Here is a 53,548-nt window from a genome sequence, read left to right on the forward strand (position 1 = left end):
GCTCTCGGGGCTTGTTGGAGAGTTTCTTCCGCGTGCTGTTGAGGGGTCCGTTTGAACTCGGCATAGTCGTATGCAGGTTCGTACTTCCGTCGGAGTTATAAAACGCACGCTACGCGTTCGCGTCGGAGACGCCGGCAGTCTCGGGTGGGAGGGACAGGTCTAACACGAACTCCCTCCATCCATCGGTATGGACGACGACGAGCACTTCGAGACGCGCGCCATCCACGCCGGCCAGGAACCCGACGAGGAGACGGGCGCGCTGATGACGCCCATCTACGCGAACTCCACGTACGAGCAGTCCGCGCCCGGCGAGCACACGGGCTACGAGTACAGCCGAACCGGGAACCCGACCCGGAGCGACCTGGAGGACAACCTCGCGGCCCTGGAGGGCGGCGAGCACGGCCGCGCATTCTCCTCCGGGATGGGTTCCATCAACACCGTGATGAACCTCCTCGACGCCGGCGACCACGTGGTGACGGGCGACGACGTGTACGGGGGAACCCACCGGCTGTTCACGCAGGTGTACGAGAAGTACGACGTGGAGTTCGACTTCGTGGACACCACCGACCACGACGCCGTCGCCGACGCGATGCAGGAGAACACGGAACTCCTCTGGGTGGAGACGCCGACGAACCCGCTGATGCGCGTGAACGACATCGACGCGCTCTCGGACATCGCGCACGACAACGACGCGCTCTGCGCGGTGGACAACACGTTCGCGACGCCCTACCTCCAGCGCCCGCTCGAACACGGCGCGGACATCGTCTCGCACTCGCTCACGAAGTACCTCGGCGGGCACAGCGACGTGGTCGGCGGCGCGCTCGTCACGGACGACGCGGAACTCGACGAGGAGTTCGGGTTCTACCAGAACTCCGTCGGCGCGACCCCGGGGCCGTTCGACGCCTTCCTCGTCCTCCGCGGGACGAAGACGCTGCCCGTGCGGATGGATCGCCACTGCGAGAACGCGAACGAACTCGCGCACTGGCTCGAAGCGCACGAGCACGTCGAGCACGTCTACTATCCCGGCCTCGAATCCCACCGCCAGCACGACCTCGCGGCCGAGCAGATGGACGACTTCGGCGGCATGCTCTCCTTCGAACTCGACGCGAGCCTGGAGGAGGCGAGCGAGTTCGTCTCCAGCACGGAGGTGTTCACGCTCGCGGAGTCGCTCGGCGGCGTCGAATCCCTCATCGAACAGCCCGCGGCGATGACGCACGCCGCCATCCCGAAAGAAGAACGCGAGGCCGCCGGCCTCACCGACCCGCTCATCCGCGCGAGCGTCGGCATCGAGAACGTGGACGACCTCAAGGCCGACCTCGACCAGGCCATCACGGCCGCGCTCGAATAACACAAGTCGCTTTTTGAGCCTCCGCCGACTGTTTATCCCATTCCCGCGTTCTCCCGAGTATGCAGCGACGTGCCCTCCTCGCAACGCTCGGCGCGACGGCCAGCGCGACCGCACTCGGCGGCTGTCTCGGCGACGCCACCGGACGCGACGACACGACCACGGACGGAACCACGACCGACGGGACGACCACGACACCCGCGAACCGGACGCGGTTCGTCGTCGAGGACGTGACGCTCGACGACCTCCCGGACGACGTTGACGCGGACGTGACGGTGACCGGAGCGACAGACGCCACGGAGTTCTATCCGCCGACGGTGCAGGTGGCGGTGACGAACACCGCGGACGCCGCGCGGACGTGGCAGTTCGGCGCTATCGTTCCCTGGTCGACCCTCTACGGGGAGCGCGGCGACGGCGACGCGACCGCCCTGCTCGCGCCCGGCGGCGTGGGGAACGACGTGGTGCCGAACGCACCGCAGGACGACGCGTGCTGGCGCGCGACCGACGGTATCGCCACCGTGCAGGTCGTGAACGACGTCGAGTTTGCGCCCGGCGAAACCCGACGCGGGACGTACGCCCTGCTCGGCGGCCCGGAGAGCGACTGCCTCACCGCCGCGACGTACCGGTTCGAGTCCTCGAACTACCTCGGGGAGACCGAGTGGGGGTTCGAGGTATCGCTCGCGGACGCGGAGTAGCGACTACGCGAAACGGGAAATCGGGAGAAGTTCGCGGACTTATATCCGGCCGACTTCGTCGACGTCGACGGATTCGACGTCGTCGACGTTGCGGAACGCGTCCTCAACGGCTTCCGTGCCGCCGGCTTCGTCGGGGATGATGACGGTCGGGAAGAGCGCGATGAGGCCGAACGCGACGTCCTCGCGGTCGGTTCGGCTGATCTTCGCGCCCTCGGGGAGCGCGTCTTCGAGGCGCTCGGTGAGCGCGTCGAGGTCGACTTCGGGGCTCTGCGGCATGACCTTGATGCGTGCGGCGACCTTCCCCATCGTTACGGCCCCCGGAATCCGCAGTCAGGACACTCGTAGAGGTTGCTCTGCTTCCGGCACTTCGAGCACCGGTAGATCTGCTGGCCACAGTCCGGGCACTTGAACGAGGCGGCGGTCGTGCCGGAGATGTTAATCCCGCAGGAGACGCACTTGCGCGCCTGCCGGGTCTCTGATTCGCTCATACTCGGGTTAGTCGCGGGAGCAGTTTTAACGGTTGTCCTTTCCGCGCTAGCTTCCGGGGAGGATGTCACCGAGTGCCGCGCCGATGGCCATCGGGAAGAACGCGGCGACGCACGCGCCGAGCGCGACCGCGGGGTCGGCCCAGTCGATACGTCCCCACGCGGTGAGCAGGACGACGGCGGTCGAGAGTGACACCGCGACGACGCCGACGAACCGCCGGGGGACGAACCCGAACAGGGGGTCTTTGACGCGGACGTCCTGGAAGTCGGCGACGTAGAGGACACCGTAGACGACGGCGAGCGTCGCCGCGACCGTCCCCAGGAGGAAGGCGGGGTGGGTGGCGAAGAACGCGCCGACCTCGGTGGTTCCGCCCTCGACGGCCATCGGCACGCCGAACAGGAGGCTTCCGAGGAAGGTTTCGGCGACGTCGGCGCGGTCGTACCCGCGGATGACGTTCCCGAACGCGCCGCGGTCTTCGAGGTAGGCGACTTCCTCCTCCACGTCCTCTGCGGCGTCGAGCGCGGCGGCCACCCGTTCGCGCGCGTCCTCGTCCACCGCGGCTTCGAGGGCTTCGAGTTCGTCGAACAGCTGGTCGAGTTCGCGCTCCGGCATGCGTCGGAGAACGCGACGGGCCGGCATGAAGGTTGGCCGCCACGCTCTTTCGGGTGGCGTCGAACAACTCCGGGTAAGCCCGAGTATCCACGACCCCGGGAGGTGGAGCGCGGGATGACCGTCGAAATCGAACAGGGCCACGATAAGGAGCCGATTCGGGGCGAGGTCGCGACGGTGCTCGGCGAGGCCGACCCGAACGGCGCGGACGTGAAGCTGAAGTCGGGCGCGGAGGGTCGCGTGCGTCGCGTCGTCCCGTCGGAGGGCGGGCGCGAGCAACCGCGGTAGGCGAAGACGTAGGTTTTTACGCGGACGGCGTGCAGTCCAGTGTATGACGCAGGGATGGTTCGCGAGCGGCGACGCCGAGGACGTGGGCGCGCTCGCGGCGAGCGTACGCGACGGGTCGGCGGACGCGCCCGCGGACTGGCCGAGTGAAGCGGTCGAGTCCGGGTTCGCGGCGACCGAGGACGCTTACTACGACGCGCTCCACGAGGCGACGGTGGCGTCCGCTCGGACGGAAGTTCAGACCCGGGAGCGCGCGGACGACCAGCAGTTGGTGCACGCGGTCAGGGGCGTCGAAGACCTCACGAGCACCGTGAACGAGCTCTCGGAGCGCGTCGCGGAGTGGGCGGGGAGCCTGTTCGACGAGTCCGGGACGGGCGTCGAGTACGCGCGGGAGGTCGCGGCGCGCGACCCCGACGACGTGACGGAGGAGCGCGTGGTGTCGCTCGCGGAGCGCGTGCGCGACCTGGCGAACGAGCGCGCAGACCTCGAATCGTACGTGGAGGAGCAGGCGCGCGTGGTCGCGCCGAACCTCTCGATGCTCGCGGGACCGACGCTCGCCGCGCGGCTCGTCGAGCAGGCGGGCGGCCTGGAGTCGCTCGCGAAGATGCCGTCCGGGACGGTGCAGGTGCTCGGGGCGGAGGACGCGCTGTTCGCGCATCTCCGCGGGCACGCGCCGTCGCCGAAGCACGGCGTCATCTACGTCCACGAGTACGTCCGGGGGACGCGGCCGGACGAGCGCGGGTCGGCCGCGCGGGCGCTCGCGGGGAAGCTGAGCATCGCGGCGCGCATCGACCACTACTCGGGCGACCGGCGGCCCGGACTCGAGGACGAACTGGACGAGCGCATCGAGCGCATCCGCTCGCGGGGTGACGAATGAGCCGCCCCGAGGGCGTCGAGCGCCGCGCGTTCGACGGGAGCGAGGCGTCGTGGCTGGCGACCCGGGGCGAACCGGTGTACGGCGAACCGGTCGAGGACGGATGGCGTCGCTGGAACCCGAACCGGTCGAAACTCGGCGCGATGCTCGAACACGAAATGGACACCGGCCTCGCGGGCGGCGAGACGGTGCTCTACCTTGGCGCGGCGAACGGGACGACGGTGAGCCACGTCGCGGACTTCGCGGGGCCGACGTACGCCGTGGAGTTCGCGCCGCGGCCCGTCCGCGACCTGCTCGACGTGGCCGAGTCACGGAACCGATTGTTCCCCCTCCTGAAGGACGCGCGGAAGCCGGAGACGTACGCGCACGTCGTCGAGGCTGACGTGGACGCCGTGGTGCAGGACGTGGCGACCCGCGGGCAGGCGCGCGTCGCCGTGGAGAACGCTGAGTTCCTCGCGGACGACGGCCGACTGCTCGCGGCGTTCAAGGCCCGGAGCGAGGACGTGACCCGCGACCCCGACGACGTGTTCGCGGACGTGCTCGCAGACCTCGAATCCGCGTACGAGGTGCTGGAGACCCAGCGCCTCGAACCGTACCACGCAGACCACCTCGGCGTGGTCGCGCGACCGAAGTAGGGCGGGGGCGTGCGGCGAGCGCTCGCCGGCATCCGGGCTTATTTATTCGCGGGCGGAGAACTGACGGGCGAATGGTGACGGGTTCGCGGGACGCGTTCACGGAACTCGGGACGCTCGGCGTCGAGGAGGAGTTCTTCGTGGTCGACGAGTCGGGCGTGCCGACCGCGGGGAGCGACCAGTTGGTGTACGACGGCGACCCGCCCGAGTTGCTCGACGGCCGCCTCGACCACGAACTGTTCAAGTTCGTGGTGGAGACGCAGACGCCGCGCCTCGACGGCATCGAGGAGGCGGGCGACGCGATTCGAGAGGTTCGGGAAGCGCTCGTCGAGTACGCGGCGTCGCACGGCCTCGGTATCGCCGGCGCGGGCCTGCATCCGGGCGCGCGGTGGCGCGAGCACGAGCACGCGGAGAAGCCGCGGTACCGCTCGCAGTTGGAGCGCATCCAGTACCCCCAGCACCGGAACACGACGGCGGGCCTGCACGTCCACGTCGGCGTGGACGACCCGGACAAGGCGGTGTGGGTGGCGAACGAGATTCGATGGTACCTGCCGGTGATGCTCGCGCTCTCCGCGAACTCGCCGTTCTGGAACGGGTTCGACACGGGGCTGGCGTCGGCGCGCGCGAAAGTCTTCGAGAACCTCCCGAACACGGGGATGCCGACCGCGTTCGAGGACTACGACGCGTTCGAGGACTACGAGGAGCGAATGGTCTCTCAGGGCAGTATCAACGACCGCGGCGAACTCTGGTTCGACGTGCGCCCGCACTCCGGCCACGGCACGGTCGAAGTCCGCGCGCCGGACGGCCAGCACGACCCCTCGGTGGTGGAGACGTTCGTCGAGTACACGCACGCGCTCGTCGTGGATTTCGCGGAGCGCTACGAGGACGGCGAACCCGGGACGGACGTGCGGCGGGAAGTTCTGGACGAGAACAAGTGGCGGGCGGTTCGCCACGGCCACGACGCGTCCTTCCTCGAACCCGAGGGCGGCGTCGTCTCCCTCGGCGAGGTCGTGGAGCGCGAGGCCGAACGCCTCGACGTGCCGGGGCTTCGCGACGTGTACGACCGGGAGAGCGGCGCGGAACGCCAGCGCCGCATTCGCGGGGAAGACGGCGCTCGCGCGCTCTACGACTCGATTCTCCTCTGAGCAAAGCGTTTTAATCGCTGGACGGCTTTCGTCGCACAAGAGCCGACACATGTCTGATTCAGAGGACAGCGAGGACGCCCGGAACGCCCGGGACCGAGCGAAGGCCGGATTCGACGACCGCGTGGTGAACATCCTCTCGTGGGTGCTCGACACGGAGACGCGCGCGAAGATTTACGTCTACCTCCGCCAGCACCCGAACAGCACGAGCGAGGAAATCGCGGAAGGCACCGGACTCTACCCGAGCACGGTGCGGGAGGCGCTCGCGGAGCTGAACGAGGAGGACACCGTGGAGCGCCAAAAACGCGAGAGCGAGGGCGCGGGGAACAACCCCTACGAGTACACGGCCATCGCGCCGAGCGACCTCGTCGGCGGCGTCGTCGGGCGCGTGCAGGACGAACTGAACACGGTGTTCAACCTCGACAGATACCTCGGCGAGGACGAGGACGCGGCGGACGAGAACGAACCCGTCCACATCGAGGTCGAAGGCACGAACGCGGAGCAGGAGAACCCCAACCGATAAACACGCGCGGCGTTTCCCCCGGGGTATGAACGTGGCCCTCGGCGGGACATTCGACCCTATTCACGACGGCCATCGCGCGCTCTTCGAGCGGGCGTTCGAGCTCGGTGACGTTACGGTCGGACTGACGAGCGACGACCTCGCGCCGAAGACCCGTAACGAGGACCGGTACGTGCGGCCGTTCAGCGAGCGGAAGACCGACCTCGAACGCGAACTCTCCCGGTTCGCGGACGAGTTCGACCGCGAGGTCGAGATTCGACGCCTGGACGAACCGACGGGTATCGCGGCGACGGAGGAGAAGTTCGACGTGCTCATCGTCTCCCCGGAGACGGAGGCGGGCGCACAGCGCATCAACGAACTGCGGGCGGAACGCGGGTTCGACCCGCTCGACATCGAGGTCGTCGAGCACGTGACGGCGGAGGACGGCGACATCATCTCCTCGACCCGCATCGTGAACGGCGAAATCGACGAGCACGGGAACGTCACGCCCGAACGCGACGGTCGCGCGCGCGAACAGTAACCTACCAGTCCGGCGCGTCGAACCCCGCTTCCTCCACGAGGTCTTTCCACTTTCCCTGCACGGAGAGCCGGGAGACGTCAGCGGCGTCCGCGACCCGGGATTGCGAGCGCTGGTCGCCCGCGATGAGCGCGCCGGCGTACACGCTCGCCGCGAGCGCCGCCCGCTTCGAGCGGTCCTCGTCCGGGAGCGTGGAGAGGAAGATGTCGCGCGCGTTCGACCGCGCGGCGCTCCCGAGTTCGAGGCGCTCCGCGACCGCGTCGAGTTCCGCGAGCCACTCCCGCTGGTCTACCTCGTCGCCCGCCCGATACATACCCGGTCTTGGGCGCTCCCGGATTTAAACCCACGGAGGGATGCGTTACGTACTTGTGCCGGACAGCGCTATCGGGGAGTGCGCGCGGGTCGCCAAGCCAGGCCAAAGGCGTAGCGCTTAGGACGCTATGGTGTAGACCTTCGCCGGTTCGAATCCGGTCCCGCGCATTTTCTGTCCGAGCGCCGCGAGGCCGAAAATCGCCGGAGTGGATTCGAACCAGCGTCAGACGTGCTCGCTCCGCTCCGCGCGCCTGACTGAGTTCGAATCCGGTCCCGCGCATTCTACGACGAACGAAGTGAGGAGTGAATGCGCAATGAGTGGATTCGAGGTTAGCTGAGCGAGCGAAGCGAGTTCAGCGTTGGTTCGAATCCGGTCCCACGCATTTTCTGTCCGAGCACCGCGAGGGCGAAAATCGCCGGAGTAGATTCGAACTCAGTCAGACGAACGAAGTGAGTCTGGCGATAGTTCGAATCCGGTTCCGCGCACTGAGGAGCGAAGCGACGAGGGAGTGGTTTGTCCCCGACCCCGAGTAGGTTTAGGCTCGCCGAATTTTCGAAACTGCTTTAGTGTTTAGGCTGGCCTAAACAGGTATGGATGAGAAATATCGGAGTCGCCGGGCGTTCCTGAAGGACGGGAGCGCGCTCGCCGCGGCCGGCCTGCTCGCCGGCTGTCAGAGCGGCGACGGCACGACGACCGAATCGACGACGGAGACGACGACCGAATCGACGACCGAGCAGACCACGACGACGACCGAGGACGCGTCGTACACGGTGTCGATGGAGCCGGTGGGCGACGTGACGTTCGAGGAGGTCCCGGAGTCGTGGGTGCCGTACACGGGCGACTACGCGGACATGGGCGTGGCGCTCGGGCAGGCGGACGGCCTCGCGGGCATCGGCGTGCCCTCCCGGTACGGAACGCATCACTACGCCGAACTCGACGGCGTCTCCGTGGACACGGAGTCGCTCACCACGCTCTATCAGGACGGGACGGGCAAGGAGATATTCTACTCCGTGGACGCGGACGTGCACGTCATCGACCCGAACTTCATGATGAATCGCCTGCAGTGGAGTCAGGGCGACGTGGACGAGATTTCGAGCGGCGTCGCGCCGTTCTTTGGGAACACCATCTTCACGCAGGTGTACGACTGGCACGACTACGAGTACTACTCGCTGTACGAGGCGTTCGAGAAGCTCGCCGAGCTGTTCCAGGAGCGCGAGCGCTACGAGGCGTTCAAGGCCTACCACGACGAGGTCGTCGCGGACGTGCAGTCCCGCATCCCCGAGGAGACGCCCGAAATCGCGTTGCTCTACCCGGCGGGCGTTCCCCCGGACTCGTTCTACCCCTACCTCGTCGGTGAGGGGACGGCGTCGAAGCAGTGGCGCGACCTCGGCGTGGACGACGCGCTCGCGAACGCGGGCGTGACGGACGCGCAGGCGGGCGGCGCGACCGTGGACTACGAGACCCTGCTCGACATCGACCCGGACGCCATCGCGGTGCGGCTCTCCGGGAACATCTCGGACGCCTACTTCCAGGAGAACATCGTCTCCCACATGGAGGAGGACGAGGTGGCGAGCCGTCTCACCGCCGTTCAGGACGGCCGCGTGTTCTACGGCGGCCTCACCTACCAGGGCCCCATCATCCACTTGTTCCAGCTCGAAACCGCCGCGCGCGGCCTGTTCCCGGACACGTTCGGCGAGGACGAGGAGCTGTTCGACCGCGGGCGCGTCTCCGCCATCGTGAACGGTGAGTTCTGAGATGAACCGGGACGTGGTCGTGGTCGGCGGCGGCCCGACCGGCTGTTCGGCGGGCGTGTTCACCGCGCGGTACGGCCTCGACACGGTGGTGTTCGACCGGGGGAACGCGGCGCTCGCGCGCGCGGCGTTCATCGAGAACTACCCCGGCTTCCCGGCGGGTATCGACACCGAAACGCTCCGCGACCTCCTGCACGACCACGCCGAGACCGCGGGCGCAGACCTCGTCTCCGACATGGTCGAGTCCGTCGCGGAGCGCGAGGACGGCTTCCTGGTGGAGACCCAGGAGGGCCGGCGCGTGGAGACCCGGTACGTGGTCGCGGCGGCGTGGTACGACGGCGGCTACCTCCGCGAGATGCTCGGTGACGAGGCGTTCCACGAGCACGAACACGACGGCGAGACCCACGAGCACTTCGACCCCGAGTACGCCGACCCGGACGGCCGCGTGGGCGTCGAGGGCCTGTACGTCGCGGCCCCCGCGGGCGAGCGGAACGCCCAGGCAATCGTCGCCGCGGGGACGGGCGCACACGTCGCGCGCGAACTCATCGCCGACCACCGCGCGAACGAGGGCTACCCGGAGGGCGTGCGCGAGCACTACGACTGGCTCCGCCCCGACTCCGAGTTCGCGGGCGACTGGGGCGAACGCGAGCGCTGGCGCGAGTGGTACGACGACCGCACGCCCGACGGTGCGGACGACGACCTGCGAGAGCAGTACATCGACGACGCGTTCGCCACCCGCCGCGGCCCGGACGAAATCGCGGAACTCCGGGAGCGCGCGCACGACCGACTCCTCGAACACATCGACGACGACCGCATCCGCGCGTACCTCGACGACTGAACGGGCGGCGGGCGTCCGACAGCCCACAATCCTTTTCGTAACCCGCACACGACGTACGAGCAATGAGTACGCTCCCCGGTCTCGCGACCGACCTCGTGGACGGCGTCGACGCGCTCTTCCTGTTCTCGCCGAGCGGGTCGTACTACGAGCGCGCGACCGAACTGGAGGACACCGACGTGGTCGTCGTCGCGCAGGAGAACGCGGTCGGCGCGGACGAGTTCGTCGAACTCCCCCTGGAGTTCGCGGAGGTGACGGAGCGCGTGCGGTTCGGCATCGAGGGCGCGCTGGACGAAGGCCTCGTGGAGGACGGCGAACTGCTCGCGTGCGCGACGAGCGTGTTCGGGGACGACATCGACACGATGAGTCGCGTGCGGGCGGACGAGTCCGCGCACTCCGGCATCTACGACCTCTTCGTGAACTCGCGGGCCGACCCGAGCGTCATCCGGGACGTGCTGGACGTGGTCATCGAACTCGGCCGGAAGGGCCAGAAGGGCAAGCCCGTCGGCGCGCTGTTCGTCGTCGGGGACGCCGGGAAGGTGATGAACAAGAGCCGTCCCCTGAGCTACAATCCGTTCGAGAAGAGTCACGTGCACGTCGGCGACCCCATCGTGAACGTGATGCTGAAGGAGTTTTCGCGGTTGGACGGCGCGTTCGTCATCACGGACTCGGGGAAGATCGCGTCCGCGTACCGCTACCTCGAACCGAGCGCGGAGGGCGTGGACATCCCGAAGGGCCTCGGCACCCGCCACATGGCCGCGGCGTCCATCACGCGCGACACGAACGCCGTCTCCGTCGTGCTCTCGGAGAGCGACGGGCTCGTCCGCGCGTTCAAGGGCGGTGAGCTGGTTCTCGAACTCGACCCGGAGGCGTACTGATGGACGTATCCCAGTTCGTCGCGGAGAACTACGACTACATCCTCGCCGCCGTCATCGTCGCGCTCGGGTTCGCGACCGGCGTGGTCGCGCGCCGGATGAACGAGCGCGTGATGGACGCGCTCGGCGTCGGGGACGCCGTCGAGGGGACGAGCGTCGAGCGCACCGCGCGGAACTTCGGGACGACGACGACGGCGTTCGTCGCCCGGGTCTCCGGCTGGGTCATCTACGGCGTCGCCATCGTGCTCGCGCTCCGCGTCGTCAACCCCCTGCTCGCGGCGGCGCTCTGGGTGCAGGTGACGGGGTACCTCCCGAACGTCGCCATCGCGCTCGTCGTGCTCGTCGTCGGTCTCGTCGCGGGCGACAAGGCAGAACTCGCGGTGAGCGAACGCCTCCGCGGCGTCAAACTCCCCGAAATCGGCGTGATTCCCGTCGCCGCCCGGTACAGCGTCGTGTTCGTCGCCGCGCTCGTCGCGCTCAGCCAGCTCGGCGTCGCGACGACGGCGCTCGTCGTCGCGTTCGCCGCCTACCTCGCCGCCGCCGTCGTCCTCACCGTCGTCGCCACCCGCGACCTGCTCGCGGCGGGCGCGGCCGGCCTCTACCTCCTGCTCACCGAACCCTACGGCATCGGGGACACGATTCGCGTCGAGGACATGGAGGGGTTCGTGCAGGAAGTGGACGTGTTCGTCACGCGCATCGAGGACGACGGGACGGAGTACGTCATCCCGAACCACCTCGTGATGCGCTCGGGCGTCGTTCGCGTCATCGACTAATCCACGACGTCCGCGGGGACGCCAGCGACCGTCGCTCCGTCGGGCACGTCCTCCGCGACGAGGCTGTTCGCCGCGACCTGCGCGTCCGCGCCGATTTCGACCCCGGGGAGGACGACCGCGCCCGCCCCTATCATCGCGCGCTCGCCGATGACGACCTCGCCCGTGCGGTACTCGTCCTGGAGGAACTCGTGGCAGAGCACCGTCGCGTCGTATCCGACGATGGCGTCCGCCTCCACGGTGATGAGGTGCGGCCAGAACACGTCCGGGGTCGCCTCCAGCCCCCAGGCCGCGCCGGGTTCGACCGTCATCCCGAGGAGCGTCGTGTAGAGCCAGTTCTTCAGTCGCATGCTCGGCGTGATGCGCGCGAGCACGACGACGACGTAGTTGAGCGCCACCCGGAGCGGGTGGACGGCGTCCGGCCAGTGGCGGAGGGAGTTCCGGGGGCCGACCGTCGGGTGGCGGTCGAGGCGGTCGTGGCGTCGCTCGGTCACGCCCACAGGTAGGCGGCGCGCGCGCTAAAACCCACGTGTTTCGACGAACGTCGAGGCTAGTGTTTATGTTCGTCGTACCCGTTTCGCCGACTGACGAATGAGTCAACGACAGATACCGAACGAGGTGGAGTCGGCGCGCGGAAAACTCGTCTACCTCTACCTCAGAACGGAAGGAACCGCGTCGCTCACAGACCTCCAGGGCGCGCTCGGCCTCTCACAGCTCACGCTCCTCACCGTCCTGCGGTCGCTCCGCGACACCGGACACGTCCGGCGGACGAACGAGGGGTTCGCTACGGTTTCGCGACCGGCGTGAACTCGCCCGTCACGTCCCAGTCGTGGATGCAGTACACGTCCCCGACCTCGTCGTCGCCGACCTGCCACGCGCCGGCGTCCTCGTCCCACACTTCGCGTCGCCCGCAGCGGAGACACGACCGCTCGTCGGGCGTCCTGATTTCGACCATACGCGCGGTACGTGCCCGAGAACCACGTTACTTGTGGTCGCGCCAGAACGTGTCGAGTTGGTCGCCGAGGAACTCCGGTGTCATCCGCACGAACTCCGCGCGCTCTTCCGGCGAGAGGTACTCGTGGACGGAGTGGCGCGCGCCCTCGACGTACCGGCGGCCCGCGAGCACGCGCACCCCGACCTCGTCGCGTCCGCGGATGACGCGACCGATGGCCTGTCGGGAGCGCCGAACCGCGGGCACCGTGAGCGCGTACTCGAACGCCCGCTCCTCCCCGAACGCCTCGCCGTACGCGTGCCGAACCGCGCGGACGCGCGGCGACCCGATGTTCACGAGCGGAATCCCCACCACCAGGCACGCCGCGAGTTTCTCGCCGTCGTAGTCCACGCCTTCGGTCAGCGTCCCCCGCGTGCTCGTGACGAGCACCTTCCCCGGGCCGGCGAAGAACTCTGCCTTCAGGTCGTCCGTCGCCTCGTTCGACGAACTCGAATCCACGAGCACGTCCTTCTCCACCGCGTCCGCGAGGTACTCGCCCGCCCACGCCGCCTCCCGGTAGTTCGGCATACACACCAGAACGTTCCCCGGGCTTCGCGCGACGGTGCGGAGGACGTACTCGTACTGGTCGCGCGTCCGCGTCGCCTCCCCGGGTTCGCCGCGGTTCGAGCGCGTGAACGGCGCGGCGTCCACGACGAAACTCGCGCGGTTCGACTCCGGGAACACCATGTCGTACGTGCGCTCGACCACCGGCCGGTCGTCGCCGCTCTCCAGGGCGTCGAGGCCGACGACCTCGCGGAACACGTCGATGGGTTCGAGGGTCGCGCTCATCAGCACGCCACCGCCGACCTCTTCGAGCACGCCCCGAATCTGGTCGCCGGGCATGCAGTTGAACGTCACGAGCGCGGGCGTGTACGCCTCCTCGTACGTCCGGGAGACCGACCCCGCGTCCGCGGGCGCGTGTTCGAGTTCTATCTCGCGGAAGAAGGAGACGTGGTCGCGCTCCCACCACGCGCTCAGGAGGACGCCGACGCTCGTGCAGACGCACTGCCGGTCGTTGTCGCCCTCGTTCAGGACGGCCTCGACTGCCGACCCGACTTCGCCGAGCGACCGCCACAGTCCGCCCGTGTACCCCGCGTCCTCCGCCCACTCGGTGAGGTCGTCCACCTCGTCGGCCTCGGGGTCGCGCAGCGGGATTTCGAGGTCGCGCTCGGGAAGCCGGTCGGGCGCGAGCGTCCCGTACTCGCTACTCAGGTGTGATTCGACGCGGTCGTCCAGCCAGCCGACCACGTCGTCCACGAGGTTCTTCGCGTCCTCGACGGCGTCCAGGGTCGCGCCGTAGTCCGCGAGCTTCTGGTCGAACTCGCGCTCGTTCTCGTGGCTCTGCCGGGCGTACTGGAGGAGCGTCTGGAAGTCGTTTCGCGCGCGGACGAGCGTGTGTCGGCCGATGCGGTCGCTCAGGAGGTCGCGCACGCGCTCCTCCATCCGATGGGCTTCGTCCACCACCACGAACGTTCCCTCGTCCAGCAGGCCGTCGAGGAGCGGGCGCGTCCCGGGGTCGAAGAGGTGGTTGTAGTTCCCCACGATAACGTCGGCGTGTTCGAGCAGGACTGACTGCGCGCGGTGCGGGCACGTCCCGTACTCGACTGCCTCCGGGAGGAGTTCGTCCACCGTGACGACGTGGTTCTCGCCGGCGTCGAACCCGAGCGGCGACCCCTTCTCGCGGCCGTACCAGTCCGCCTCGAACGGACAGTAGAGCGTGTCCTCGTCGCTCACCTCGTCGGGCGCGCTCGGCTGGTGGCGGACGTACGGCGACGCCGCGCCCGCCGTGGAGAGCGCGCCGGAGAGCGTCTCCGGGTCGTCGTGGCGCGCCGCCCGCGCGAGCCGGCGCGCCGTCCCGGCGTCCCACCACGCGTCCTCCAGCGCGTCCTCGGGCCGGAGCGCCGCCGTCGCCTCGCCCGTCGGCGTGCCGCGCGTCTTCCCCTCGCCGCCCTCCACGAGCGCCGCCGTGTTCTCCCGGAGGTCGTCGCAGCGCTCGTGCGTGCTCGCGTCCCGCGGGAACACGTCCTCGCGGCCGTACGGACACAGGTCGCGCTTCCCGACGAGCGACACACCGTTCATCGGCTCGTCGAGGCCGGCGTTCATCGTGCGGAGGTCGTCCACGAACTGCTGGAGTTGCTGCTTCACGGGGGTGACGACGAGCACGCGCTCGAACCGACTCGTCTCCCGGACGAGCGTCGCGCCCGCGGTCAACGCCGCCATCGTCTTCCCCGTTCCACAGGGGCCTTCCATCGCGAGAAATCCGCGGCGCTTCCCGACATCGATTGCGGTCTCTATCGCGTCCGCCTGGTTCGCGTACGGCTCCTCGAACCCGAACACGGACTCCCAGGCGGACTCACTCATCTACTCGCGGGTGGGGCCGCTTCCCCTAAGAAGTCGCGGATTCCAGCACGAAGTCCACGTCGAGCGGAACGCGGCCCTTCGCGTACCCGGAGAGCGCTCCGTCCGGCCGCAGGCGGAACACGACCGCCGGCCGATGCCCCACGTCCGGGCGGTCGTCGAGTATCCGCCGCCAGTCGCCCTCGCGGAAACTCGAACAGTCCACGAACAGCACCGCGCCGCCGCCGTGCTCCTGGAGCTGCCCCCGGGTCTTCGTGTCCACCGTCTCCTTCACGGCCGCTATCGGCGAATCGGCCGCGCGCCGCGACGGCGGGTTCGGCCGCGTCACCTCCACCAGCACGCCGTTCCCCGCGGGGTCGTCCGCGCGGAAGTCGAGCGAGTGCCCCGTGGACACCTCGATTTCCGGGGTGAGGTCGTAGCCCGCCTCAGTGAGGACGTACGCGACGTTGAACTCGCTCATCGTCGCGCTCATCCGCACCAGGTCGAACTCCGCGCTCGTCCCGAGTTTCGCCGCCATCTCGTGGCGCTCGTCCTCGAACACGCCCGTCTTGAGGAAGTCGTCGTAGAACGCGAGCGCGTCGTCCCGGTCGGCGTCCCGGAACCCCGCGGCGTGCTCGCGGAAGAACGCCCGCGTCGTCTCCCGGCCGTCCTTCGAGCACAGGACGGGCAGGAAGAACCACGCGAGGTACCGATAGGGTTCGAGCCACGGTTCCTCCGCCAGGAGAGTGTCGAGGAACTCGCGTTGCGCCCATCGAGCAATCGGATAGGGCGCGTCCTCGAAGTCGCGCTTGTCGGTGCGCCAGAGCGCGCTCGGCGTCTCCGTGTTCCCGAGCCAGTACGCGCCCGAGTCATCGGCGTGCCACGCGAACACCGCGAGGTCGCCGTTCGCCATCTCGAAGCGCCGCGCGCGGTACTCGGGCGGCGGACTGAACCGGGGACTGCGAGCGGTCGCGCCGATGTTGTCGTCGAGCGGGCCGAGCAAGTCGCGACGCACCCGCCGGTCGCTCCATCGCTCGCCGGAGTACCTGAATCGAAGCGGCCGAGCCACACCGGACGTACGCGAGGTCGGCGTTTCAGTCTTCCGAGTCTACCGATTCCACGGGGCCGCGTCGGGGTCGATGAGGCGTTCTTCGCGCTCGATGTCGTCGATGCGCGCGACCTCCCCGTCGGCGAGGTCGAGGTCGCGGGCGTGCCAGTTCTCCCGGAGGTGGGGGTCGCCCGTCGCCTTCGGAATCGGAACGACGCCCTTCGCGTCCAGCCACGCCAGCGACACCTGTGCGGCGGTCGCGTCGTGGTCGTCCGCGACGGATTCGAGCACCGGATGCCCGACGACCTCGCCCTGCGCGATGGGGCAGTACGCGACCGGCGTCACCCCGTGCTCCTCGCAGGCCGCCCGCCACGCCTCCTGCTGGAGGAACGGATGACACTCGAACTGGTTCGCCAGCACGGGCGCGTCCAGCAGTTCCACCGCCTCCGCGAGCAGGTCGGGCGAGAAGTTCGACACGCCGACGTTCTCCACGCGGCCGTCCTCGTACAGGTCGTCGAACACGGGAAGGGTCGCTTCGGCGTCGTACGCGCCCATCGGCCAGTGCACGTACAGCAAGTCCGCGTAGTCCGTGCCGAGCCGGTCGAGGCTCTCCGCGAACGTCGAACGCACGTCCTCTGGCGCGAGGTTGTCCGGATGGATTTTCGTCGCGACGAACACGTCCTCGCGGTCTACGTCCGCGTTCGCGACGCCCTCGCCCACGGCGGCCTCGTTGTCGTACATCTGCGCCGTGTCGATATGTCGGTAGCCGAGTTCGAGCGCCGTCTCCACCGACGCGGCGCACTGCGCGAACTCGTCGTTCCCCGACGTTCCCAGTCCCGGACTCAGTGAGTCGTCCATACGCGGCGTTCTGCGCGCGGCGTGGTAAGCGTTCGCCACGAGGACTCCCGCGGAGTCCCATGGGAGCCGCCACGCCTTTCCGCGCCGCGCGGGTTCTCGTCCGTATGCCACGGGAGTGGGAGTACGAGACCCTGCGGCCGCCCCGCGGAGCGACGCAGAAGGAAGCAGAAGACCCGAAGGAGGCGTTGAACGAACTCGGCGCGGAGGGCTGGGAGCTCGTGGACACCATCGACTACGCGGACGGCGGGACGAAGTTCCTCGTGCTCAAGCGCCCGGTGGAGCGATGAGCGCGTCCCCCGACCGGGACGTGGACGTGGACGCGGAGTCCGACACCGACATCGAGACCGCCGAGGACACCGCCGACATCTCCACCGCGAACACGATGCGAGAACGCGCGGACGAGAGCCACATCAAACTCCGCGTGCTGTTGAGCGCGAACCGCCTCCTCGTCGCCGGCGCGCTCGCCGTCTTCGTGTTCGTCTCGTTCGTCGCCGTCGGGAGCGTGAACGACCTCGCCGCGAACCTCGGCACGGGCGACACCAAAGCCACCATCTTCTCCACGATGCTCGGCGCAATCATCACCGGCACCACCCTCATCGTCACCATCAGCCAGCTCGTCATCTCCCAGGAGAACGGCCCGCTCGGCGACCAACACGACCGCATGAGCAACACGATGGACTTCCGCGAGTTCGTCGGCGAGATGTACGGCCACCCCTCGCCCGTCGACCCCTCCGCGTTCCTCCGCGAACTCGTGGACGAAACCCAGCGCCGCGCCGAAGCCCTCCGCGACGCCGTCGCCGGCAGCGACAGCGACGACCTCCGCGAGGAAGTGGACGAGTTCACGGACAGCCTCACCGGGAACGCGGACGCCGTCCGCGACCAACTCGAAGGCGCGCAGTTCGGCGAATTCAGCGTCCTCCACGCCGCCCTCGACTTCAACTACGGCTGGAAGATATTCCAGGTCGAACGCCTCCAGAACGAGTACGCCGACGACGTCACCGACGACGCCGACCGCCTCCTCGACGACCTCCACACCGCCCTCTCCATGTTCGGCCCCGCCCGCGAACACATCAAGACCCTCTACTTCCAGTGGGCGCTCATCGACCTCTCCCAGCTCATCCTCTACGTCTCCGTCCCCGCGCTCGTCGTCACCGGCGGCATGCTCGGCTTCTTCGGCACCGGCCCCGTCCCCGGCACCACCCTCGGCGTCCAGAACGTCCTCCTCCTCGTCGCCGCCGCCTTCACCGTCTCCGTCTTCCCCTTCCTCCTCCTCGTCTCCTACATCGCCCGCATCGCCACCATCGCCAAACGCACCCTCGCAATCGGCCCACTCATCCTCCGCCGCTCACAGCGATAAAGCGGCGGAACGTCCAGTACTCCCGCCGCGCGAGCGAAGCGAGCGCGGGATGTTTTTAGCGTAGCTTTTTGCGAGGAGTGGTGTGCGTAGCGCACCCGACGAAGTAAAAAGGTACGAGCCAAGGGGGGGGGATTTGAACCTCAGTCACTCCGCTACGCTCCGTTCCCTGGTTCAGAATCCCACCTGTTGCTCTTCGTCCTCACTTCGTTCGGACAGAAGAGCCAAGGGGGGGATTTGAACCCCCGAATTCTCGATTACAAATCGAGTGCTTGAACCGCCCAAGCTCCCTTGGCGCGAGTCGAGATTAGCTCTCGGGGTTTGTGTGGGTATCGTTTTCCGCCGGTTTTTCGAGGATGACGCGGTGGGGCGCGTATCCCCGGGACTCGTAGAGGGCGCGGGCGGCGTCGTTGTCCGCCATCACGGCGATGGCAAGCGTGTCCGCCCCCCTGGCTTCGAGTTCGGTTTCGGCGGCGTCGAGGAGTCTGGAGCCGATACCCTGGTTTCGGTGCGGGGGTTCGACGTAGACGTTCTCGACGATGCCGCGGGTGGCGTCCTGGTCGTAGAGGCCGTCTTCGAGGTAGAAGGTCGCGAATCCGAGAATGTCGTCGTCGCGGGCGACGCGGAGCTGGTCGGCGGCGATTCGCTGGCCGAGCACGCCGCGGGCGGCGGCGCGGTTCTCGGCGGCGAGCAGGTGGGTTCCGTGGCGTCGCTGGCCTTCGACGAGCGCCGCCCACTGTTCGACGAGGGCGTCCAAGTCGTCGGTCGTCGCCGCCTCTATCGCGGTCACTGGTCGAGCGCGTCCACCGCGGGCAGGGGTTCGCCGGTGAGCATGCGGAGCGCCGCGCCGCCGCCCGTGCTGACGTGGTCGAAGCCCTCGATGCCGAACCGTCGAATCGCGGCCGCGCTGTCACCGCCGCCGACGACGCTGTACGCGTCCGACTCCGCGACCGCGGTGAACAGTTCGCGCGTCCCCGCGGCGAACGTGTCGTCCTCGAACACGCCCGCGGGCCCGTTCAGCACGACCGTCCCCGCGTCGGCGACGACCTCCGAGTAGGCTTCGATGGTGTCGTGGCCGATGTCGAGCACGGACTCGTCCTCGCGGGGCGGGAGGGCGTCCTGCGCGATTTCGGTGCGCTCGCCGTCGCGCTCGACCGCCACGTCGAGCGGGAGGCGGATGCGGTCGCGGTGGCCGTCGAGGAGGGTGGCGGCGCGCTCCACCTGGTCCCAGTAGCCCTCCTCGCGGACGAACGCCGCGCTCGCATCGCCGATGTCCACGCTCGCGGCGAGCATGAAGACGTTCGCGACGACGCCCGTCGTGAGGACTTCGGTCGCGAGGTCGTGTTCGAGGACGTGGCGCACCACGTCGATGGAGTCCGCGACCTTCGCACCGCCGACGATGTCCACGCGGGGGTCTGGCTGGTCGTTCACGTTCCCGAGCACGTCGAGTTCCGCCTCCATCACGCGGCCCGCGTACGCGTCGAGCACGGACGGGAACCCGACGAGGCTCGGCTGACTGCGGTGCGCGGCCGCGAACGCGTCGTTCACGTACGCGTCGAGTACGGACGAGAGGCGTTCGACGAGGAACGTCTCGCTCGCTCGCTCGGGGTCGAACTCCATGTACTCCTCGCTGTAGAACCGCGTGTTTTCGAGGAGGACGGCCTCGCCGTCGTCGAGCGCCTCGACGGCGTCGCGCGCGCCGACCGTGAAGGTGGCGTCGCAGTACGACACCGGCCCCGAGAGCAGTTCGTCGAGGCGGTCGGCGTGGGGTTCGAGGCGGGCGAACTCGTCGCCGCCCGGACGGCCCTGGTGGGCGAGCACGGCGACGCGCGCGCCGCGGTCGAGGAGTTCGTCGAGCGTCTCGACGTGCGCGCGCAGGCGGGCGTCGTCCGCGAGCGAGCGGTCGTTCGCGAGCGGGCTGTTGATGTCGACGCGCACGCCGACTGTCGTCCCGGCGGCGTCGAGGTCGTCGAGAGTCCGAATCGCCATCACTCGAAGCCTACTCCGGGGGGCGTATAGGCGTTGCCTTTGGCGAAAGACGCTTCACGCGACCGTGTGAAGTTTTACCAGACATGGGCGTGGTTGCGCGGGCGGCGAGGGCGTGTCGGGCGCGCGCGACCAGCCTCGGACTCGCCGGGCTCGCGGGCGTCGCCGCGCTCGCGTCGTCCTACGCGGTCGCGGGCCGCACCCCGCGGTTCGTCGCCGCACCGGTCGCGTCCGCGTTCGTGGACGCCGCGCCCGCCGCGCTCGTCCGCGTCGGCATCGAGTCGCTGGGGAGCGCCGCGCAGTCGCTCGTCCTCCTGTCCGCGCTCGCGGCCGCGGTCGCGCTCTACGCCGTCCCCGTTCTGTGCGCCCTGCTCGCGGCCGACCACGCGCGACTTCCCGCCGAACCGCTCGTCGCCGCCGGCGCGCTCGCGGTCGGCTGGGGGCTGGTCGGCGCGCCCGGGTCGGCGGTCGCCGCGGCCGCCGGCGCGACGCTCATCGTCGCCGCGTCCCGCCTCCGCGCGCCGAAACCGGGAGGCGTGGACACCGACAGGCGGTCGGTGCTCGCGGGCGCGCTGAGCGCCGCCGGTCTCTCCTTCGGCGGGTGGCTCGTCGGCTCCGCGGATTCCGGGACGGGCGGGCCGGGCGAGCGCGCGGCATCCACGGGAACCGAGGGGCGGTTGCTCGACCGCGCACTCGCGGCGTCGTTCGACGTTGACGGCCTCGAACCGCTCGTCAGCACCGAGTTCTACGAGGTCGATATCAACGCCGTCAATCCGACGCCGAACCGCGAGGGCTGGACGCTCGACGTGACCGGCGCGGTGGAGTCCGAGCGCACGCACGACCTCGCGGGCGTGCGGTCGTTCCCCACGGAGCACCGGTTCGTGACGCTTCGGTGCGTGAGCGACCCGCTGAACGGGACGAAGCTCGACACCGCGCTCTGGACGGGCGTCCCCGTCCGGGAACTCCTGGACGACGCCGGCGTCACCGAGGACGCGTGCTGTGTCGTACTGCGCGCGAAGGACGGCTTCTACATGGAGGTGCCGCTCGAAGCGGTCGAGGACGGCCTGCTCGCGGTCGGGATGAACGGCCTCCCGCTCCCGCGCGAGCACGGCGCGCCAGCGCGCGTCCTCGTCCCCGGCCACTGGGGCGAGGTGAACGTGAAGTGGGTGACGGAACTCGAAGTCACGGAGACGCCGGTCGAGGGCTACTGGGAGAAGCGCGGCTGGCACGGCACCGGCCCCGTGAACACCGTCGCGAAACTCCACGCGGTCACCCGCGACGGCGGGCGAATCGAGGTCGCCGGGCACGCGTACGCCGGCACGCGCGGCGTCGAACGCGTCGAGGTCTCGACGGACGGCGGGCGGACGTGGGCGGACACCGACCTCACCGACCCCCTCCCGGCGCGGGTGCCGGCGGACGCTGACGACCCGGCGCTCGGCGGGCGAGCGGCGGACGCGTGGCGGGGCTGGCGGTTCGCGTACGACGCGCCCGGCACGGAGCACGAGGTCGTGGTGCGCGCGACCGACGGGACGAACGCGGTGCAGTCCCGTGAGTACCACGAGCCGTATCCGCGGGGCGCGACCGGCTGGGTGTCCCGGACTATCGACTAAACCGTCCGGCAGTCCGGGCAGACGAGCTGGCCGTTCACGTTCGAGAGGCTGTCCGCGAGCGACCCGCAGACCTCGCAGACGCTCCGGTGGGAGTACGCGTCGTCGGGTTCGCCGACCCGGTCGTCGGGCCGCGCGGCGTCCGGCGTCTCGTCGCTCGCGGGGGGTGCGGGGTCGGGGCCGGCGCGGACGAGGTTGGTAGCGTCCACGAGGCCGAGGACGCCGTCACCGTCGGCGACGACGACGTGCCGGGCGTTCGCGGACGTGAGGCGGGCGGCGGCGTCCTCGACGGCGGCCTCGGGGCGGAGCGAGGGCGGCACGTCCGTCATCGCGTCCCCGACCGCGCCGTCGAGCGCGCCGTCGTCCGCGAGGTGGTCGAGCACGTCGCTCGTCGAGAGGTAGCCGACGGCGTCGCCGCCGCGGAGGACGAGCGCGCCGGTTGCGTCCGCCTCCCGGATGGTTCGCACGGCGGCGTGGAGGCTGTCCGATTCGCTCACGCCGACGTAGTCGCGGTCCATCACCTCCCGCACGGGCAACGCATTCATGCTATACTGTACCACACATCGGGACTAAACCGTTTCCCCGACAGCCTTAGGCCCGTGGGACGCCATGCCGGGCACGACCCGAAGCCGAAGACTGTAAACGCCAGTCCGGACTCCCAGTGAGTAATGACCATTCCCTCGTTCGCCATCGGCATCGCTGGCGGAACGGGCGCGGGGAAGACCACCGTCGCCCGCGAAATCACGGAGAACGTCGGCGAAGCCGTCACCCGCGTCCCCCTCGACAACTACTACGAAGACCTCAGTCACATGAGCTTCGAGGAGCGCGCGGACGCCAACTACGACCACCCGGACGCGTTCGAGTGGGACCTCCTCCGCAGCCACCTCGACAGCCTCCTCTCCGGGCAGGCCGTCGAGATGCCGCAGTACGACTTCAGCGAACACCTCCGGCAGGACGAACGCGTCACCGTCGAACCCACCGACGTCATCGTCCTGGAGGGGATTCTCGCGCTCTACGACGAGCGCGTGAACGACATGCTCGACCTCCACATCTACGTCGAGACCGACGCCGACGTACGCATCCTCCGCCGCATCGACCGCGACGTGCTCGAACGCGGCCGCGAACTCGAAGGCGTGATGGAACAGTACCTCTCCACGGTGAAACCGATGCACGAGCAGTTCGTCGAACCGACGAAGAAGAACGCCGACATCATCATCCCGGAGGGCGCGAACTCCGTCGCCGTGAACCTCCTCGAAGAGAAAGTGCAAGCGGAAACGGGCGCGTTCGCCGAGTGGGCGGCGCGCGAAGCGGAAAACCAGCTCTAGGTCTGGGGCTGGAAGTCCCAGAGGTCGCCCGAGCGCATCCCGTCACCGACCTTCTTCCAGAACTCCACCTTCGTCTCGAACTCCTCGGGTTCGACGTGCTCGAAGATTTCGGAGACCGAGACGACCTTCTCGTAGTTGATGCGGACGGGGTCATCGCCGTACTCCTCGACGAACGCGTCCTTCTGGAGCGGGAAGTCCTCCTCCTCGTCGACCTTCTTCGACAGGACGGCCATCCCGTACTGGCGTCCGCCCTCGCTACCCTCCTCGCCGTCCGGGTCGTGCGGCCAGTCCCGGCCCGACGGGTCGTACATGTCGTCCATACGCACGGGTTCGACGCCGGGGGTCAAAAAGCCATCTTTCGCGGGACGCTACCAGTACGGCGTCGTCTTCGTCGCCGCACTCCCCGCGCCCACGAACGCGACGACCGCGACGACGCCCCAGCCGACCGCGAGCGTCGCGCCCGCCGCCGCGACCGTGTACCCCGCGGGGGCCGCGAGCGTGTTCGTTCCGAGCGACACCAGCGCGCCGAGCGCGCCCACGAGGATGCCGAGCACCCCGAGCGCGCCCGCGAGAGTTCGCCAGTCCATACCCGGACGTTACCCCGGAGCGCCTTAGCCGTAATCATCGCCATTTAGGGCTCGCCCCACCACGGGGACGTATGACCGTTCACGTCCTGCTCGCCGACCCGCCACGGGACGGCCTCGTCCTCCCCGACCTCCCCGACACGTCCCCGCTCACCGAATCCGAAGCCACCGGCCTCTACGAGGCGATGCTGAAAGACGCGTGCGTCGCCGCCGCGACCAGCGGCGGGAGCCTCCTCGTCAACTACCCGCCCGCCGACGACATCCCGCCCGAACACGAGACCGGACGGCCACCCGAGGCCGACCTCCGCGAAGTCGTCGCCGACGCCCTCGAAGACCCCGCGGACGCCCGCTTCGAAGTGCAGGTCGGCTCCAGCTACGACGCCCGCGTCGGCAACACCGTCACCCACCTCCTCCGCGACGAGGACGAATCCTCCGTCGCCGTCGTCGACCCCCGCGCCCCCCTCCTCGCGCGCAAAGACCTCGACAGCGCCGCGATGAAACTCCGCCGCCGCGACGCCGTCCTCGGCCCAAGTGACGGGGGGCGCGTCCACTACGCCGGCTTCACCCAGCCCATCGACTTCGCCGGCGCGTACACCACCCCCGAACTCGACACCCTCACCGCCCGCGCCCGCGACGCCGGCGGCGACGTGGACTTCCTCTCCCACCAACCCCTCGTCCGCACCGGCACCGACCTCGAAACCCTCCTCCCCACCCTCGACGCCCGCCGCCGCGCCGGCCGCATCGTCCCCACCCACACCACCCAGTACCTCGCCGAACTCGGCGTCCACCTCACCGACGACGGCCTCCAGCGCGCCTAGAGACGACACCGTAAAGTGCGCGCTCCGACTCCACACGCACGAGGTGAGGTGGCAGAGCGGCCTATTGCGCCGGTCTTGAAAACCGGTGGCGCAAGCCTCCTGGGTTCGAATCCCAGCCTCACCGCATTCTGCGCGAACAGCGACGAAGACTCGTGGGTCTTCGTCGCCCGTGAGCGCGAATCGAAGACGGGGATTCGAGCAGACGAGTCGCAGCGCGAACGACGTGAGCGACCGTCTCGGCCGAGTTCGAATCCCAGCCTCACCGCGTTTTCCCGACACTGATTCGCGCAGTTTCACCCGTGAAAGTCCAGTGTTATCGGCCGCGTCGGCCCTTGGTTTGGCGGTAGTCGGTCTGGAGGAGGTCGAGGAAGTACGTGATGAACTGTTCTTTTTCGGTGTCGGTCATGCGGCCGGGGTGTTTCATGGGGACGAGTTCGAAGCCGCGGCCGCGGACGCTGGTGGCGTGGTGGTCGTCGACGCTGAGTTCGCCGGCGGGAGTGGTGGTGTATTCGCGGGCGAGTTCGTCGAGGGCGCGTTCGCCGACGGGGACGATGAGTTCGGGGTTTATCATGCGGACGTCGGCGGTGAGGAAGGGGTCGCAGGCCTGGAGTTCGTCGTCGGTCGGCGGGTGGTCGGGGTGGCGACACCGCGCGAGATAACAGAGGTATGCGTTGTCGAGTTCGGGCGTGGTGCTGGTGGGGAGGCTGTTGTTGAGGCCGAGGTTTCCGAGGATGTCCTGGAAGCGCTCGCCGGCGTCGTCGCCGACGAACGGGACGCCGGCGGCTTCGGCGGCCTCGCTGGGGGTGTGGCCGACGAAGACGATGTCGGCGCTCGCGTCGCCGTAGCCGTGCACGACGCGGTCGCGTTCGGCGGCGCGCGCGCAGTTCGTGCAGTCTTCGTCCATCCCGTACGGGTTCCGCTGGGTTTCCTGCCGGGCGTCCATCACCGAAGCCGTGGGCGGCGAGCGGGTTAGGTGCATCGCCACAGACTGAAACGGGCGTTTTCGTCTCCACAAGGCGCTTACCCCTCGTGGGCGACGGACGAATATGAAGCGACGTGCCCTGCTGTCGTCGCTCGCCGCGGGCGGCGCGGCGGCGCTCGCGGGCTGTAACGAACGCGGGAACGCGACGAACGGGACGACGACGGGCGACGGCGACTCGACGCGAACGACCACGCCCACCCCAGCCGACGCGCCGACGCCGCCGGATACCGGACTCGCCGACGCGACGACGGCGGTGTTCGAGACGCGCGACCGGACGATGAGCCTGCTCGGCGGCCGCCGACGCCTCCCGAGCGGGCTGGTGGTGCGGGCGTGGCTGTCCGCGACGGCGACCGCCGACCATCCGGCGCGGGTGACGGCGACGCTCACGAACGACACCGACTACGACACCACGCTCCGCCTGGGCGACGTGTCGCCGTTCACGCCGACCCCGCACGGGTTCCGCGAGCGCGACTACGACCACGCGCTCTACCTCGCGCCGACCGACGGCCACGAGTTCGCGGGGCGGACGCCGGCGGTCGCTCGCGCCGACTCCGGCTGGTATCTCGACTCGCGGACAGACCGCTGGCAGCCAGAAGCGGTCGAACTTGCTTCCGGCGAGACGCTCGTCGGGGAGTTCGCGGTCGTGCCGCGCGAACCGGGTGCGATTCCGACGGGCCGGTACGCGTTCGGCGAGGCGGACGACCCGCTCACGCTCTCCGTCTGGCAGACCTCACAGCCTGGGCCGACCGAGGGGTCAGCGTTCGAGAACGCGACCCCGCCCGCGTTCGACGAGCGGTCGCCCGCGTGGTATCACGACGCGACACCCGAGACGCAGGCGTTCCTCCGACCGAGCGCGGAACGGGTGGACGCGCCCGCCGCGGTGTCGTTCACGCTCCACAACCACCGCACGGAACCGCTCTCCGGGAACGTCTACGACTGGACGCTCTCCAAGCAGTTCGAGGGCGAATGGTATCGCATCGCGCCGTGGGCGATTCCCGTCCCGCTGACGCCGCTCGCGCCCGGCGACACGCACACGTGGACGCTGAAGGCGTTCGACGGCCCGCGCGTCGAGTGCGAGGACGCCATCGCGCCCGGCCACCTCGGCGGCGGCCGCTACGCCTTCCACGTGAACATGGCGAGCGAGAACGGCCCGACCCACGCCGCGCTGTTCGACCTCGACGCGCCCGCGGCCTCGGTGACGCCGACCGAGGACGTGTCCATCGAGCGCGAGTACCGACTCGTCCGCGCGAGCACGCCCGACGACGGCGGCGACCGCGCCACGCTCGTCGTACAGCGAACCGACGACGCGGACGCCCGCCTCCTCCCCGAGCAAGTGATGCAACCGCGGAACCGCGGGCTCAGGAACACCCTCCCGTTCTTCGAGGAGGGCATACAGAAAGTGCGACTGCGGACGACGGACGGCGTCGTCGACGACGCGCTCCGCGGGAGCGAGGCCGACCGCGCGTTCCGGTTCGGGGACGAGGCGTTCGCCGCGTGGCGCGCGTGACTACTCGCTCCGCGGACTGCTCGGGTGGTAGTCCGTGTCGTACTCGCCGGGCTGGCCGTCGAGCCGGTCGGGGTTGATGCGGCCCGCGAGCAGCATGAAATCCACGATGGTCAGGGAGAGCATCGACTCCACGACCGGCACGCCGCGCGGCGGAAGGACGGGGTCGTGGCGGCCGATGACCTGCTCGGTCTTCTCCTCGCCCGTCTCCCAGTCCACCGTCTCCTGCGGTTTCGGAATCGACGTGGGCGCGTGCAGGGTGAGTTCGCCGTAAATCGGCTCGCCCGTCGTGATGCCGCCCTGGATGCCGCCGTGGTCGTTCTCCACGGGCACGGGCTCGTCATTCGAATCGAACGCCCACTCGTCGTTGCGCTCCGAGCCGGTGTACTCGCGGGCGTCACGGCCCAAGCCGAACTCGAACGCCGTCGCCGCGGGTACGGCCATCAGCGCCTGGCCGAGTCGCGCGCTCACCGAATCGAACCGGGGCGCGCCCAGCCCGCGCGGCACGCCCTGCACCTCGAAGTAGATGGAACCGCCGATGGAGTCGCCCGCCTCCTGGTACTCCTCGATGCGCTCCTGCATCCGCTCGGCGGTCTCGGGGTGCGCACACCGCACGTCGTTCTCCTCCGTGTGTTCGAGCATCTCCGCGAAAGACACCTCGGGAGCCTCGACGTCCCCGATCTGGTTCACGTGCGCCTTCACCTGGACGCCCTCGGATTCCAGAATCTTGTCCGCGATAGCGCCCGCGGCAACCCAGTTCACGGTCTCGCGCGCTGACGACCGGCCGCCGCCGCCCCAGTTCCGCGTCCCGAACTTCGCGGAGTACGTGAAGTCGCCGTGGCTCGGGCGCGGCGCCGTGATGAACGGCTCGTACTTCCCGGAGCGCGCGTCCTTGTTCTCGATGGTCATCCCGATGGGCGTCCCCGTCGTGTACCCGTCCTGCAAGCCGGACTGAATCGACACCTCGTCGGGTTCGCCGCGCGAGGTCGTTATCATCGACTGCCCGGGTTTGCGGCGGTCGAGTTCGCGTTGTACGTCCTCCTCGGTGAGTTCGAGACCCGCGGGACAGCCGGAGACGGTGACGCCCATGCCGGGGCCGTGGCTCTCCCCGTACGTCGTCACCTGGAACAGCCGCCCGAACCGATTTCCGTTCATACCACCCTCTCTGTCGCGGGCGCATTTAGGGTTTGTACTCCACGCAACCGACCGTTCAAATACGAGGGCGCGGCCAGACCGGGCGTGACGTAACCGCCGCGCGCGCCGGCCCCGCGAAATCCCGGGACTCGACCGACGCGCCCGCCCGAGAGTCCCGTGCTAGCAGATGTCCGCGAGCCCCGCCGCCGCGAACGGCACGAGCATCTCGCGGGCGTCGAGGCCGCCGTGCATCCCCACGAGGTCGAGCTGGTGTTCCTCCGCGGCGTACCACAGCATCCCCTCGCGGGGGACGACGACGAGGTCGCCGCAGTTCCGCTCGAACACCGGCCCCGGCTCGCCCGGCCCCCAGAGGCCGCTGTCGAGCGCCTCCGCCTTGGTGAACACGAGCGCGTCCTCGCCGTCGAGCGCCGCCCGCACCCGCGAGCGGTCGCCGTCCACGTGCAAGTGGACGTTCCGCGGGCCGCCGAGCACGAGCGGCGTCCCCGATCGGTCGCGCCGGAGTTCGCCCAGCACGCCGTCGAGCGCGTCGAGCGTGCGCTTCTCGCCGGTCGTGTCCACCTGGCCGTGGTCGGCGGTGAGCGTCAGCAACGTCTCGTCCTTCGCGGCCGTGGACACGTCCGCGAGCGCGCGCTCGACGGCGGACAGCACCGCGTGCCCCTCCAGGTCGTACGCGGGATGGTCGGGGCCGACGTGGTGACCGGTCGCGTCCACGCCCGAGTAGTACGCGTAGACGTACGACCGCTCCTCCTCGCTGGCCGCCTCCACGACCTCGGCGAGCGTCGCGGCGAACTCGCCGACCGTCTCGCAGTGGTGGTCGGTCGCCGCGTCCGTCGGCGTCTCGTGCTCCTGGACGGTGTGGCAGTCCACGCCCGCCGCGTCCAGCCGGTCGAAGACGGTGTCGCCGTCGAAGCGCTCGCGGGCGGTGAGCGAGAGGTCGCCGCCGTCCTTCGCGGTCATCGGGAGCGAGTTGTAGACGGTGTCCGCGTCGGGGTCGTACGCGTTCCACCCGAGCAGGCCGTGCTCGACGGGGTAGCGCGCGGTCTGCATCGTCGTGATGCACGCCGCCGTCTCCGAGGGGTACGTCGAGGTGAGCGGCGTCACCGCGCCGTGTTCGACGAACCCGCCCATGAGGCCGTTCGAGTCCGCGAGCCGGCTGGCGTGCTCGAATCCGAGCGCGTCCACGAGCAGGACGACGACCGTGGAGGCGTCGTCGTCCACGTTCTGGAGCACGTCGTCGGGGAGCGCGGGACCCACGTCCTCGTCGAGAACGGCGGCGGCGGTGCCGGGGACGTGCGCGAAGCAGTAGTCGTCGTACGCGGGCCGGACGAACCCCGGTTCGAGTTCGTCGCCGGCGAGCGTGTCCGCGAGGCTGGAGCGAAGCATATCGACGCGAGAACCCGCGCGGTAAGAAGCGTGGGGGATTCAGTCGAGCGTGACGCTCGCGCCGAGGTCGTAGAGCGTGTCGAAAAAGCCGGGGAAGGACACGTCCACGTGGTGCGCGCCGGTGATGGTGGTGTCGCCGTCCGCGACGAGGCCGGCGAGCGAGAGCGCCATCACGATGCGGTGGTCGCCGTGCCCGGAGAGCGTCGTCCCCGTGAGGTCGCTCCGGCCGCCGTGCACGGTGAGGGTGTCGCGTTCCTCCTCGACGCTCGCGCCGAGCGCCGCGAGTTCGGTCGCCATCGCGTCCACGCGGTCGGTCTCCTTGAACCGGACGTGCTCGCAGTTCGTGATGCGTGTGGTGCCGTCCGCGGCCGCGCCGAGCGCCGCAATCGTCGGGAGGAGGTCGGGCGTGTCACCGACGTCGACCTCGACGCCGGAGAGCGACGCGTGCTCGACCTCGACGGTTCCCTCGTCGCGGTTCCAGTCCACGCGCGCGCCCATCCGCTCGACGATGTCGAGGATGGCGCTGTCGCCCTGCTCGCTCGGGTAGACGTTGTGAACGGTGACGGAATCGTCGCCGGCGAGCGCGCCCGCGCCGACGAGGTAGGACGCGGAGGAGAAGTCGCCGGGCACCTGGTACTCGTCGGCGCGGTAGGTCTGGCCGCCGGGGACGCGGTAGCCGTCGGCGGTGCGCTCCGCGTCGATGTCGAAGTCGTCGAGCACGTCGAGCGTGAGGTCGACGTAGGGTTCGGACTTGAGTTCGGTCGTGAGGTCGATTTCGACGCCCTCGTCGGTGACCGCGCCCGCCATCAGGAGTGCGGTGATGAACTGACTCGACACGTCGCCCGGAATCTCGACGCGGCCGCCCTCGATGGGGCCTTCGACGACGAGCGGGGCCTGGCCGTTCCCGCGCGTGCTCTCCGCGCGAGCCCCGAGGGCGTCGAGCGCGTCCAGGAGCGGGCCCTGGGGGCGCGACCGGAGCGACGCGTCGCCCGTGAGCACGGTGATACCGTCCGCGAGCGCCGCGGCCGCGGTGACGAGCCGCATCGTCGTCCCGCTGTTCGCGCAGTCGAGCACGTCCGGCGGCACGTCGGGCCGGCCGTCGAACCCCGCCACTTCGAGCGTGTCCGCGACTTCCACGAGGCTGCCGCCGAACGCGTCGACCGCGCCCATCGTCGCCTTCGTGTCCGCGCTGTCGAGGGGGTTGCGGACGCGCGCGCCGTCGCTGTACCCGGCGGCGAGAATCGCGCGGTGCGTGTAGCTCTTCGACGGCGGGGCGTCCGCGTCCCCGTGCACGCGGGAGGATGTGACCGTGACGTCCATGGCGGGGAGTCGGCCGGCCGGCACGTAGGCGTTCCGGAGGCGGTAGGGTTTTACTCGCGCCAGCGGACGCCACGAGTATGGAACCCGATTTCGGCGCGCTCGACGACGCGCTCGACGCGGCGGACGCGGACGGCTACCTGCTCGACGCGGACGCCTCGACCTCCGACCAGCTCTACCTCTCGGGGTTCGACGCGAGCGACCCCTTCGTCAGCCTCTACACGCCCGACGAGACGGTGCTCCTCGTCTCCGGCCTGGAGTTCACGCGGGCGAAACGCGAGTCGCGCGCGGACGCCGTGCGGCGGTACGCGGACTACGACTACCAGGAGAAGCGCGCGAACAACGACACGGCGACGGCGCGCGACCTCCTGTACGCCGAGTTCCTCGACGAGTTCGGGGTCGAGTCCGTGCTGGTGAACGAGCGATTCCCGCTCGCCACCGCGGACGGCCTCCGCGACCACGGCGTCTCCGTGGACGTGGACGACGACGACACCGTCGGGACGATTCGCGCGACGAAGACCGCGGCGGAGGTCGAACACGTGAAGGCCGCGCAGGACGCGAACGAGGCGGCGATGCGGGCCGCGCAGACGCTCATCGAGGCCGCGACCGTGCGCGACGGCGTGCTCCATTACGAGGGCGACCCGCTCACGTCCGAGCGCGTGAAGGAGGAGATCGAGGTGACGCTCCTCCGTCACGGCTGTTCGCTCGACGAGACCATCGTCGCCTGCGGCGAGTCCGCGTCCATCCCGCACGACCGCGGGAGCGGGCCGCTCCGCGCGGACGAGACCATCATCATCGACATCTTCCCGCGGGACAAGGAGACGAAGTACCACGCGGACATGACGCGCACGTTCGTGAAGGGCGACGCGACCGACGAGGCCCGCGAGTTCTACGACATCACGCGGGAGGCGCTGGACGCGGCGTTCGACGCGCTCGAACCCGGCGCGACGGGTGAGGACGTCCACCACGCGGTCTGCGACGTGTACGAGGACGCCGGCTACCCCACGCTCCGGAGCGACCCGAGCACGGAGACGGGCTACATCCACAGCACCGGCCACGGCGTCGGCCTGGACGTCCACGAAGCGCCCTCGGTTTCGACGAACGCGACCGACGAACTCGAACCCGGACACGTCGTCACCATCGAACCCGGCCTCTACGACCCCGATATCGGGGGCGTTCGCCTGGAGGACATCGTGGTCGTCACCGAGGACGGCTACGAGAACTTCACCGACTACCCGCTCGACTTCGAACTCTAGTCCGGGTTCGCGGCGAGCGTGATGGAGTGGTTCACGAGGTCGTCCATCCGGTCGAGCGCCGCCGCCACGTCGTCTATCGCCTCGCGGTCGCCCTCACGCACGTCGTTCAGCGAGGTCTGCGCGCGCTCGATGGAGTCGATGAGGTCGTAGGAGAGGACGTTCGTGAGTTCGAGGAGGTGCGCGCCGTCCTCGGAGTCGCTCTCCGGGTCGATGGCGTGAAAGTGCACGGAGAGTCCGTCCTCGGACGGGAACGCCCGCACCTGGAAGTGTTCGTCCAGCGGGTCGTAGCGCTCCGTGAACGTCACGGCCTCCTGGGTCGCGATGGCGCGGTGGAACTCCGTGTAGAAGGGCGACCCGACCGCTTCCTCGAACTCGTCCCAGATGTTCTCGCCGATGACGTCCTCCGCGCGCACGTCCAGCAAGCCCTCCGCCTCGTCGTTCACGTACGTGAAGTTCCAGTCCCGGTCGACCGCGAAGAACGCGTCCGTGATGCGCTCGTAGACGTTGCGCGCGAGGTCGTTCAGCATCGCCACGTCCCGCTCCGCGAGGTACTGGTCGGCGGCCGACTGACAGGCGTCCGCGAGGTCGGCGTACGCGTCGTCGCCCGACTGCGGGACGTAGTTCGTCACGCCCGCGTCGATGGCGGCGCTCGCCACCGACTCGCTCCCGTTCGCCGTGAACAACACGAACGGCACGGCGGGGTCGACGTCTCGCACGCCCGAGAGCAACGCGATACCGTCGAGCGCGTCCGGGTCGTGTTCGCTCACCACGCAGTCCACGCGCTCCTCGGAGAGAGCGTCGAACACGTCAGACTCGGTGTCCGCGACGCGAACCGAGAGGGTATCGCGGTGGGCTTCGGTGCGGTCGGCGCGCTCCCGAACGCCGCCACCAGCGCCGATGTAGAGCACGCGCGCACTCCCGTCCATACGGATCGACGTAACGGGGTAACGGATAAATAGTCGTTGGCGGACTACTCGCGAACCTCGTCGCTGAGTTCGCGGAACACCGCGACGAAGTCGTCGGTGGTGAGTCGGGAGAGCAGGTCGTCCAGTTCGGCGCGCCGCGCCTGGATGCGATTGACGAGGTCGTGGTAGGCGTCGCTCTCTTCGAGTTCGGCCTCGGACTTCTCGGCTTCGAGCGCGGCGCGCTTCGACGCGAGCGCGAAGAACTCCCGTATCTCGTCGCTGTACACGGCGCGCGTGAGCAACCGTCGAACCACGTCGTGGAGTTCCGTCCGGGAGACCGGTTTGACGACGTACGCGTCGAACCCGAGGCCGATGATGTCGAAGTCGGGTTCGATGCCGGAGACGAGCGCGACTCGGAGACCGGGGTTGGTGTCCTGGAGTGCGGCGAGGAGTTCGTCGCCGTCCATCTCGGGGAGGCGGCGGTCGACGAGCGCCACGTCGACCGTGGCGTCCATGGCGTCCAGCGCCTCCGCGCCGGTGTTCGCGACGCGGACGGCGTAGTCGGCCGACAGCCACGACTCGTAGAGAGCCGCGAGGTCGCGTTCGTCTTCCACGACGAGGACGGTCGGCCGCTCCGTCATACCCGTCAGTACTCCCGCTGGCCCTAAGACTCTTGTTACGAACGAACGCCTTTTGCCGGGTCGTCCGGTACGCTCTGGTGATGGACGTACTCGTGGTCGGCGCGGGCGAGATGGGGCGGTGGTTCGCGCGAACCGTCTCGAACGCCGTCGCGTTCGCTGACGTGGACGAGTCCGCGGCCCGGGACGCCGCGGACGCCCTGGGGGAGCGGGGGAGCGTCGCCAGCCTCGACGGCGAAACCCGGTACGGACTCGTCTGCGTCGCGGTGCCGATGGACGCCGCCGCCGAGGTTATCGAGACGCAGGCGGGGCGCGCCCAGCAGGCCGTCGTGGACGTGACCGGACAGATGACCGGCCCGCTCGCGGCGATGGCGCGCGCCGCGCCCGCTCGGGAGCGCGTGAGCCTCCACCCGCTCTTTGCGGGAGAGAGCGCGCCGGGGAACGTCGCCGTCTCGACGGGTGCTGGCGGCCCCGCGACGGACGGCGTGCTCCGCGAGCTCGAAGACGCCGGGAACACGCTCGTGGAGGTCGAACCCGAGGAGCACGACGACGCGATGCGAACCGTGCAGGGCCGGACGCACGCCGCGATTCTCGCGTTCGCGCTCACGGCGGAGGACGTGCCCGACGGCCTGGAGACGCCCGTCTACGAGGAACTGCGTTCGCTCGCCGACCGCGTGACGAGCGGAACGCCGCGCGTGTACGGCGACATTCAGGACGCGTTCGACGGCGCGGAGGACATCCGGGACGCCGCAGAGCGACTGGCGAACGAGGAGTTCGCGGAGGTGTACGAGGATGCCGGTCGATAGAGAACGGTTGCGGGACACGGCGAAGTACCTCCGGGGCGTTCGGCCGCTCGACCCCGAGGAACTCGCGGACTACGTCGAGGCCGACCACCGCGTCGTCGCGCTCGCGCTCCGGGACGAAGCCGCCGACCTCGGCCTCGTCGAGCGCGAGGACGGCACGTTCGTCCCCGCCGACGACGCGCCCGTCCGCCCGCACTTCGAATCCGTCACGGAGTTCCCGGACGGGTACGCGTTCGCGTTCGAAGACCTCCTGTTCGACGAGTACGGGCGGAACTGGCAGAAGGGCGAGTCGGGGAAGCGCCTGCGGGAGGCGATTCGGCGGTTGAAGGAGAACTACTACCGCCAGCATCCCGTGGAGTACGACTACGAGGCCGCGCTCGGCTACGGCGTCTACCACCTCCCGGACTACTACGCGGCCGTCCAGTACCCGCTCGACTACCTCGCCCGGGACGACCGGATTCCCGGTAGCCTCCGCGTGCTCGACGTGGGCGCGGGCGTCGGCGGCCCCGCGCTCGGCCTCCACGACTTCCTCCCCGACGACGCGCTCGTGGACTACCACGCCATAGAGCCGAGCGACGCCGCAGACGTGCTCGAACCGCTCCTCGACGAGACCGGCCCGAACTTCCACGCCGAAATCACGAGAGAACGCATCGAGGCGTTCGAACCGGCCGGCGAGTACGACCTCGTCATGGCGTGCAGCGTGCTCTCCGAACTCGACGACCCCGTCGCCGTCGGCGAGAAACTCCTCGACGCGCTCGCGCCCGACGGCACGTTCCTCGCGCTCGCGCCCGCCGACCGCAACACCAGCATCGGCCTCCGCGAGACCGAACGCGAACTCGAATCCCGGGGCGCGACCGTCTACGGCCCCACCGTCCGGTTCTGGCCCGGCGAACGACCCACCGACACCGGCTGGAGCTTCGACCACCGACCCGACGTCGAACCGCCGGGATTCCAGCGCCGGCTCGCAGAGAACGCGCCGCGGCCGAGCGAGTTCCTGAACGAGACCGTGAAGTTCTCGTACTCGCTCCTGCGGACGGACGGCGAACGCCGATACGACGTCTCGCTCGACGAATCCCGGGTCGCGAAACTCGCGGACGCCGACGCGCACGTGACGAACCGCGTGAACCTCCTCGTCGCGAAACTCAGCGCGAACCTCGCCGACGAGGACGCGAACCCCGTCTACAAAATCAGCGACGGCAGCGAGACCGAGGACGCGTACGCGGTTCACGTCAAGGAGGACGCGCTGAACGCCGCGCTCTCCCGCGCCCCCTACGGGAGCGTGCTCTCCATCGAGGAAGGCCTCGTCCTCTGGAACGACGACGAAGCCGCCTACAACGTCGTCGTCGACGAGGACACCGTCGTCGACCGCGCGCGCTAACGCCGGGACTTATCCCCCGTCGCGCGAACCACCTACCATGAGCGAGTCGCTCGACATCCTCCTCACGAACGACGACGGCATCGACAACCCCGGACTGCTCGCCGTCCGCGACGCCCTCAGCGAAATCGGGGACGTCACCGTCGTCGCGCCCGCCAGCGACCAGAGCGCCACCGGCCGCGCGATGTCGACTGACGTCCACGTCGAAGAGCGCGACCACGGCTACGCCGTCCAGGGCACGCCCGCCGACTGCGTCGTCGCCGGCATGGAAGCCCTCGGCCCCACCCCCGACCTCGTCGTCGCCGGCTGCAACGCCGGCGCGAACCTCGGCACGTACGTCCTCGGGCGCTCCGGCACCGTCTCCGCCGCCGTCGAAGCCGCCTTCTTCGACGTCCCCGCCATCGCCGTCTCCCGCCTCCTCGAACCCGGCCAAGTCGGCTCCCGCGACCTCACCACCGACGGCTACCAGACCGCCGCCCACGCCACCAAATACCTCGCCGAACACGCCCTCGGCGCGGGCGTCTTCGACCACGCAGACTACCTCAACGTCAACGCACCCATCGCCGGCCAGGAATCCGGCGACATGCGCATCACCCGCCCCAGCGACGCCTACGACATGACCGCCCGCCGCCAGGACGCCACCCACGTCACCATCCACGACCGCATGTGGGACCACATGGAATCCGGTGACATCGACGACCCCGACGGCACCGACCGCCGCGCCGTCCTCGACGGCCACGTCTCCGTCAGCCCCCTCACCGCCCCCCACTCCACCCACCACCACGACGCCCTCGACGCCCTCGCCCAAACCTACTGAGAATCGAAACCGTCAAACACGCAGCGCCGACAACTACACGTGCGGGCGCTTAGCTCAGCTTGGACAGAGCACTTGGCTTCGGACCAAGACGCCGCGGGTTCAAATCCTGCAGCGCCCATTCCGTTTCTCACCGTTTTGAAGACACTCCCACGGTGCCTGAATCATAGCAATCCGTCGGACGAGCTTCGCGAACGCGGGGAGGCGGAGCGTTCGTCACAGGGCGCGCTGGGGTTAGGCGAGGAGGAGGACGACGGTGTACGCGATAGCGCCGAGCGCGAACGCGGAAAAGCGGCTTTCGCGTTCCGCGGGGACTTCTTCCTTGATGACGTTGAGGATGACGCCGCCGGAGAGGAACGCGAAGAGGACGGCGAGCGCCTGGCGGTCGAGCGGCACGACGAAGCCGACGGCGAGGCCGAGGAGGATGGCGGCGGCGAGCACCCAGCGGCCGTAGTCGTGGTAGGTGTCGCCGTGGTGGTTCCTGAGCCCCCAGTCGTTTACGAGGAAGTGGAGCGCCATCGCGACCCCGAAGAGGAGGAGGCTGGTGAGGCCGGGTTCCTCGCGGTGGAGGAGGAGGTAGCCGACGAGGACGTTGTAGAGCGCGAACGCGACGACGTGCATCCAGAACACGCGCTCGCCCTCCTCGCTCTCCTGCGCGGGGTCGAGGGAGTCAGTGGCGTGTCGTTTCGCGGCGCGTTCGACGCCGTAATAGGCGAGGAAGCCGGCGAGCGCGACGAGGTAGACGTGGCGTTCGAGGAAGCCGATGCCGAGCGGTTCGTCCCCGACGTGCCGGGCGGCCCGGCTGATTTCGGGGAGGACGTGCACGAAGACGTACGCGACGGAGACGCCGCCGGAGACGGAGAGCCAGCGGCTCCGCGGCAAGTGGTCGAGCACGCGGAGGCGGCGGCCGAACAGGTGGACGGCCGCGAGCGCGAACGCGATACCGACCGCCGCGAGTTCGACCACGGGCGTGGGTGAGGGAGCGTGCCCGCTCATCGGGCGAGGATAGCGGAAGGCGTCGGGTAAGCGTTCGGGCTGCTACTCCGGAACGGGATGGCCGAGACGCGCACCTATCGCGTTCGAGTACTCGGCGAGCGCGCTCGCGGAGTGCGTGTCCCGCGGGTAGACGCTGTCGCCCGCGTTCCACTCGTCCGGGTCGTCCACCGGGTCAGTGGCGTAATCGAACGGTATCATGAACGTCCAGGTCAGCGCGCCGTCAACGTCGTGCTCGCGGAACTCACCGAATATCTCGCGGTACCGATTCGCGCGTCGCTCGTCCTGTCGCTCCCAGTCGCCGTCGCGACGATCCACGGTATAGTTCTCGTCGCCGGCGGAGAACTCGCCGACGTAGAGCGGTTTCCCGAGTTCCTCGCGGGCGTCCCGCGCGTGGTTCGCGACCCAGGGCTTCCAGCGTTCGACGCCCGCGTCGTTCTCCACGGTGAACCCCATGTGGGACGGATGCATGTGAACCGTCGCGGCGTCGATAGCGTCGTGGCGGTGGTTCGGGAGGAACGCCATCCCCTGGTCGTTCTTCCCCTCCAGACTGTCAGGATTCGAATCCTCGTACATCCCAATCTCGCCCGTCGACACGGGATGCGTGTCGTCGACGGACTTCAAGTAGGCCGCCATCTCCCCGATCCAGTCGTCCATGAGGGCGGTGTCGCCGTCGTTGTCGAGGAGGTCGGGTTCGTTCACGAGCTCCCACAGGAGGATGCCGGGGTCGTCGCGGTACTCGCGGCCCGTGAGCGTGTTCTCGCGGGTGAGAATGCGCTCCACGTACGTCCGGTAGAACCTCCGGCACCGCTCGTCAGTGTAGAAGTCGTCGTGGTCGGACGCGCTAGCGCTGTACCGCACGAAATCCGTGATTCCGGTGTGGCTGTCCGTGTTGCTGAGCAGGGGAAGAACGAGACGGACCCCTGTCTCGTTCGCCCTGTATATCGCGTAATCGAGGCGTTCGAGCACAGTCTCGTTCAGTTCGGGGAGCGTCTCGCGCGCGTCGGAACCGTCCTCAGCGGGTTCCGGGATGAGTTTCGTGTTCTCGCCCGCGCACGACCCGATGTAGCACTTCCCCGCGTACACCCACGTCCGGAGCGCGTTCAGACCGAGCGCGGCCGCCTCCTCGAACACGCGGTCGACGTACCAGCGCGGCGTCCGCGCGAGCATGTCGTTGTTCGCGCCGTTGAACCGGAACCGCTCGCCGTCCACGACGAACTGCGTTCCCTCCACGCCGACGAAGTTCTCGAGGCGCGGAACCGGCTCCGAGACGACGACCTCCCCCGTGACTTCCGCACCGCTCTCGCGCTCGAACACCGAGAGCGCGTACGACTGTGCGTCGAGGTCGCCCGGAACGCTGAACGCCACGCGCTCGGTCTCCCCGGGGTCGAGCGCGACCCGCTTCGACGCCGTGTACGCCTCGAGTTCCAGCACAACCGTCGTCTCCCCCGCCACGTCTCCGCGGTTCCGTACGCCCACGGACACGTCGAACGGGTCACCTGCGGTCACGTCCGCGGGCGTCGAGAGGTCGCTGAGCGCGAACGCGACGGCACCCGCCGTCGTCCCGGTCGTCGACGTTCGTCGGGTCGTGGTCGGGGACTGCTCGCTACAGCCGGCGAGTCCACCGACGCCGGCCACTCCCGCGAGCGCGAGGAGGCGGCGACGCGACAGGCCGTCAGTCGGCATAACGACTGCCCGTACGACGGTATCCGTGAAATAAGTTCGCACACAACAGGGAGGCGGCTAGACGCGGTCGAGAATCGCGTCCGCGACCTCGTCCGTTCCGGCGTCCCCGCCGAGGTCGGGCGTGCGCGGGCCGTCCGCGAGCACGGACTCGACGGCGCTCCGCACCGACGCGGCCGCGTCCCCGTGGTCGAGGAAATCGAGGAGCATCGCGGCGGACAGCACGGTCGCCGCGGGGTTCGCGATTCCCTCGCCCGCGATGTCGGGCGCGCTCCCGTGCACCGGCTCGAACAGGCCGCGCTCGCCGCCGATGTTCGCCGACGGCAGGAGGCCGAGGCCGCCGACGAGGCCGGCGGCGAGGTCGCTCAACACGTCTCCCGCGAGGTTCGGCGTGACGACGACCTCGAACTCGCCCGGGGAGAGACAGAGGTGGGTGGCGAGCGCGTCCATCAACACCGACTCGGTGGGGACGCCGCGCTCGCGCGCGACCGCCTCGACGGTGTCGAGGAACAGGCCGTCGGTTTCGCGCATCACGTTCGCCTTGTGCGCGACGTGGAACCCCTCGGGCGCGTAGTCGCAGGCGTACTCGGCGAGCCGCCGACTCGCGTCCTCCGTCACCACGCGCGTGAGCGTCGCACGGCCGTCCTCGCGGACTTCGTCGCCCGTGTAGACGCCCTCCGTGTTCTCCCGGAGGAAGACGATGTCGAGTTCGGGGCAGAGCGCGTCAACGCCCGGGTACGCGCGGGCGGGCCGGACGTTCACGAACGACCCGACGGCGTCGCGGAGCGGGAGCACCACGTCCGCCGCGGTCTCGCCCGCCGCGCCGAACAGCGTCGCGTCCGCCGACGCCGCCAACGCCCGCGTCTCCGCGGGGAGCGGCGTTCCCGTCTCGGCGGCGACGGCGTCCCCCGCGTCCGCGTGCACGAACTCGAAGTCGCCGACGGCGTCCAGCACGTCCACCGCGACCGGCACGACCTCCGACCCGATGCCGTCCCCGGGGATGACCGCGATCTCCTCAGACATCCGTGTAGGGGAGGCTGCGCGCGGTCTCCTCGACGGCGTCCGCGTTCGACTTCAGGAGCGCCGTCGTGTCCCAGACGCCCTCCACGAGCGCCGTGTGCTGGGCGTCGTCCACCTCGACGTCCACCGTCCGGTCACCGAACGACACCGTCTCGTTCTCGACGTCCACCTCGACGTCCGCGTCGGGGTTCTCGTCGATGAACTCCTGGAGGTCGGTGACGGTGTCGTGGTCGGCGACCACGGTGGGGATGCCGAGCGCGAGGCAGTTCCCCGCGAAGATGTCGGCGAACGACTCGCCGACGATGGCGTCGATACCCCACCGCATCAACGCCTGCGGCGCGTGCTCCCGGCTCGACCCGCAACCGAAGTTCGCGTTCACCGCGAGCACGGACGCGCCCTGGAAGCGCTCCTCGTTGAACGGATGCTCCAGCGGCTCGTCGTCCTCGTCGAATCGCTGGTCGAAGAAGGCGAACTGGCCGAGACCGTCGAACGTCACGACCTTCAGGAAGCGCGCGGGAATTATCTGGTCGGTGTCGATGTCGTCGCCGCGCACGGGAATCCCGGTGCCCGTGACCCGTTTCACGGTGTCGGCGGGACCCTGGCTCATGCGGTCGTCACCTCCCGCATCGTCCGCACGTCCGTGACTTCGCCGGTGACCGCCGCCGCGGCGACCATCTTCGGGTTCATCAGGAGGGTGCGGCCCTCCGTCGAGCCCTGCCGGCCGACGAAGTTCCGGTTCGAGGAGGACGCACACACCTCGTCGCCCTCCAATTGGTCGTCGTTCATCGCGAGACACATCGAACACCCGGGGTCGCGCCACTCGAACCCGGCCTCGCGGAACACCTCGTCCAGGCCCTCGGCCTCCGCCGCGGCCTGCACGCGCTGACTACCGGGGACGACGAGCGCGCGAACGCCCTCCGCGACCTCGCGGCCGCGAACGACCGCGGCCGCCCGCCGCAAGTCACGCAGGCGGGCGTTCGTGCAGGACCCGAGGAACGCCACGTCAACGGGATAGCCCTCCATCGTCTCGCCCGGACTGACGCCGACGTGTTCCTGCGCCTGCCGCGCCGTCTCCGGACTGTGGCAGTCCTCGGGCTCGGGGATGGGCTGGGTGACGCCGACGCCCTGCGCGGGCGTCGTCCCCCACGTCACTATGGGTTCGAGTTCGTTCGCGTCGATGGTGACCACGTCGTCGTACTCGGCGTCGTCGTCCGACCGAATCGACTCCCAGTACGGCTTCAACTCCGCGAACCGCTCCGGGTCGTCCCGGAAGGCGTCAGTCTCGCGCAGCCAGTCGTACGTCTTCTCGTCCGGATTGACGTAGCCGGCGCGCGCGCCGCCCTCGATAGACATGTTGCAGATGCTCATCCGGCCCTCCATCGACAGCGAGTCGATGGCGCTCCCCGCGTACTCGTACACGTAGCCCGTACCGCCGTCCGTGCCGAGCCGACGGATGACCTCCAGAATCACGTCCTTCGCGGAGACGCCGTCCCCGAGTTCTCCCTCGACGCGCACCTGCCGCACCTTCGCCTTCTCCATCGCGACCGTACCCGTCGCGAGCACGTCCCGAATCTGGCTCGTGCCGATGCCGAACGCGAGCGCGCCGAACGCGCCGTGCGTCGCCGTGTGACTGTCGCCACACACCACGGTCATCCCGGGCTGGGTGAGCCCCTGCTCGGGGCCGACAACGTGCACGATACCCTGATTACCCGTCCCCGGGTGACTGAACTCGATACCGGCCTCGCGGACGTTCTCCTCCAGTTCGGACAGCATCTCCTCCGCGGCGTCGTCCGCGTACGGCCGGTCGCGGTTACCGGTGGGAACGATGTGGTCGACCGTCGCGTGCGTCCGCTCCGGGTACGCCACGTCGAGGTCGCGCTCTTCGAGCATCCCGAACGCTTGCGGGCTCGTCACCTCGTGCACGAGATGCAGGCCGACGAACAACTGGTCTTGGCCGGTGGGGAGCGTCGTGACCTTGTGGCGGTCGTAGACCTTATCGTAGAGCGTCCCGCTACTCATCCTCGAACTCGCCGCCGCGCTCGAACACGCGGTTCGGCTCCTCTCGCGTCGCGTGAGTTACGTCCGCCATCGATTCCTGCCGTCGGTCGGCCGTCGCATCACGCCGCCCGCCGTCCGCCGCGACGGTCTCGCCGCGCGCGTACAGCCGTCGCCGGCTGTGCGCGGTGTCGGTGTGCGTGTGCGAGATCTCCTGCATGCTGGGTTCGTCGGTCATTGTTAGTCGTCCGCTGGGGCCTCGGGTGTCTCTCGTTCCTGTTCGTCGTTCCACGCGAACAACTCGCGGAGATCCGCGCCCACGGCCTCGATGTCGTGGGCTTCCTCGGCGGCGACGAGCTGGTCGTAGCTCGGGCGACCCGCCTGGTTCTCCAGAATCCACTCGCGGGCGAACGTGCCGTCCTGCACCTGCCCGAGCACGTCCTCCATGTTCTCCCGGACGTCCTCGTCGATGATTTCGGGGCCGCGGGAGAGTCCGCCGTACTCCGCCGTGTCCGACACGGAGTGCCACATCCCGCCGATGCCGTCCTCGTACATCAGGTCGACGATGAGCTTGAGTTCGTTCAGGCACTCGAAGTACGCCATCTCGGGGCTGTACCCGGCGTCCACGAGCGTCTCGTAGCCCGTCTTCACGAGCTCCGTCACGCCGCCGCAGAGGACGGCTTGCTCGCCGAACAGGTCGGTCTCCGTCTCCTCCTGGAACGTCGTCTCGATGACGCCGGCGCGCGTACACCCGATCGCCTGCGCGTACGCCAGGCCGATGTCGTGGGCGTCCCCCGTCGCGTCCTGGTAGACCGCGAGCAGGCCCGGCGTCCCCTCGTCGTTCTCGTAGTTCCGGCGGACGAGGTGGCCGGGCGACTTCGGCGCGACCATCGTCACGTCCACGTCCTCGCGCGGCTCGATCTGACTGTAGTGGATGTTGAACCCGTGCGCGAACTGGAGCACGTCGCCCGCGTCGAGTTCGTCCTCGATGTCCGCGTAGACCGCGGGCTGCACCGTGTCGGGCACCAGCACGCTCACCACGTCCGCCTGCGCGGCGGCCGCCGTGGGCGTCGCGACGCGGAGGCCGTCCGCTTCCGCGGCGCTCCGCGAACTCGACTCCGGCGTGAGACCGACGACCACGTCCACGCCCGAGTCCGCGAGGTTCTGGGCGTGCGCGTGACCCTGACTGCCGTACCCGATGACGGCTACGGTCTTCTCCTGGATGTGCGATGCGTCGGCGTCTTCGTCGTAGTAGACGGGGTTCTCGAAGTCAGTCATTTGAGTCTGTCTGGGGCGATGGAGGTCTTGGTCTCGCCGCGCGCGAGCGCGGTCTTGCCGGTGCGGGCTATCTCGCGGATGCCGAACTGCCGGAGCGCGTCGAGCGCGTCGTCGATCTCGCGCTCCGACCCGGTGAGTTCGACCGTGACCGTTCGCGGGCCCGCGTCGAGGGTCGTGCCGTCGTACATCTCCGTGATTGCGTGCACGCGCTCCGGCTCGTCCGCGTCCAGCTTCACGAGCACCAGCTCGCGGGAGACGGCGTCCGCGCCGAGTTCGCGCGTGTGGATGACGGGCACGACCTTGTCGAGTTGTTTCTCTATCTGTTCGATGTTCGGGTCGGGTTCCTCGACGACGACGGTGACGCGCGACCACTCGGGGTTCTGCGTCGTGCCGACGGTGAGGGATTCGATGTTGTACTGGCGGCGGCTGAACAGCCCGGAGACCTCGGAGAGGACGCCGGGTTCGTTCTCCACGAGCGCCGTGATTGTGGTGCGCCGGGGCTGCGGTTCCGCCTCGACCGCGGGGTCGATGCGGATGCCCTGGCTGTTCCGCCGGCCCTCGGGCCGCGGGCGTTCGTCGGGCGCGGGCCCCTGCAGTCCGTCACTCACAGGTGGTCACCCCGCAGGGCGAACAGGCCGTTGTCGCCGCCCGACGGAACCATCGGGAACACGTCCTCCTCGGGGTCGATGTGGACGTCCACGACCGACGGCCCGTCGGCGGCGAGCGCGGCCTCGATGGTGTCCTCGACCTCGTCGTAGTCGTCGATGCGGAAGCCGGTCGCGCCGAACGCCTCCGCGAGCACGTCGAACTGGGGAATCCAGTCGTACTCGGAGGCCATCCGGCGGCCGTCGAAGAAGCCGTCCTGCCACTGACGAACCATCCCGATGAACTCGTTGTTCAGGACGAACACCGTGATGTCGAGGTTCTCGCGCGCCGCGACCGTGAGCTCCTGACACGTCATCAGGAAGGAGCCGTCGCCGTCGAAACAGACGACGGACTGGTCGTCGTCGGCCGCGTACCGCGCGCCGATGGCGGCTGGGACGCCGTACCCCATCGTCCCCAATCCGTGACTGGACACCCACGTCCGGGGTTCGGTGAACGTCCAGTACTGCGCCGCCCACATCTGGTGCTGGCCGACGCCCGTGGTGACGAGCGTGTCGTCGTCCGTCGCCGCATCGACCGCCTCGACGACGAACTGCGGCTTGACCGGGCCGTCCTCGTCGATGTCGTAGTCGAGCGGGTAGTCGTTCTTCCACGTCCAGCACGTCGCCACCCACTCCTCGGTGTTCGGCGCGCGCGGGAGCGCGTCAGCGAACTGCCGGACGACCGCCGACGCGTCCCCGACGAGGCCGTGGTCGGCCTGGATGTTCTTCGAGATCTCCGCCGGGTCGATGTCCACGTGGATTATCTCGGCGTCCGGCGCGAACGACTCCACGCCGCCCGTGAGCCGGTCGTCGAACCGCGTGCCGACCGCGAAGATGCAGTCGGACATGGTGAGCGCGAGGTTCGCGTACCCCGTGCCGTGCATTCCCGCCCACGACAGCGAGAGGTCGTGGTCTTCGGGGAACGCGCCGATACCGGGCATCGTCGTCACCACGGGCACGTCGTTCTCGATGGCGAGGTCGCGGATGCGGTCGCTCGCCTCCGCCTTGATGACGCCGCCGCCCGCGAGAATCACGGGCCGCTCGGCGTCCGCGAACGCCCGCGCGGCCGCGTCCACGTCCGCGGGGTCTGCCTCGGTCGCCGGCCGGTACGTGTCCGGCAGGCGCGCCGGCCCGGGTTCGCGGTCGGTGTCCGCGTTCGTCACGTCCTTCGGCAGGTCGACGAGCGTCGGCCCCTGCCGGCCGCGCTCCGCCATCGCGAACGCCTCGCCGACCGTATCCCCCACGTCGTCGGGGTCGGTCGCGAAGTAGTTCTCCTTCGTGATGGGGCGCGTGACGCCCGTCGTGTCCGTCTCCTGGAACGCGTCGCTCCCGACGAACTCGGTCGGCACCTGGCCCGTGAGCGCGAGCACGGGGTCTGAGTCCATCCCCGCGTCCGCGATGCCGGTGACGAGGTTCGTCGCGCCCGGCCCCGAGGTCGCCATGCAGATACCGGGCGTGCCGGTGACGTGGCCGTACGCGTCCGCCGCGTGCGCCGCGCCCTGCTCGTGCGCCATCGTCACGTGCGAGATGGCGGAGTCGTAGAGCGCGTCGTAGACGGGCATGATAGCGCCGCCCTGCACGCCGAACACGGTCTCGACGTTCGCGTTCTCCAGCGCGCGCACGACGGACTCCGCGCCCGACGTGACTGGCTGTGCGCTCTCCGCCTGTGCGTCCGCCTCTCGCTCTATCGTTCGTTCGCTACTCATCGGTCTGGGTGGGTGTGTCGTACATCGGTCGCTGACTGGTCGGGATTCGCGGACGATACGTCGTGGGTGAGAAGCGAGCTAGTGGGCCGGAGCGGCCCGTACGCGAATCGACGCGGCGGCCGCGGCGCTCCCGAACGGCGACCCGAGGGGAGCGCGCGACCGTGTCATACGATACACCCTGACGCGGCCCGAGAGTATAACGGTTGCGTTCGCGCAGGCGGCTCATGCGTCCACCTCCGCGCGGTCGCGCTCCGTCGGAACGTCCGCCTCGTCGGCGAACCGCTCCAGGTCGGACGCGGTGACGCGTCCGTTCTCCGCCGCGTACTCCTTCAATCGTTTCGTCACGGCTACTACCTGGTCGTCGCTCGGCGCGTACCCGGACTCGTGCAGGCGCTCGCGCACGGAGTGCGTGCCCGTGTGCTTGCCGAGGACGAGTTCGCGCTCGCCGCCCACGTCGCTCGGATCCATCACGCCCGTCTCGAACGTCGCGGGGTTCTCGATGACGCCCGCGGCGTGGATGCCGGACTCGTGGCTGAACGCGTTCGCGCCGACCACGGGCTTGTTCGCGGGAATCGGGATGTCGCTCTTCTCCGCGACCAGGTCGGCGAGCTCGCGGATGTACGTCGTGTCGATACCCGTCTCGACGCCGTACGCGCCTTCGAGGGCCATCACGACCTCCTCGTAGGCGGCGTTCCCGGCGCGTTCGCCGATACCGTTCACGGACACCTGCGCCTGCGTCGCGCCCGCCTCGAAGCCGGAGAGCGCGTTCGCGGTCGCCATCCCGAAGTCGTCGTGCGTGTGCACGTCGATGCCGGCGTCCGTGTGTTCGCGAACCGTGGCGACGAGGTCGGCGAACCGCCGCGGCGTCGCGACCCCGCACGTGTCCGGGATGTTTATCCAGTCCACGCCGGCGTCGTCGACCGCTTCGACGACCTCGACGAGGTAGTCCCGGTCTGTTCGCGTGGCGTCCATCGGGGAGAACATCACGTTCGCCCCGGCGTCACGAACCTGTTCGACCGCCGCGACCGAGCGTTCGAGGACTTCCTCGCGCGTCGAGTGCATGGAGTCCTCGATTTGGACGTCGCTGGTGGACGCGAACACGTGCACCAGGCCGACGCCGGCGTCGAGCGCGGCCTCCACGTCGGAGTCCACGACTCGCGCCAGCCCGCAGACGGTGGCGTCCGTGTTGGCCGCGATGTCCCGCACGGCCTCGAACTCCGCGTCGGAGTTCGCGGGGAACCCGGCCTCGATGACGTGGGTTCCCATCTCGTCCAGCAGCGCCGCTATCTCGCGCTTGTCGTCGTAGTCGAACGAAGTCCGCGGTGACTGTTCGCCGTCTCGCAGCGTCGTGTCGAAGATGCGTGCGTCCGAGATCTCGGACTGGTCACTCAATGTGCCCTGGAAGAACTCGACCCCCCTGACGGGTGTCAGAGGACGCACCAGTGTCGTTGGACATGGTAATACACGCCACAGCCGGATTAGTATATAAGGCTGTCCCTCGGACAGATTCTTGCCCGGCCCGTTCGAGGGCGCGAGCGAGGAAACCGCAAGAGGGCGTAGATGCCATAGACATTAATTGTGTATTAATGATTGGGCACTCGTTGAGGAGAGGGGCGGGCGCGCCGGAGAAAAATCCACTAGTAGAAGTTTGGAATTTTCGTATTCGGTGCTCGCGCGCGCTCCAGTTCTTGACGATTACAGGGATTCGACGAGCGACCGGACCGCGTCCAGCTCGTCCGGGATGACCGTGTGCCCCATCCCCTCGTAGAGGCGGGTATCGACCTCGGCGTCCATCGCGGTGAGGATGCGGTCGGTCTCCCGCACGCGCTCCGCGTCGATGTGGGGGTCGCGGTCGCTGCACCCGAGAAAGGCCGGCGTGCCGTCGAGGCTCCCGGGGTAGTCGTCCTCGCTCACGGCGTCACCGATGAGACCGCCGGAGAGCACGGCGAGGCCGCCGTACCGCGTCGGGTTCCGGGCGACGTACTCGGAGGAGAGACACGCGCCCTGACTGAACCCACCAACCAGGGTGCGCTCGCGGTCGATGCCGGCGTCCGCGACGGTCTCGACGACGCTGTCGAGTTTCGCGAGCGCGGAGGAGAGCCACGGCTCGTTGCGCTCCTCGGGCGCGGTGAACGCCTGAGGGTACCACGTGTTGCGCGCGGCCTGCGGCGCGAGGTACGCGACGCCGTCCGTGGGGAGTTCGTTCGCGAAGGAGAGGACGCTCTGCGCGGTCGCGCCGCGGCCGTGCGACAGGACGACCGCCGCGTCGGCCTCGCTCAGGTCGGTGCCCGCCGTGACGACCTGCTGGTCGCCGTGTGGGTCGCTCGTGCTCATCGGTTCAGTCGAGACGCGGTGGGGAGTTCGGTCTGTCGGCTCATAGTTTCGTCGTGTTACCTGATTCGGTGGCGAACCTATTTATGGGCTTCCCGACGTAGGGGTTACCAGATAACAGTCATGTCATCCGAACCGACGCAGGTCGCGGGCGAGGGGCCGTGCTCCGTGGTTGACTCCATCGAACAGATCGGGAGCCAGTGGCGGCTGGTCGTCCTCCACGACCTCCTCGACGGCGAGAAGCGGTTCAACGAACTCAAGCGCTCCACGGACGCGAGTTCCCGCACGCTCTCCCGCGTACTCGACGACCTCCAGGAGCACGGGCTCGTCGACCGACGCCTGGAGGAGGACGCGCCGGTCGCGACGTACTACTCGCTGACGGAGAAGGGCGCGTCGCTGTGCCCCGTGTTCGACGAAATCGAGGCGTGGGCGGACGAGTGGCTGGACGGGCCCCGAACGTAACACCAGTCCGAACTCTTATACCGGACACCTGCATGTTAGATTCGTAACGCATGGCGGTCTCCCGCGTGGTCGCACTCGCGCCCGACCACCACCGGAACGCGCTCGCGGACGCGCTCACAGCCTACGACGCGACGGTCGTGAGCGACGCCGACGCCGCGCTCGACGCGCTCGACCCGAGCGTGCGCGCGGTCGTCTGTCACGCCGCGGCCGCGGACTGGGAGCGCGTCGTCGCGGCCGCGGACGACGCCCGAGGCGTCGCGGCGATCGTCCTCACGGACGGCGACCCGTCGCCGGACGAAGTGGCGGCGGCGAACGCGACGCCCGTCTACGCCGGCGCGGACTGGGACTGGACGCGAACGCTCGCGGACGCGCTCCCGGACGACCCCGGGGACGCCGAGGACTACACGCGGTTCATCGAGGAAGCACCCGTCCCCATCGTCGTCACGGACGCGGACGGAATCGTCCGCCGGGCGAACACCGCGACGGCCGACCTGTTCGGGTACGACGACCCCGCGCGAATCGTGGGGAACCCCGCGACCGCGCCCGTTCACCCGCGAGACCGCGACCGGGCGACCGAGCGCATGCGGCGCGTGCTCGACGACCGCACGTCCGCGCCGACGACCGCGCTCACGTTCCGCGACCGCGACGGCGACCCGCTCCGCGTGCTCGCGGCGACCGCGCCCGCGACGCTCGACGGCGAACCCGCGGCGCGCACGATTCTCCTCCCCGACGAGTCCTACGAGACGCGCCGCGAACTCGCGGAGAGCAGGGAGAAGATAGCGGCGATCCACGAGGTCGCGGTGGAACTGGAGGGCGCGACGACCGTGAGCGAGGTCTGCGAGCGCACCGTGCGGGCGGCGGAGGACATCCTCGACCTCGACCTCTCCGTCATCGACAGCGTGCGCGACGGCCACTTCGAGGTCGAGTACGCCTCCGAGAAACTCCCCGAGGACAACCTCACGCACATGCCGTCCGACGCGGGATTGCTCGGCACCGCGTACCAGGCGGGCGAGACCATCATCACCGACCGGGTCTCGGAGAGCGACGACGCCGACCCCCAGGGACCCTACGAGTCCGCGCTCTCGGTTCCGATGGGCGAATGGGGGGCGTTCCAGGCGGTCGCGCTCGAACCGAACGCGTTCGACGAGTCGGACGAGGAACTCGCGGAAATCCTCGTCTCGCACGCGCACGTCGCCGTGGAGCGCATCGAGCGACAGCAAGACCTCCGGGAGCGCGAGCGCGCGTTCTCCGCGTTGCACGACGCGACCCGGGAGATGGCGAACGCGACCACGGAGCGCGAGGTGCTCGAACGCGCGGTCGCGGCGGCCGTCGAAACCCTGGAGATGCCGCTCGCGGGCGCGCTCCGCCACGACACGGACGCGCGGTGTCTCCGACCGGAAGTGATGACGGACGAGGGCCGAGACCTAGTCGGCGACCATCCGCCGCTCCGGGAGGGCGAGAGCCTCGCGTACGACGTGTTCGCGTCCGGCGAACCCGGCGTGTACAACGACCTGAGCGCGGCGGCGGGGCGCGCGAACCCGGACACGCCGCTGGGGAGCGAACTCATCCTCCCGCTCGGCGACTTCGGCGTGCTCATTTTCGGAAGTCGGGAGCGGAACGCGTTCGACGGCGTGGCCGTGACGACGGGCCGCGTGCTCGCCGCGAACACCACCACCGTCCTCGACCGGGTCGCGCGCGAGGCGGAGGTCGCGGCCGAGCGCGAGCGACTCGACGAGTTCGCGAGCATCGTCGCGCACGACCTCCGCAACCCCCTGAACACCGCGAGCGGCTTCCTCGAACTCGCGCGCGAGACCGGCGAGGACGAACCGCTCGAACGCGTCGCCGAGTCCCTCGAACGCATGGACAGACTCATCGAGGACGTGCTCACGCTCGCCCGACAGGGCACGCTCGCGGGCGACCAGACCGCGGTCGTGCTCGCGGACGCCGCGCGCGAGGCGTGGCAGGTCACGCCCGAGGACGCGGGGACGCTCGTCACGCCCGACGAGTCGGTCGTGGTGTCCGCCGACCGCGAGCGCCTCCTGGAACTGCTCGGGAACCTCTTCGAGAACGCGCGAACGCACGCCGGCCCTGACGCGACCGTGACCGTCGGCGCGCTCCCGGACGACGACGGGTTCTTCGTGGCCGACGACGGCCCCGGCGTCCCGCCGTCGAAACGCGGGCGCGTGTTCGAACACGGATACTCCACGAGCGACGCGGGAACCGGGTTCGGGTTGAGCATCGTGGAGAGCATCGCCGACGCGCACGGCTGGCGGGTCGAGTTGACGGAGAGCGAGTCCGGCGGCGCGCGCTTCGAGTTCCGCGGTGTCACGTCGGCGGCGACGCGCGACGGAGCGTGACGACGATTTCGGTGCGGTCGTCCGTCTCCGTGATGTCCACGCTCCCCCCGCAGTCCTCGACGATGACGCCGACCGCGTAGAGGCCGAGCGCGCTGTCCCCGGCGTCCCCGGGTTCGAACGCGGTCTCGCGCACGCGCTCCGGGAAGCCCGAGCCGTTGTCCACGACCCGCACCTCGACGTCGTCGCCGCGTTCGGTGACGTCGATGCGGACGACCGGGTCGTCGGCGTCGTTGTGCTCTACCGCGTTCTCCACGAGGTGGTCGAAGACCACGCGGAGCGACCCGTTCGACTCCGCGAACGTGTTCGACGGCACGTCCACCTCGACGTTCGCGCCAGCGGCGGAATCACGGTGCGCGCCGGCGATGTCGCGGACGAGCGGCCCGATATCGACGCGGGTCGTGTTCGTGTTCTCGGAGAGCGCGTTCGCGATAGTCTGCACGGTCTCGACGAGGGACGCGACATGGTCGCTCCGCTGGCGGATGGCGCGCACGTGCTCTGCGCCCTCGTCGTCCACGTCGCCTTCGAGGAGTTCGGCTCGCCCCCGGATGATGGTGACGGCGTTCAGGAGGTGGTGGCGGAGCAGGCGGTTCAGGAAGACGAAGTCGTCGCGGCGTTCGTTCGCGAGACGAGCGTTCTCGTCGGCGTCCGCCGCGTGCATGCCGATGAGCACGCCGAGCAGGCATCCGACGTTCATCGCGGTGAGCACGGACACCGCGAACGAAATCCCGGAGTGGGGGGACGTGCCGATGTGGACGTTCGTGACGGCCGCCGTGCCCGCGACGGAGACGCCGACGATGACGCCCCACTCCAGCACGGAGCGGGCGGACGACGCGTCCACGCCGCGCGAGACGACGAGGAGCGCGAGCGTCGGGACGACGAGCACGGCGAGCTTCACGCCGACGATGACGCTCTCCACCGGCGTCTCCGCGGTGGTGAGCGTCCGCTCGACGACGAACCCGGTGGTGACGGCCGCGGCTCCGAACAGGAGGGCGGCGAGTAGCAAGAGGCCGCCGCGGCCGGTCGTAAGACGCACGCCGAGACGTTTCACGCCGCCCGTGATAACGCTTTCCCGGACGTTCGGGTTACGTCAACACAGTTAACCGTGCGCCCGCGAAACGCTACCGGTATGAGCGCTGAGGGCACGCCGGTCGTGCTCGTCGTGGACGACGAGCCGGACATGACGCGGCTCTACGAGGCGTGGCTCTCCGGCGAGTACGAGGTCTGGGTGGCCAACGACGGACACGAAGCCCTGGAACGCATCGACGAGCGCGTCGACCTCGTGTTCCTCGACCGCCGAATGCCGGACTTGCTCGGCCGGGAAGTCCTCGAACAGATACGCGAACGCGGCTACGACTGCCGGGTGGCGATGCTCACCGCCGTCGCGCCCGACGTGGACATCATCCGAATGGGGTTCGACGCCTACCTCACGAAACCGGTCGACCGCGAGGACGTGCTCGCGGCGGCCGACCGCCTGCTCTCGCTCGACCAGTACGACGACGACCTCCAGGAGTTGTACGTGCTCGTGGAGAAACGCAGCAGCCTCGAACGCGCCGTTCCCGACGAGGAACTGGACGAGAACCCCGCGTACGAGGAGCTCGAAGACCGAATCGAGGAACTCGAAGACCGCCTCGACGAGACCGTCCAGGAGTTCGACGAGAACAGTTTCCGCGCGATGTTCCGCGAGCTATAGGTAGCCCGCGAGACTCGACTGTCGGTTCGCGTCCGCTTTCTCCGGGTCGAGTTCGTGGCCGACGAGGTCGCGGAGGTCGATTCCGTACGCCGTGTCGCCGCGTTCGAGCACGAGCACGCGGCCCTGCGTGCCGACGACGGTGCCGCGCGCGGCGGTGGTGGCGACGGGCCGGCTGTCCAGGTCGAACCCGTAGTCGAACGCGAACTCCTCGACGGGGTCGAAGTCGGCGAGCGCCGCCGCCCACGCGTCCGCGTCCACGTCCTCGTGGAGTCCGTCGAGTTTCGCCGGGACGCGCACGCGGTCGGGAATCTCGGTCGCGATGTCCGCCTCGATTTCGCGGGCGATGCGGCCGTTCGGGACCGTCTGGAGGTGCGCCGCACGCTGTGCGCCCTGCTCGCGGAGCCGCGTGTCGAGACGCCACTCGCGGGTGACGCCGACCTTGAACACGTCGGGCGCGAACGCCGCGAGATATATCGCGTGGTCCTCGCGGCAGTCCATCTCCTCCTTCAGGCAGTCGCCCGTACACCGCGCACACACCCACGTCGAACTGTGCAGGGGACAGTACGGCGCGCTCTCGTCGCCGCACGCGTGATGGGTGTCGCCGTCCACCGCCCCCGCGCAGTGGCGCGCCCCGAGGCCGTAGTCCAGACGCTCCCCGGGCGCGAGCGAGACCCGCGACACCGCGCCGTCCTCCGCGACG

At 69.3% G+C, this 53,548-nt stretch carries 60 protein-coding genes and 4 tRNA genes (2 of these 64 only partly in view); 29 read left to right on the top strand and 35 right to left on the bottom strand.

Going from position 1 to position 53,548, the window contains the following annotated elements:
- Window positions 1–64, bottom strand: the 5' end (the start) of a protein-coding gene (locus LI334_RS08805; protein ID WP_227260234.1) for a 50S ribosomal protein L21e. Its footprint begins 227 nt before the window's first position; only the first 64 of its 291 coding nucleotides appear in the window; the start codon lies at window positions 62–64; its stop codon lies beyond the left edge, outside the window.
- A gap of 123 nt (window positions 65–187) precedes the next feature.
- Here LI334_RS08805 and LI334_RS08810 point away from each other — a divergent pair, with 123 nt between their 5' ends.
- Window positions 188–1,348 carry a cystathionine gamma-synthase gene (locus LI334_RS08810; RefSeq protein WP_227260236.1) on the top strand — a complete coding sequence of 387 codons (1,161 nt, stop codon included), beginning with the start codon at window positions 188–190 and terminating at the stop codon, window positions 1,346–1,348.
- Window positions 1,349–1,407: 59 nt separating this feature from the next.
- Window positions 1,408–2,040: a hypothetical protein gene (locus LI334_RS08815; RefSeq protein WP_227260238.1), complete on the top strand. Its 633-nt coding sequence runs from the start codon at window positions 1,408–1,410 to the stop codon at window positions 2,038–2,040.
- Window positions 2,041–2,079: 39 nt separating this feature from the next.
- Here LI334_RS08815 and LI334_RS08820 read toward each other — a convergent pair whose 3' ends face one another.
- Genes LI334_RS08820 through LI334_RS08830 form a run of 3 tightly spaced genes read right to left on the bottom strand, consistent with a single transcriptional unit; the run spans window position 2,080 to window position 3,138 of the window.
- Window positions 2,080–2,346 carry an elongation factor 1-beta gene (locus LI334_RS08820; protein ID WP_227260239.1) on the bottom strand — a complete coding sequence of 89 codons (267 nt, stop codon included), beginning with the start codon at window positions 2,344–2,346 and terminating at the stop codon, window positions 2,080–2,082.
- 2 nt (window positions 2,347–2,348) lie between these two features.
- On the bottom strand, window positions 2,349–2,528 hold the full coding sequence (locus tag LI334_RS08825) for an HVO_2753 family zinc finger protein (RefSeq protein WP_145846749.1): 180 nt from the start codon (window positions 2,526–2,528) through the stop codon (window positions 2,349–2,351).
- A 46-nt stretch (window positions 2,529–2,574) separates the two neighbouring features.
- Window positions 2,575–3,138 (bottom strand): DUF2391 family protein, encoded by a 564-nt coding sequence (locus LI334_RS08830; protein WP_227260241.1) that lies wholly within the window; start codon window positions 3,136–3,138, stop codon window positions 2,575–2,577.
- Window positions 3,139–3,252: 114 nt separating this feature from the next.
- On the opposite strand from LI334_RS08830, the gene LI334_RS08835 reads away from it, so the two are divergent.
- From LI334_RS08835 to LI334_RS08860, 6 genes are all read left to right on the top strand, one after another.
- Window positions 3,253–3,423, top strand: coding sequence for a DUF2196 domain-containing protein (locus LI334_RS08835; RefSeq protein ID WP_168219995.1), 171 nt, complete (start codon window positions 3,253–3,255; stop codon window positions 3,421–3,423).
- A 43-nt stretch (window positions 3,424–3,466) separates the two neighbouring features.
- Window positions 3,467–4,297: an NOP5/NOP56 family protein gene (locus LI334_RS08840; RefSeq protein WP_227260243.1), complete on the top strand. Its 831-nt coding sequence runs from the start codon at window positions 3,467–3,469 to the stop codon at window positions 4,295–4,297.
- The gene (locus LI334_RS08845; protein WP_227260245.1) at window positions 4,294–4,929 is read left to right on the top strand and encodes a fibrillarin-like rRNA/tRNA 2'-O-methyltransferase; all 636 of its coding nucleotides are present in this window, start codon (window positions 4,294–4,296) and stop codon (window positions 4,927–4,929) included. Before LI334_RS08840 ends, LI334_RS08845 begins: the two co-directional genes overlap by 4 nt.
- A gap of 71 nt (window positions 4,930–5,000) precedes the next feature.
- Entirely contained in the window at window positions 5,001–6,071 is a 1,071-nt protein-coding gene (locus LI334_RS08850; protein WP_227260247.1) for a glutamate--cysteine ligase, read from the top strand.
- A gap of 49 nt (window positions 6,072–6,120) precedes the next feature.
- Window positions 6,121–6,591: a winged helix-turn-helix domain-containing protein gene (locus LI334_RS08855; RefSeq protein WP_227260249.1), complete on the top strand. Its 471-nt coding sequence runs from the start codon at window positions 6,121–6,123 to the stop codon at window positions 6,589–6,591.
- Between the two features lie 25 nt (window positions 6,592–6,616).
- The gene (locus tag LI334_RS08860; RefSeq protein WP_227260251.1) at window positions 6,617–7,108 is read left to right on the top strand and encodes a phosphopantetheine adenylyltransferase; all 492 of its coding nucleotides are present in this window, start codon (window positions 6,617–6,619) and stop codon (window positions 7,106–7,108) included.
- A gap of 1 nt (window position 7,109) precedes the next feature.
- Here the strand turns inward: LI334_RS08860 and LI334_RS08865 are convergent, their stop codons facing one another.
- Window positions 7,110–7,418 (bottom strand): transcription initiation factor IIB family protein, encoded by a 309-nt coding sequence (locus LI334_RS08865; protein WP_227260253.1) that lies wholly within the window; start codon window positions 7,416–7,418, stop codon window positions 7,110–7,112.
- 82 nt (window positions 7,419–7,500) lie between these two features.
- On the opposite strand from LI334_RS08865, the gene LI334_RS08870 reads away from it, so the two are divergent.
- The 5 genes from LI334_RS08870 (at window position 7,501) to LI334_RS08890 (ending at window position 11,652) form a co-directional block, all read left to right on the top strand.
- Window positions 7,501–7,585 (top strand) — tRNA-Leu (locus LI334_RS08870).
- Between the two features lie 423 nt (window positions 7,586–8,008).
- A complete protein-coding gene (locus LI334_RS08875) occupies window positions 8,009–9,172 on the top strand; it encodes an ABC transporter substrate-binding protein (RefSeq protein WP_227260254.1) in 1,164 nt (387 codons plus the stop codon).
- A gap of 1 nt (window position 9,173) precedes the next feature.
- The gene (locus LI334_RS08880; RefSeq protein ID WP_227260256.1) at window positions 9,174–10,007 is read left to right on the top strand and encodes an NAD(P)/FAD-dependent oxidoreductase; all 834 of its coding nucleotides are present in this window, start codon (window positions 9,174–9,176) and stop codon (window positions 10,005–10,007) included.
- A 62-nt stretch (window positions 10,008–10,069) separates the two neighbouring features.
- The gene (gene dacZ, locus LI334_RS08885; protein ID WP_227260258.1) at window positions 10,070–10,882 is read left to right on the top strand and encodes a diadenylate cyclase DacZ; all 813 of its coding nucleotides are present in this window, start codon (window positions 10,070–10,072) and stop codon (window positions 10,880–10,882) included.
- Window positions 10,882–11,652, top strand: a complete 771-nt coding sequence (locus LI334_RS08890) for a mechanosensitive ion channel domain-containing protein (protein WP_227260260.1) — start codon at window positions 10,882–10,884, stop codon at window positions 11,650–11,652. Before dacZ ends, LI334_RS08890 begins: the two co-directional genes overlap by 1 nt.
- Here the strand turns inward: LI334_RS08890 and LI334_RS08895 are convergent.
- Window positions 11,649–12,143, bottom strand: coding sequence for an acyltransferase (locus LI334_RS08895; RefSeq protein WP_227260261.1), 495 nt, complete (start codon window positions 12,141–12,143; stop codon window positions 11,649–11,651). The genes LI334_RS08890 and LI334_RS08895 overlap by 4 nt on opposite strands.
- Window positions 12,144–12,240: 97 nt before the next feature.
- On the opposite strand from LI334_RS08895, the gene LI334_RS08900 reads away from it, so the two are divergent.
- Window positions 12,241–12,456, top strand: coding sequence for a TrmB family transcriptional regulator (locus LI334_RS08900; RefSeq protein WP_227260262.1), 216 nt, complete (start codon window positions 12,241–12,243; stop codon window positions 12,454–12,456).
- Here LI334_RS08900 and LI334_RS08905 read toward each other — a convergent pair.
- Genes LI334_RS08905 through LI334_RS08920 form a run of 4 tightly spaced genes read right to left on the bottom strand, consistent with a single transcriptional unit; the run spans window position 12,434 to window position 16,883 of the window.
- Window positions 12,434–12,604: an HEWD family protein gene (locus LI334_RS08905; RefSeq protein WP_168219959.1), complete on the bottom strand. Its 171-nt coding sequence runs from the start codon at window positions 12,602–12,604 to the stop codon at window positions 12,434–12,436. The two genes, LI334_RS08900 and LI334_RS08905, sit on opposite strands and share 23 nt — an antisense overlap.
- 27 nt (window positions 12,605–12,631) lie before the next feature.
- The gene (locus LI334_RS08910; protein ID WP_227260263.1) at window positions 12,632–15,001 is read right to left on the bottom strand and encodes an ATP-dependent DNA helicase; all 2,370 of its coding nucleotides are present in this window, start codon (window positions 14,999–15,001) and stop codon (window positions 12,632–12,634) included.
- A gap of 25 nt (window positions 15,002–15,026) precedes the next feature.
- On the bottom strand, window positions 15,027–16,046 hold the full coding sequence (locus tag LI334_RS08915; RefSeq protein WP_227260265.1) for a DUF5784 family protein: 1,020 nt from the start codon (window positions 16,044–16,046) through the stop codon (window positions 15,027–15,029).
- A 39-nt stretch (window positions 16,047–16,085) separates the two neighbouring features.
- Window positions 16,086–16,883: an aldo/keto reductase gene (locus LI334_RS08920; protein WP_227260266.1), complete on the bottom strand. Its 798-nt coding sequence runs from the start codon at window positions 16,881–16,883 to the stop codon at window positions 16,086–16,088.
- Window positions 16,884–16,987: 104 nt separating this feature from the next.
- Between LI334_RS08920 and LI334_RS08925 the strand changes: the two genes are divergently transcribed.
- Together LI334_RS08925 and LI334_RS08930 are read left to right on the top strand one after the other, a co-directional pair.
- Complete coding sequence (locus LI334_RS08925) at window positions 16,988–17,170, top strand: DUF4177 domain-containing protein (protein WP_227260267.1); 183 nt, start codon at window positions 16,988–16,990, stop codon at window positions 17,168–17,170.
- Window positions 17,167–18,240 (top strand): hypothetical protein, encoded by a 1,074-nt coding sequence (locus LI334_RS08930; protein WP_227260269.1) that lies wholly within the window; start codon window positions 17,167–17,169, stop codon window positions 18,238–18,240. Before LI334_RS08925 ends, LI334_RS08930 begins: the two co-directional genes overlap by 4 nt.
- Window positions 18,241–18,459: 219 nt before the next feature.
- Here the strand turns inward: LI334_RS08930 and LI334_RS08935 are convergent.
- The 3 genes from LI334_RS08935 to LI334_RS08945 all read right to left on the bottom strand — a co-directional run bounded on the left by LI334_RS08935 (window position 18,460) and on the right by LI334_RS08945 (window position 20,226).
- A tRNA-Thr gene (locus LI334_RS08935) sits at window positions 18,460–18,533 on the bottom strand.
- Between the two features lie 11 nt (window positions 18,534–18,544).
- Window positions 18,545–19,027: a GNAT family N-acetyltransferase gene (locus LI334_RS08940; RefSeq protein WP_227260270.1), complete on the bottom strand. Its 483-nt coding sequence runs from the start codon at window positions 19,025–19,027 to the stop codon at window positions 18,545–18,547.
- A complete protein-coding gene (locus LI334_RS08945; RefSeq protein WP_227260272.1) occupies window positions 19,024–20,226 on the bottom strand; it encodes a phosphoglycerate kinase in 1,203 nt (400 codons plus the stop codon). Before LI334_RS08945 ends, LI334_RS08940 begins: the two co-directional genes overlap by 4 nt.
- 83 nt (window positions 20,227–20,309) lie before the next feature.
- Between LI334_RS08945 and LI334_RS08950 the strand changes: the two genes are divergently transcribed.
- The gene (locus LI334_RS08950) at window positions 20,310–21,833 is read left to right on the top strand and encodes a molybdopterin-dependent oxidoreductase (RefSeq protein ID WP_227260275.1); all 1,524 of its coding nucleotides are present in this window, start codon (window positions 20,310–20,312) and stop codon (window positions 21,831–21,833) included.
- On the opposite strand, the gene LI334_RS08955 is transcribed toward LI334_RS08950, so the two are convergent.
- Complete coding sequence (locus LI334_RS08955) at window positions 21,830–22,375, bottom strand: CBS domain-containing protein (RefSeq protein ID WP_227260277.1); 546 nt, start codon at window positions 22,373–22,375, stop codon at window positions 21,830–21,832. The two genes, LI334_RS08950 and LI334_RS08955, sit on opposite strands and share 4 nt — an antisense overlap.
- A gap of 123 nt (window positions 22,376–22,498) precedes the next feature.
- On the opposite strand from LI334_RS08955, the gene udk reads away from it, so the two are divergent.
- Entirely contained in the window at window positions 22,499–23,155 is a 657-nt protein-coding gene (gene udk, locus LI334_RS08960) for a uridine kinase (protein ID WP_227260279.1), read from the top strand.
- Here the strand turns inward: udk and LI334_RS08965 are convergent.
- Window positions 23,152–23,475 carry a DUF5785 family protein gene (locus LI334_RS08965; RefSeq protein ID WP_227260281.1) on the bottom strand — a complete coding sequence of 108 codons (324 nt, stop codon included), beginning with the start codon at window positions 23,473–23,475 and terminating at the stop codon, window positions 23,152–23,154. The genes udk and LI334_RS08965 overlap by 4 nt on opposite strands.
- A 48-nt stretch (window positions 23,476–23,523) precedes the next feature.
- Window positions 23,524–23,742 (bottom strand): hypothetical protein, encoded by a 219-nt coding sequence (locus tag LI334_RS08970; RefSeq protein ID WP_227260283.1) that lies wholly within the window; start codon window positions 23,740–23,742, stop codon window positions 23,524–23,526.
- 71 nt (window positions 23,743–23,813) lie between these two features.
- On the opposite strand from LI334_RS08970, the gene LI334_RS08975 reads away from it, so the two are divergent.
- Complete coding sequence (locus LI334_RS08975; RefSeq protein WP_227260285.1) at window positions 23,814–24,557, top strand: glycosyltransferase family protein; 744 nt, start codon at window positions 23,814–23,816, stop codon at window positions 24,555–24,557.
- A gap of 42 nt (window positions 24,558–24,599) precedes the next feature.
- Window positions 24,600–24,681, top strand: a tRNA-Ser gene (locus LI334_RS08980).
- Between the two features lie 189 nt (window positions 24,682–24,870).
- On the opposite strand, the gene LI334_RS08985 is transcribed toward LI334_RS08980, so the two are convergent.
- Entirely contained in the window at window positions 24,871–25,500 is a 630-nt protein-coding gene (locus tag LI334_RS08985; protein ID WP_227260287.1) for a uracil-DNA glycosylase, read from the bottom strand.
- 103 nt (window positions 25,501–25,603) lie between these two features.
- Between LI334_RS08985 and LI334_RS08990 the strand changes: the two genes are divergently transcribed.
- Window positions 25,604–27,046: a hypothetical protein gene (locus tag LI334_RS08990; protein ID WP_227260289.1), complete on the top strand. Its 1,443-nt coding sequence runs from the start codon at window positions 25,604–25,606 to the stop codon at window positions 27,044–27,046.
- Here the strand turns inward: LI334_RS08990 and aroC are convergent, their stop codons facing one another.
- The 3 genes from aroC to aroA all read right to left on the bottom strand — a co-directional run bounded on the left by aroC (window position 27,047) and on the right by aroA (window position 30,901).
- Window positions 27,047–28,198: a chorismate synthase gene (aroC, locus tag LI334_RS08995; protein WP_227260291.1), complete on the bottom strand. Its 1,152-nt coding sequence runs from the start codon at window positions 28,196–28,198 to the stop codon at window positions 27,047–27,049.
- Between the two features lie 159 nt (window positions 28,199–28,357).
- Window positions 28,358–29,581 carry an alkaline phosphatase family protein gene (locus LI334_RS09000; RefSeq protein WP_227260293.1) on the bottom strand — a complete coding sequence of 408 codons (1,224 nt, stop codon included), beginning with the start codon at window positions 29,579–29,581 and terminating at the stop codon, window positions 28,358–28,360.
- Window positions 29,582–29,620: 39 nt separating this feature from the next.
- Window positions 29,621–30,901 carry a 3-phosphoshikimate 1-carboxyvinyltransferase gene (gene aroA / locus LI334_RS09005; protein WP_227260295.1) on the bottom strand — a complete coding sequence of 427 codons (1,281 nt, stop codon included), beginning with the start codon at window positions 30,899–30,901 and terminating at the stop codon, window positions 29,621–29,623.
- A gap of 77 nt (window positions 30,902–30,978) precedes the next feature.
- On the opposite strand from aroA, the gene LI334_RS09010 reads away from it, so the two are divergent.
- Window positions 30,979–32,154: a M24 family metallopeptidase gene (locus LI334_RS09010; protein ID WP_227260297.1), complete on the top strand. Its 1,176-nt coding sequence runs from the start codon at window positions 30,979–30,981 to the stop codon at window positions 32,152–32,154.
- Here LI334_RS09010 and LI334_RS09015 read toward each other — a convergent pair.
- Both LI334_RS09015 and LI334_RS09020 read right to left on the bottom strand, forming a co-directional pair.
- Window positions 32,151–33,080: a PAS domain-containing protein gene (locus LI334_RS09015; RefSeq protein WP_227260299.1), complete on the bottom strand. Its 930-nt coding sequence runs from the start codon at window positions 33,078–33,080 to the stop codon at window positions 32,151–32,153. The genes LI334_RS09010 and LI334_RS09015 overlap by 4 nt on opposite strands.
- Before the next feature lie 44 nt (window positions 33,081–33,124).
- Complete coding sequence (locus tag LI334_RS09020) at window positions 33,125–33,700, bottom strand: HalX domain-containing protein (protein ID WP_227260301.1); 576 nt, start codon at window positions 33,698–33,700, stop codon at window positions 33,125–33,127.
- An 80-nt stretch (window positions 33,701–33,780) separates the two neighbouring features.
- Between LI334_RS09020 and LI334_RS09025 the strand changes: the two genes are divergently transcribed.
- The 4 genes from LI334_RS09025 (at window position 33,781) to LI334_RS09040 (ending at window position 36,810) form a co-directional block, all read left to right on the top strand.
- Window positions 33,781–34,503 (top strand): prephenate dehydrogenase/arogenate dehydrogenase family protein, encoded by a 723-nt coding sequence (locus tag LI334_RS09025; protein WP_227260303.1) that lies wholly within the window; start codon window positions 33,781–33,783, stop codon window positions 34,501–34,503.
- Complete coding sequence (locus tag LI334_RS09030; RefSeq protein WP_227260304.1) at window positions 34,490–35,878, top strand: small ribosomal subunit Rsm22 family protein; 1,389 nt, start codon at window positions 34,490–34,492, stop codon at window positions 35,876–35,878. The genes LI334_RS09025 and LI334_RS09030 overlap by 14 nt, the downstream gene beginning before the upstream one ends.
- A 37-nt stretch (window positions 35,879–35,915) precedes the next feature.
- Window positions 35,916–36,692 carry a 5'/3'-nucleotidase SurE gene (gene surE, locus LI334_RS09035; protein WP_227260306.1) on the top strand — a complete coding sequence of 259 codons (777 nt, stop codon included), beginning with the start codon at window positions 35,916–35,918 and terminating at the stop codon, window positions 36,690–36,692.
- A gap of 43 nt (window positions 36,693–36,735) precedes the next feature.
- Window positions 36,736–36,810: transfer RNA gene (locus LI334_RS09040), tRNA-Arg, on the top strand.
- 113 nt (window positions 36,811–36,923) lie between these two features.
- Here the strand turns inward: LI334_RS09040 and LI334_RS09045 are convergent.
- The 11 genes from LI334_RS09045 to LI334_RS09095 form a co-directional block, all read right to left on the bottom strand.
- A complete protein-coding gene (locus LI334_RS09045) occupies window positions 36,924–37,685 on the bottom strand; it encodes a hypothetical protein (protein WP_227260308.1) in 762 nt (253 codons plus the stop codon).
- 42 nt (window positions 37,686–37,727) lie between these two features.
- The gene (locus tag LI334_RS09050) at window positions 37,728–39,368 is read right to left on the bottom strand and encodes a cellulase family glycosylhydrolase (protein ID WP_227260310.1); all 1,641 of its coding nucleotides are present in this window, start codon (window positions 39,366–39,368) and stop codon (window positions 37,728–37,730) included.
- Between the two features lie 57 nt (window positions 39,369–39,425).
- Window positions 39,426–40,388, bottom strand: a complete 963-nt coding sequence (locus LI334_RS09055) for an isocitrate/isopropylmalate dehydrogenase family protein (RefSeq protein WP_227260312.1) — start codon at window positions 40,386–40,388, stop codon at window positions 39,426–39,428.
- A complete protein-coding gene (leuD, locus tag LI334_RS09060) occupies window positions 40,381–40,992 on the bottom strand; it encodes a 3-isopropylmalate dehydratase small subunit (protein WP_227260314.1) in 612 nt (203 codons plus the stop codon). The genes LI334_RS09055 and leuD overlap by 8 nt, the downstream gene beginning before the upstream one ends.
- Window positions 40,989–42,404: a 3-isopropylmalate dehydratase large subunit gene (gene leuC, locus LI334_RS09065; RefSeq protein WP_227260315.1), complete on the bottom strand. Its 1,416-nt coding sequence runs from the start codon at window positions 42,402–42,404 to the stop codon at window positions 40,989–40,991. Before leuC ends, leuD begins: the two co-directional genes overlap by 4 nt.
- Window positions 42,397–42,618: a hypothetical protein gene (locus LI334_RS09070; RefSeq protein ID WP_227260317.1), complete on the bottom strand. Its 222-nt coding sequence runs from the start codon at window positions 42,616–42,618 to the stop codon at window positions 42,397–42,399. The genes leuC and LI334_RS09070 overlap by 8 nt, the downstream gene beginning before the upstream one ends.
- A 2-nt stretch (window positions 42,619–42,620) precedes the next feature.
- Window positions 42,621–43,658, bottom strand: a complete 1,038-nt coding sequence (gene ilvC / locus LI334_RS09075) for a ketol-acid reductoisomerase (protein WP_227260319.1) — start codon at window positions 43,656–43,658, stop codon at window positions 42,621–42,623.
- Window positions 43,655–44,266 carry an acetolactate synthase small subunit gene (ilvN, locus tag LI334_RS09080; protein WP_227260321.1) on the bottom strand — a complete coding sequence of 204 codons (612 nt, stop codon included), beginning with the start codon at window positions 44,264–44,266 and terminating at the stop codon, window positions 43,655–43,657. Before ilvN ends, ilvC begins: the two co-directional genes overlap by 4 nt.
- Complete coding sequence (ilvB, locus tag LI334_RS09085; RefSeq protein WP_227260323.1) at window positions 44,263–46,008, bottom strand: biosynthetic-type acetolactate synthase large subunit; 1,746 nt, start codon at window positions 46,006–46,008, stop codon at window positions 44,263–44,265. Before ilvB ends, ilvN begins: the two co-directional genes overlap by 4 nt.
- Before the next feature lie 222 nt (window positions 46,009–46,230).
- Window positions 46,231–47,487 (bottom strand): LeuA family protein, encoded by a 1,257-nt coding sequence (locus tag LI334_RS09090; protein ID WP_343750117.1) that lies wholly within the window; start codon window positions 47,485–47,487, stop codon window positions 46,231–46,233.
- Between the two features lie 216 nt (window positions 47,488–47,703).
- The gene (locus LI334_RS09095) at window positions 47,704–48,342 is read right to left on the bottom strand and encodes an alpha/beta hydrolase (RefSeq protein ID WP_227260327.1); all 639 of its coding nucleotides are present in this window, start codon (window positions 48,340–48,342) and stop codon (window positions 47,704–47,706) included.
- A 120-nt stretch (window positions 48,343–48,462) separates the two neighbouring features.
- On the opposite strand from LI334_RS09095, the gene LI334_RS09100 reads away from it, so the two are divergent.
- Window positions 48,463–48,801 carry a winged helix-turn-helix transcriptional regulator gene (locus LI334_RS09100; RefSeq protein ID WP_227260329.1) on the top strand — a complete coding sequence of 113 codons (339 nt, stop codon included), beginning with the start codon at window positions 48,463–48,465 and terminating at the stop codon, window positions 48,799–48,801.
- A gap of 50 nt (window positions 48,802–48,851) precedes the next feature.
- Window positions 48,852–51,158, top strand: a complete 2,307-nt coding sequence (locus tag LI334_RS09105; RefSeq protein ID WP_227260331.1) for a GAF domain-containing sensor histidine kinase — start codon at window positions 48,852–48,854, stop codon at window positions 51,156–51,158.
- Here the strand turns inward: LI334_RS09105 and LI334_RS09110 are convergent.
- A complete protein-coding gene (locus tag LI334_RS09110; protein WP_227260333.1) occupies window positions 51,127–52,191 on the bottom strand; it encodes a sensor histidine kinase in 1,065 nt (354 codons plus the stop codon). The genes LI334_RS09105 and LI334_RS09110 overlap by 32 nt on opposite strands.
- A gap of 93 nt (window positions 52,192–52,284) precedes the next feature.
- On the opposite strand from LI334_RS09110, the gene LI334_RS09115 reads away from it, so the two are divergent.
- On the top strand, window positions 52,285–52,848 hold the full coding sequence (locus LI334_RS09115; protein ID WP_227260335.1) for a response regulator: 564 nt from the start codon (window positions 52,285–52,287) through the stop codon (window positions 52,846–52,848).
- Here LI334_RS09115 and LI334_RS09120 read toward each other — a convergent pair.
- Window positions 52,843–53,548 carry the 3' portion of a DUF2797 domain-containing protein gene (locus tag LI334_RS09120; protein ID WP_227260337.1) on the bottom strand. The gene runs 53 nt beyond the window's last position, so only the last 706 of its 759 coding nucleotides appear in the window; its start codon lies off the right edge, out of view; the stop codon is at window positions 52,843–52,845. The two genes, LI334_RS09115 and LI334_RS09120, sit on opposite strands and share 6 nt — an antisense overlap.

It is taken from the genome of Salarchaeum japonicum (assembly GCF_020614395.1).
GTDB lineage: Archaea > Halobacteriota > Halobacteria > Halobacteriales > Halobacteriaceae > Salarchaeum > Salarchaeum japonicum.

Bases quoted from the DNA above. Each gene is read 5' to 3' on its own strand.
- LI334_RS08950 (WP_227260275.1), top strand. From the start codon at position 20,310: ATGGGCGTGGTTGCGCGGGCGGCGAGGGCGTGTCGGGCGCGCGCGACC.
- dacZ (WP_227260258.1), top strand. From the start codon at position 10,070: ATGAGTACGCTCCCCGGTCTCGCGACCGACCTCGTGGACGGCGTCGAC.
- aroC (WP_227260291.1), bottom strand. From the start codon at position 28,198: ATGAACGGAAATCGGTTCGGGCGGCTGTTCCAGGTGACGACGTACGGG.
- leuD (WP_227260314.1), bottom strand. From the start codon at position 40,992: ATGAGCCAGGGTCCCGCCGACACCGTGAAACGGGTCACGGGCACCGGG.
- LI334_RS09095 (WP_227260327.1), bottom strand. From the start codon at position 48,342: ATGAGCACGAGCGACCCACACGGCGACCAGCAGGTCGTCACGGCGGGC.
- LI334_RS08830 (WP_227260241.1), bottom strand. From the start codon at position 3,138: ATGCCGGAGCGCGAACTCGACCAGCTGTTCGACGAACTCGAAGCCCTC.
- LI334_RS09025 (WP_227260303.1), top strand. From the start codon at position 33,781: ATGGACGTACTCGTGGTCGGCGCGGGCGAGATGGGGCGGTGGTTCGCG.
- LI334_RS08865 (WP_227260253.1), bottom strand. From the start codon at position 7,418: ATGTATCGGGCGGGCGACGAGGTAGACCAGCGGGAGTGGCTCGCGGAA.
- udk (WP_227260279.1), top strand. From the start codon at position 22,499: ATGACCATTCCCTCGTTCGCCATCGGCATCGCTGGCGGAACGGGCGCG.
- LI334_RS09030 (WP_227260304.1), top strand. From the start codon at position 34,490: ATGCCGGTCGATAGAGAACGGTTGCGGGACACGGCGAAGTACCTCCGG.
- LI334_RS08955 (WP_227260277.1), bottom strand. From the start codon at position 22,375: ATGAATGCGTTGCCCGTGCGGGAGGTGATGGACCGCGACTACGTCGGC.
- LI334_RS09000 (WP_227260293.1), bottom strand. From the start codon at position 29,581: ATGCTTCGCTCCAGCCTCGCGGACACGCTCGCCGGCGACGAACTCGAA.
- LI334_RS08910 (WP_227260263.1), bottom strand. From the start codon at position 15,001: ATGAGTGAGTCCGCCTGGGAGTCCGTGTTCGGGTTCGAGGAGCCGTAC.
- LI334_RS08875 (WP_227260254.1), top strand. From the start codon at position 8,009: ATGGATGAGAAATATCGGAGTCGCCGGGCGTTCCTGAAGGACGGGAGC.
- ilvC (WP_227260319.1), bottom strand. From the start codon at position 43,658: ATGACTGACTTCGAGAACCCCGTCTACTACGACGAAGACGCCGACGCA.
- LI334_RS09010 (WP_227260297.1), top strand. From the start codon at position 30,979: ATGGAACCCGATTTCGGCGCGCTCGACGACGCGCTCGACGCGGCGGAC.
- LI334_RS08900 (WP_227260262.1), top strand. From the start codon at position 12,241: ATGAGTCAACGACAGATACCGAACGAGGTGGAGTCGGCGCGCGGAAAA.
- LI334_RS08810 (WP_227260236.1), top strand. From the start codon at position 188: ATGGACGACGACGAGCACTTCGAGACGCGCGCCATCCACGCCGGCCAG.
- LI334_RS08845 (WP_227260245.1), top strand. From the start codon at position 4,294: ATGAGCCGCCCCGAGGGCGTCGAGCGCCGCGCGTTCGACGGGAGCGAG.
- LI334_RS08825 (WP_145846749.1), bottom strand. From the start codon at position 2,528: ATGAGCGAATCAGAGACCCGGCAGGCGCGCAAGTGCGTCTCCTGCGGG.
- leuC (WP_227260315.1), bottom strand. From the start codon at position 42,404: ATGAGTAGCGGGACGCTCTACGATAAGGTCTACGACCGCCACAAGGTC.
- LI334_RS08990 (WP_227260289.1), top strand. From the start codon at position 25,604: ATGAAGCGACGTGCCCTGCTGTCGTCGCTCGCCGCGGGCGGCGCGGCG.
- LI334_RS09115 (WP_227260335.1), top strand. From the start codon at position 52,285: ATGAGCGCTGAGGGCACGCCGGTCGTGCTCGTCGTGGACGACGAGCCG.
- LI334_RS08970 (WP_227260283.1), bottom strand. From the start codon at position 23,742: ATGGACTGGCGAACTCTCGCGGGCGCGCTCGGGGTGCTCGGCATCCTC.
- LI334_RS09015 (WP_227260299.1), bottom strand. From the start codon at position 33,080: ATGGACGGGAGTGCGCGCGTGCTCTACATCGGCGCTGGTGGCGGCGTT.
- LI334_RS09050 (WP_227260310.1), bottom strand. From the start codon at position 39,368: ATGCCGACTGACGGCCTGTCGCGTCGCCGCCTCCTCGCGCTCGCGGGA.
- LI334_RS09020 (WP_227260301.1), bottom strand. From the start codon at position 33,700: ATGACGGAGCGGCCGACCGTCCTCGTCGTGGAAGACGAACGCGACCTC.
- LI334_RS08920 (WP_227260266.1), bottom strand. From the start codon at position 16,883: ATGGACGACTCACTGAGTCCGGGACTGGGAACGTCGGGGAACGACGAG.
- LI334_RS09055 (WP_227260312.1), bottom strand. From the start codon at position 40,388: ATGTCTGAGGAGATCGCGGTCATCCCCGGGGACGGCATCGGGTCGGAG.
- LI334_RS08860 (WP_227260251.1), top strand. From the start codon at position 6,617: ATGAACGTGGCCCTCGGCGGGACATTCGACCCTATTCACGACGGCCAT.
- aroA (WP_227260295.1), bottom strand. From the start codon at position 30,901: ATGGACGTCACGGTCACATCCTCCCGCGTGCACGGGGACGCGGACGCC.
- LI334_RS08965 (WP_227260281.1), bottom strand. From the start codon at position 23,475: ATGGACGACATGTACGACCCGTCGGGCCGGGACTGGCCGCACGACCCG.
- LI334_RS08945 (WP_227260272.1), bottom strand. From the start codon at position 20,226: ATGGCGATTCGGACTCTCGACGACCTCGACGCCGCCGGGACGACAGTC.
- ilvB (WP_227260323.1), bottom strand. From the start codon at position 46,008: ATGAGTAGCGAACGAACGATAGAGCGAGAGGCGGACGCACAGGCGGAG.
- LI334_RS08985 (WP_227260287.1), bottom strand. From the start codon at position 25,500: ATGGACGCCCGGCAGGAAACCCAGCGGAACCCGTACGGGATGGACGAA.
- LI334_RS08905 (WP_168219959.1), bottom strand. From the start codon at position 12,604: ATGGTCGAAATCAGGACGCCCGACGAGCGGTCGTGTCTCCGCTGCGGG.
- LI334_RS08890 (WP_227260260.1), top strand. From the start codon at position 10,882: ATGGACGTATCCCAGTTCGTCGCGGAGAACTACGACTACATCCTCGCC.
- LI334_RS09100 (WP_227260329.1), top strand. From the start codon at position 48,463: ATGTCATCCGAACCGACGCAGGTCGCGGGCGAGGGGCCGTGCTCCGTG.
- LI334_RS08925 (WP_227260267.1), top strand. From the start codon at position 16,988: ATGCCACGGGAGTGGGAGTACGAGACCCTGCGGCCGCCCCGCGGAGCG.
- LI334_RS08820 (WP_227260239.1), bottom strand. From the start codon at position 2,346: ATGGGGAAGGTCGCCGCACGCATCAAGGTCATGCCGCAGAGCCCCGAA.
- LI334_RS09045 (WP_227260308.1), bottom strand. From the start codon at position 37,685: ATGAGCGGGCACGCTCCCTCACCCACGCCCGTGGTCGAACTCGCGGCG.
- LI334_RS08880 (WP_227260256.1), top strand. From the start codon at position 9,174: ATGAACCGGGACGTGGTCGTGGTCGGCGGCGGCCCGACCGGCTGTTCG.
- LI334_RS08815 (WP_227260238.1), top strand. From the start codon at position 1,408: ATGCAGCGACGTGCCCTCCTCGCAACGCTCGGCGCGACGGCCAGCGCG.
- LI334_RS09070 (WP_227260317.1), bottom strand. From the start codon at position 42,618: ATGACCGACGAACCCAGCATGCAGGAGATCTCGCACACGCACACCGAC.
- LI334_RS08855 (WP_227260249.1), top strand. From the start codon at position 6,121: ATGTCTGATTCAGAGGACAGCGAGGACGCCCGGAACGCCCGGGACCGA.
- LI334_RS08835 (WP_168219995.1), top strand. From the start codon at position 3,253: ATGACCGTCGAAATCGAACAGGGCCACGATAAGGAGCCGATTCGGGGC.
- LI334_RS08930 (WP_227260269.1), top strand. From the start codon at position 17,167: ATGAGCGCGTCCCCCGACCGGGACGTGGACGTGGACGCGGAGTCCGAC.
- surE (WP_227260306.1), top strand. From the start codon at position 35,916: ATGAGCGAGTCGCTCGACATCCTCCTCACGAACGACGACGGCATCGAC.
- LI334_RS09105 (WP_227260331.1), top strand. From the start codon at position 48,852: ATGGCGGTCTCCCGCGTGGTCGCACTCGCGCCCGACCACCACCGGAAC.
- LI334_RS08975 (WP_227260285.1), top strand. From the start codon at position 23,814: ATGACCGTTCACGTCCTGCTCGCCGACCCGCCACGGGACGGCCTCGTC.
- LI334_RS08840 (WP_227260243.1), top strand. From the start codon at position 3,467: ATGACGCAGGGATGGTTCGCGAGCGGCGACGCCGAGGACGTGGGCGCG.
- LI334_RS08850 (WP_227260247.1), top strand. From the start codon at position 5,001: ATGGTGACGGGTTCGCGGGACGCGTTCACGGAACTCGGGACGCTCGGC.